Origin of the sequence: Pseudomonas sp. NPDC089758 (genome assembly GCF_044748705.1) — a bacterium.
GTDB lineage: Bacteria > Pseudomonadota > Gammaproteobacteria > Pseudomonadales > Pseudomonadaceae > Aquipseudomonas > Aquipseudomonas putida_X.
The window spans coordinates 167,483-211,165 of record NZ_JBIVGN010000010.1; the positions used below are offsets into that span (position 1 = coordinate 167,483).

38 protein-coding genes (1 of these 38 running past the window's edge) are annotated in these 43,683 nt (G+C 62.1%); 18 read left to right on the plus strand and 20 right to left on the minus strand.

All coding sequences use genetic code 11. The features are described from left to right. On the minus strand, positions 1–83 hold the start of the coding sequence (locus ACIPZH_RS15700; protein WP_400629193.1) for a carbon starvation CstA family protein. The gene continues 1,984 nt to the left of window position 1, outside the view; 83 of the gene's 2,067 nt are visible here — the first part of the coding sequence; its start codon is at positions 81–83; the stop codon falls past the left edge of the window. Positions 84–398: 315 nt separating this feature from the next. Here ACIPZH_RS15700 and ACIPZH_RS15705 point away from each other — a divergent pair, with 315 nt between their 5' ends. The 3 genes from ACIPZH_RS15705 to ACIPZH_RS15715 all read left to right on the plus strand — a co-directional run bounded on the left by ACIPZH_RS15705 (position 399) and on the right by ACIPZH_RS15715 (position 3,284). Next, positions 399–1,034, plus strand: coding sequence for a lytic polysaccharide monooxygenase auxiliary activity family 9 protein (locus ACIPZH_RS15705; protein ID WP_400636806.1), 636 nt, complete (start codon positions 399–401; stop codon positions 1,032–1,034). Between the two features lie 103 nt (positions 1,035–1,137). Next, positions 1,138–1,503 (plus strand): PilZ domain-containing protein, encoded by a 366-nt coding sequence (locus tag ACIPZH_RS15710; RefSeq protein ID WP_046784718.1) that lies wholly within the window; start codon positions 1,138–1,140, stop codon positions 1,501–1,503. A 263-nt stretch (positions 1,504–1,766) separates the two neighbouring features. Further along, entirely contained in the window at positions 1,767–3,284 is a 1,518-nt protein-coding gene (locus tag ACIPZH_RS15715) for a nucleobase:cation symporter-2 family protein (protein WP_241806551.1), read from the plus strand. Positions 3,285–3,381: 97 nt separating this feature from the next. Here the strand turns inward: ACIPZH_RS15715 and radA are convergent, their stop codons facing one another. Next, positions 3,382–4,749, minus strand: a complete 1,368-nt coding sequence (gene radA, locus ACIPZH_RS15720) for a DNA repair protein RadA (protein ID WP_241806550.1) — start codon at positions 4,747–4,749, stop codon at positions 3,382–3,384. Positions 4,750–4,927: 178 nt separating this feature from the next. On the opposite strand from radA, the gene mscL reads away from it, so the two are divergent. After that, positions 4,928–5,347 (plus strand): large-conductance mechanosensitive channel protein MscL, encoded by a 420-nt coding sequence (mscL, locus tag ACIPZH_RS15725; protein ID WP_267820948.1) that lies wholly within the window; start codon positions 4,928–4,930, stop codon positions 5,345–5,347. 96 nt (positions 5,348–5,443) lie between these two features. Here mscL and ACIPZH_RS15730 read toward each other — a convergent pair whose 3' ends face one another. Further along, positions 5,444–6,220 carry a ferredoxin--NADP reductase gene (locus ACIPZH_RS15730; protein WP_241806548.1) on the minus strand — a complete coding sequence of 259 codons (777 nt, stop codon included), beginning with the start codon at positions 6,218–6,220 and terminating at the stop codon, positions 5,444–5,446. Positions 6,221–6,432: 212 nt separating this feature from the next. On the opposite strand from ACIPZH_RS15730, the gene ACIPZH_RS15735 reads away from it, so the two are divergent. Together ACIPZH_RS15735 and ACIPZH_RS15740 are read left to right on the plus strand one after the other, a co-directional pair. Further along, positions 6,433–7,143, plus strand: coding sequence for an autoinducer binding domain-containing protein (locus ACIPZH_RS15735; protein ID WP_400636808.1), 711 nt, complete (start codon positions 6,433–6,435; stop codon positions 7,141–7,143). 93 nt (positions 7,144–7,236) lie between these two features. Next, positions 7,237–8,361: a methyltransferase gene (locus tag ACIPZH_RS15740; protein ID WP_400629187.1), complete on the plus strand. Its 1,125-nt coding sequence runs from the start codon at positions 7,237–7,239 to the stop codon at positions 8,359–8,361. Positions 8,362–8,392: 31 nt separating this feature from the next. Here the strand turns inward: ACIPZH_RS15740 and ACIPZH_RS15745 are convergent, their stop codons facing one another. From ACIPZH_RS15745 to ACIPZH_RS15755, 3 genes are read right to left on the minus strand one after another with little or no spacing between them, the layout of a single operon-like run. Then, positions 8,393–8,548 carry a DUF2474 domain-containing protein gene (locus ACIPZH_RS15745; RefSeq protein ID WP_267823870.1) on the minus strand — a complete coding sequence of 52 codons (156 nt, stop codon included), beginning with the start codon at positions 8,546–8,548 and terminating at the stop codon, positions 8,393–8,395. A gap of 8 nt (positions 8,549–8,556) precedes the next feature. Beyond that, positions 8,557–9,564 (minus strand): cytochrome d ubiquinol oxidase subunit II, encoded by a 1,008-nt coding sequence (cydB, locus tag ACIPZH_RS15750; protein WP_241806545.1) that lies wholly within the window; start codon positions 9,562–9,564, stop codon positions 8,557–8,559. 3 nt (positions 9,565–9,567) lie between these two features. Continuing rightward, the gene (locus ACIPZH_RS15755; protein ID WP_241806544.1) at positions 9,568–11,004 is read right to left on the minus strand and encodes a cytochrome ubiquinol oxidase subunit I; all 1,437 of its coding nucleotides are present in this window, start codon (positions 11,002–11,004) and stop codon (positions 9,568–9,570) included. A gap of 345 nt (positions 11,005–11,349) precedes the next feature. Between ACIPZH_RS15755 and ACIPZH_RS15760 the strand changes: the two genes are divergently transcribed. From ACIPZH_RS15760 to trmA, 3 genes are all read left to right on the plus strand, one after another. Beyond that, positions 11,350–12,570 (plus strand): MFS transporter, encoded by a 1,221-nt coding sequence (locus ACIPZH_RS15760; protein WP_400636810.1) that lies wholly within the window; start codon positions 11,350–11,352, stop codon positions 12,568–12,570. 154 nt (positions 12,571–12,724) lie between these two features. After that, positions 12,725–14,020 carry an NCS2 family permease gene (locus ACIPZH_RS15765; RefSeq protein WP_241806542.1) on the plus strand — a complete coding sequence of 432 codons (1,296 nt, stop codon included), beginning with the start codon at positions 12,725–12,727 and terminating at the stop codon, positions 14,018–14,020. After that, a complete protein-coding gene (gene trmA / locus ACIPZH_RS15770) occupies positions 14,017–15,102 on the plus strand; it encodes a tRNA (uridine(54)-C5)-methyltransferase TrmA (protein ID WP_241806541.1) in 1,086 nt (361 codons plus the stop codon). Before ACIPZH_RS15765 ends, trmA begins: the two co-directional genes overlap by 4 nt. A 38-nt stretch (positions 15,103–15,140) precedes the next feature. On the opposite strand, the gene pcaG is transcribed toward trmA, so the two are convergent. Together pcaG and pcaH are read right to left on the minus strand one after the other, a co-directional pair. Then, positions 15,141–15,746, minus strand: a complete 606-nt coding sequence (gene pcaG / locus ACIPZH_RS15775; protein ID WP_349976382.1) for a protocatechuate 3,4-dioxygenase subunit alpha — start codon at positions 15,744–15,746, stop codon at positions 15,141–15,143. Positions 15,747–15,756: 10 nt separating this feature from the next. After that, positions 15,757–16,476 (minus strand): protocatechuate 3,4-dioxygenase subunit beta, encoded by a 720-nt coding sequence (gene pcaH / locus ACIPZH_RS15780; RefSeq protein WP_241806539.1) that lies wholly within the window; start codon positions 16,474–16,476, stop codon positions 15,757–15,759. Positions 16,477–16,664: 188 nt separating this feature from the next. Here pcaH and ACIPZH_RS15785 point away from each other — a divergent pair, with 188 nt between their 5' ends. Further along, entirely contained in the window at positions 16,665–17,549 is an 885-nt protein-coding gene (locus ACIPZH_RS15785) for a neutral zinc metallopeptidase (protein ID WP_400636812.1), read from the plus strand. Positions 17,550–17,736: 187 nt separating this feature from the next. Further along, positions 17,737–19,656 (plus strand): methyl-accepting chemotaxis protein, encoded by a 1,920-nt coding sequence (locus ACIPZH_RS15790; RefSeq protein ID WP_400636814.1) that lies wholly within the window; start codon positions 17,737–17,739, stop codon positions 19,654–19,656. A 105-nt stretch (positions 19,657–19,761) separates the two neighbouring features. On the opposite strand, the gene ggt is transcribed toward ACIPZH_RS15790, so the two are convergent. From ggt to ACIPZH_RS15805, 3 genes are all read right to left on the minus strand, one after another. Beyond that, a complete protein-coding gene (gene ggt, locus ACIPZH_RS15795) occupies positions 19,762–21,429 on the minus strand; it encodes a gamma-glutamyltransferase (RefSeq protein WP_400636816.1) in 1,668 nt (555 codons plus the stop codon). Positions 21,430–21,546: 117 nt separating this feature from the next. Next, positions 21,547–22,443 (minus strand): LysR family transcriptional regulator, encoded by an 897-nt coding sequence (locus ACIPZH_RS15800; protein ID WP_400629175.1) that lies wholly within the window; start codon positions 22,441–22,443, stop codon positions 21,547–21,549. 228 nt (positions 22,444–22,671) lie between these two features. Continuing rightward, positions 22,672–23,262 carry an NAD(P)H-dependent oxidoreductase gene (locus ACIPZH_RS15805; protein ID WP_400636817.1) on the minus strand — a complete coding sequence of 197 codons (591 nt, stop codon included), beginning with the start codon at positions 23,260–23,262 and terminating at the stop codon, positions 22,672–22,674. Between the two features lie 159 nt (positions 23,263–23,421). On the opposite strand from ACIPZH_RS15805, the gene ACIPZH_RS15810 reads away from it, so the two are divergent. After that, a complete protein-coding gene (locus ACIPZH_RS15810; protein ID WP_400636819.1) occupies positions 23,422–23,736 on the plus strand; it encodes a putative quinol monooxygenase in 315 nt (104 codons plus the stop codon). On the opposite strand, the gene ACIPZH_RS15815 is transcribed toward ACIPZH_RS15810, so the two are convergent. Beyond that, complete coding sequence (locus tag ACIPZH_RS15815) at positions 23,726–24,490, minus strand: sulfite exporter TauE/SafE family protein (protein WP_400636821.1); 765 nt, start codon at positions 24,488–24,490, stop codon at positions 23,726–23,728. The two genes, ACIPZH_RS15810 and ACIPZH_RS15815, sit on opposite strands and share 11 nt — an antisense overlap. Positions 24,491–24,568: 78 nt before the next feature. Between ACIPZH_RS15815 and ACIPZH_RS15820 the strand changes: the two genes are divergently transcribed. The 5 genes from ACIPZH_RS15820 (at position 24,569) to ACIPZH_RS15840 (ending at position 28,012) form a co-directional block, all read left to right on the plus strand. Continuing rightward, the gene (locus ACIPZH_RS15820) at positions 24,569–25,453 is read left to right on the plus strand and encodes a LysR family transcriptional regulator (protein WP_400636822.1); all 885 of its coding nucleotides are present in this window, start codon (positions 24,569–24,571) and stop codon (positions 25,451–25,453) included. Positions 25,454–25,577: 124 nt separating this feature from the next. Continuing rightward, a complete protein-coding gene (locus tag ACIPZH_RS15825; RefSeq protein WP_241806530.1) occupies positions 25,578–25,922 on the plus strand; it encodes a cupin domain-containing protein in 345 nt (114 codons plus the stop codon). Positions 25,923–26,146: 224 nt separating this feature from the next. Further along, entirely contained in the window at positions 26,147–26,635 is a 489-nt protein-coding gene (locus ACIPZH_RS15830) for an Hcp family type VI secretion system effector (RefSeq protein WP_400636823.1), read from the plus strand. A 10-nt stretch (positions 26,636–26,645) separates the two neighbouring features. Then, positions 26,646–27,623 carry a hypothetical protein gene (locus ACIPZH_RS15835; protein WP_400629305.1) on the plus strand — a complete coding sequence of 326 codons (978 nt, stop codon included), beginning with the start codon at positions 26,646–26,648 and terminating at the stop codon, positions 27,621–27,623. A 32-nt stretch (positions 27,624–27,655) separates the two neighbouring features. Continuing rightward, positions 27,656–28,012: a hypothetical protein gene (locus tag ACIPZH_RS15840; protein ID WP_267820917.1), complete on the plus strand. Its 357-nt coding sequence runs from the start codon at positions 27,656–27,658 to the stop codon at positions 28,010–28,012. A gap of 93 nt (positions 28,013–28,105) precedes the next feature. Here ACIPZH_RS15840 and mmsB read toward each other — a convergent pair whose 3' ends face one another. Further along, a complete protein-coding gene (gene mmsB, locus ACIPZH_RS15845) occupies positions 28,106–28,993 on the minus strand; it encodes a 3-hydroxyisobutyrate dehydrogenase (protein WP_267820915.1) in 888 nt (295 codons plus the stop codon). A 10-nt stretch (positions 28,994–29,003) separates the two neighbouring features. Next, positions 29,004–30,530, minus strand: a complete 1,527-nt coding sequence (locus ACIPZH_RS15850) for a CoA-acylating methylmalonate-semialdehyde dehydrogenase (RefSeq protein WP_400636825.1) — start codon at positions 30,528–30,530, stop codon at positions 29,004–29,006. A 132-nt stretch (positions 30,531–30,662) separates the two neighbouring features. Between ACIPZH_RS15850 and ACIPZH_RS15855 the strand changes: the two genes are divergently transcribed. Then, positions 30,663–31,613, plus strand: coding sequence for a LysR family transcriptional regulator (locus tag ACIPZH_RS15855; RefSeq protein WP_267820911.1), 951 nt, complete (start codon positions 30,663–30,665; stop codon positions 31,611–31,613). A gap of 238 nt (positions 31,614–31,851) precedes the next feature. Here the strand turns inward: ACIPZH_RS15855 and ACIPZH_RS15860 are convergent, their stop codons facing one another. From ACIPZH_RS15860 to recC, 6 genes are all read right to left on the minus strand, one after another. Further along, positions 31,852–32,343, minus strand: coding sequence for an OmpA family protein (locus ACIPZH_RS15860; RefSeq protein WP_400636826.1), 492 nt, complete (start codon positions 32,341–32,343; stop codon positions 31,852–31,854). Between the two features lie 3 nt (positions 32,344–32,346). Further along, the gene (locus ACIPZH_RS15865) at positions 32,347–33,618 is read right to left on the minus strand and encodes a diguanylate cyclase domain-containing protein (RefSeq protein WP_400636828.1); all 1,272 of its coding nucleotides are present in this window, start codon (positions 33,616–33,618) and stop codon (positions 32,347–32,349) included. Beyond that, positions 33,615–34,181 (minus strand): YfiR family protein, encoded by a 567-nt coding sequence (locus ACIPZH_RS15870; RefSeq protein WP_400636830.1) that lies wholly within the window; start codon positions 34,179–34,181, stop codon positions 33,615–33,617. Before ACIPZH_RS15870 ends, ACIPZH_RS15865 begins: the two co-directional genes overlap by 4 nt. A gap of 107 nt (positions 34,182–34,288) precedes the next feature. Beyond that, entirely contained in the window at positions 34,289–36,364 is a 2,076-nt protein-coding gene (gene recD / locus ACIPZH_RS15875; RefSeq protein WP_400636831.1) for an exodeoxyribonuclease V subunit alpha, read from the minus strand. Continuing rightward, on the minus strand, positions 36,361–40,032 hold the full coding sequence (gene recB / locus ACIPZH_RS15880) for an exodeoxyribonuclease V subunit beta (RefSeq protein ID WP_400636833.1): 3,672 nt from the start codon (positions 40,030–40,032) through the stop codon (positions 36,361–36,363). The genes recD and recB overlap by 4 nt, the downstream gene beginning before the upstream one ends. Continuing rightward, a complete protein-coding gene (gene recC, locus ACIPZH_RS15885) occupies positions 40,029–43,505 on the minus strand; it encodes an exodeoxyribonuclease V subunit gamma (protein ID WP_400636835.1) in 3,477 nt (1,158 codons plus the stop codon). The genes recB and recC overlap by 4 nt, the downstream gene beginning before the upstream one ends. Positions 43,506–43,683: the final 178 nt, after the last annotated feature.

Consider the following 43,683-nt stretch of genomic DNA (forward strand, 5'->3'; position numbering starts at 1 on the left):
GCGACCACACCCAGCGCACAAGCCCCGATGACCGCCAGCGCCAGCCACGGGATGTGGCGTAGCAGGCTGTTATTGTTGTTCATGGCATGCTTCCAGCTAAGTGGTTGGAATAGACAGCCCCTTGAGTCTAGGGCTTGCTTGAAGGGTTTACCATCCCGAATTGGCATGTAGCCACCGGCGAGCACAGGCTCTAGAACGCAGCTACCCGCACCACCTCATGCCTGGGAGGCAACAGGCCTGCTGGCGGGCCTGTCATTTCTGCCAGTTGTTCAGGAAAGGGGCATCGGCTTTCAATGATCAGGCAAGTCGATTGCCCTTGGACGACACGCGATTGGCGAATCTGCACACGCTGCAATTGTGCGTCGATCATCTGAAAAGCCAGCCAAAAGGAAACGATCATGACCACGGAAAAAGCCGGCACCGCTCAACGCTCAGGCCCCATCGCCCCCACCCATGGTTCGATTGCGACCCCAAAGTCCCGCGCCACCTTCGCTGAAGAAAGACGCCTTATAGACGGGAATCTTCACAACGGGATCGAAAGCGGCAAGTTCTTTCCGGAGACGACCGGTGGCCTGACCGACCCCTATGCTAAGGACGACGTAACAAATATTGCACCGCCAGCCGATGGCAAGATTGCCAGCGGCGAGCGGCCCGGCGCGGCCTACCTGGACAAAACGGATGTCGAGTGGGACAAGCATGAGGTTGCCAGCGGCGCATCCCTTGATTTTGTCTGGAGTTTCAGTGCGCGCCACAAATATCGCCGTTTCAACTACTTCATCACCAAAGCCGACTGGAACGCCGGGGAGCCGCTGACCCGTGCCCAGTTCGAGCCGCAGCCGTTCGCCACATTCCTCAATGAACTCCAGCCTTACTGGGGCTTCACCGACGAGCAGATGTGGCCGGCGCAACCCACCACCCATACGCTGAAGCTCCCGGAGCGCCAGGGCTATCACGTACTGCTGGGCGTGTGGGAAATAGCTGAGACCGACAAGGCCTTCTATCAGGTAGTCGATCTCAATTTTGTTGCCAAGTAAGAGCGTCGCGAGGTGACGCGGTCCTATGTCATCCGTGTCACCTTTCATCCGGCAGGAGTGCCCGTGGCTGGTCTATAGTCAGTGCTAATGACGAGGGCCCGCCATGACCACTCCTTCCGACGATCGCCGGCGCTTCCAGCGCATTGATTTCGACGCCCCCACCGAACTGCGCCAGGGCGATCGCCGCTGGCCGGTCAAACTGCTCGATCTTTCGCTCAAGGGCCTGTTGATCGAGCGCCCTGAGCCGTGGAACGCCGACCTCACGCAAGACTTCGATGCGATCATCCAGTTGGACCCCCACACCCATGTGCAAATGCAAGTGGAACTGCGCCATGAAGAGGCGAAGCGGTTGGGGTTCATTTGCCTGTACATCGACATCGATTCGATGAGCCATTTGCACCGTCTTGTGGAATTGAACGTGGCCGACAGCACCGAAATGATGCGCGAGCTGCGTCAACTCATCGAATAATGGGATCTCTTAGCTAGCTAATAGCTTTCCCACCTTGTGTTTCTTGTCTACCCAGACAGCTTTCAAGCTGGGTATCACCACGTTGTACACACCCCTCTAACATCGTATTCAACGAGTTGGTACGCGATCTGCATTGCGTTCTTGCACACCCTGCAAGCCTGCTTGTTCGCGCTCCAATCAAAATATTGTATACAATTCTTGTAGCAATCATTTGTAGGAAGTGTCTACAGTAGCGGCACAACAATAAACAGTGAGCCTGCTCAATGACTACGTCCCCTAGCACGTCTCCCGCCAAGCGCCCCGAGGACGAAAACCTCGGCCTTGGAGCCAACTTGGCTTATGGCCTTCAGCATGTGCTGACCATGTATGGAGGGATCGTCGCAGTACCGCTGATCCTTGGGCAGGCTGCGGGCCTGAACGGTGCCGAGATAGGCATGCTTATCGCGGCCTCGCTGTTTGCCGGAGGCTTGGCAACGCTGCTGCAAACACTCGGCCTGCCATTCTTTGGATGCCAGCTGCCGTTGGTGCAGGGCGTATCGTTCGCTGGCGTGGCAACCATGGGGGCGATTCTCAGCAGCCAGGACGGTGGTGGCTTGCCAGGCGTGCTGGGTGCAGTCATGGCGGCATCGCTGATCGGCTTTCTGATCACCCCGGTGTTCTCGCGCATCACCAAGTTCTTCCCGCCGCTGGTCACCGGCATCGTCATCACCACCATCGGCCTGACGCTGATGCCGGTGGCCGCACGCTGGGTGATGGGCGGCAACAGTGCTTCGCCGGAATTCGGCAGCATGGCCAACATCGGCCTGGCAGCGCTGACCTTCGCCATCGTGCTGCTGCTGAGCAAACTGGGCAACGCGACCATTTCGCGCCTTTCGATTCTGTTGGCCATGGTGTGCGGCACCCTGATTGCCTGGGCGCTGGGCATGACCGACTTCAGCAAAGTCGCCGAAGGCCCGATGTTCGCCTTCCCCACCCCTTTCCACTTCGGCATGCCGACTTTCCACATCGCGGCAATCCTGTCGATGTGCATCGTGATCATGGTGACCCTGGTGGAAACCTCGGCCGACATCCTGGCCGTAGGTGAAATCATCGATACCAAGGTCGACTCCAAGCGCCTGGGTAATGGCCTGCGCGCCGACATGGCCTCGAGCATCCTGGCACCGGTCTTCGGCTCGTTCACTCAGAGCGCCTTTGCCCAGAACGTAGGCCTGGTGGCCGTGACCGGGGTCAAGAGCCGCTACGTGGTGGCCACCGGTGGCGTGATCCTGGTGGTGCTGGGCCTGCTGCCGGTGATGGGCCGGGTGATTGCAGCAGTGCCGACGCCGGTACTGGGCGGCGCAGGCATCGTGCTGTTCGGCACTGTGGCTGCCAGCGGCATCCGCACCCTGTCCAAGGTCAACTACAAGAACAACGTCAACCTGATCATCGTCGCCGCTTCGCTGGGCTTTGGCATGATCCCGATTGCCGCGCCGAACTTCTACCACCACTTCCCGAACTGGTTCGAGACCATCTTCCACTCCGGCATCAGCTCGGCAGCGATCATGGCCATCGTGCTGAACCTGATCTTCAACCATTTCACGGCAGGCAATTCGGACCAGCAGTCAGTATTCGCCGCAGGCTACGAGCGCACCATCCAGTACTCGGACATCTCTGCGCTGCGCGATGGCGACTACTTCAAGGAAGGCAAGCTGTTCGACGCCGAGGGTAATGAGGTGCCGGTGCTGGAGCAGGACGAGCATGGCAATACGGCGCCCAGGCGAACGCCGGTAGCCGAGCACTGACCGCTGACTGAGCGGTAAAGCAGGGGGAGCCGATGCGCATCGTCGGCTCCCCCTTTTTGTTTGCCTGCAGCGGCCCACGGCCCACCCCGCAAGCGGGTTACTCGAACAAGGCGTCCAGGGCCTGCTCGAGCCGGGTCACGGCGATCACTTGCAAGCCGGCCGGTGATTCCTTCGGCGCGTTGCCCTTGGGCACGATGGCCCGCTTGAAGCCATGTTTTGCCGCTTCTTTGAGGCGCTCCTGGCCACTGGGAACCGGCCGCACCTCGCCCGACAAACCGATCTCGCCAAATACCAGCAGCCCATGGGCCAACGGCCGGTTGCGCAGGCTGGACATCACTGCAGCCAACAAGGCCAGATCCGACGCGGTTTCAAGGACCTTCACGCCGCCGACGACATTGAGAAACACGTCCTGGTCATGGGTGGGGATGCCACCATGGCGGTGCAGCACCGCCAGCAACATGGCCAAGCGGTTCTGGTCCAGGCCCAGGGTGACACGCCGCGGGTTGGCCAGGTGGCTGTCATCGACCAGCGCCTGAACCTCTACCAGCATCGGCCGGGTACCTTCCCAGGTGGCCATGACCACGCTACCCGGTACTTCTTCCTGAGCCCGGTTGAGGAAGATCGCCGATGGGTTGGACACCTCTTTGAGCCCACGGTCGGTCATGCCGAAGACGCCCAGTTCATTGACCGCACCGAAGCGATTCTTCACCGCACGCAGCAAGCGCAAGCGGCCGTCGGACTCACCCTCGAAATACAACACGGTGTCGACCATGTGCTCCAGCACTCGCGGCCCCGCCAGCGAGCCTTCCTTGGTGACGTGGCCGACCAGGAAGATCGCCGTACCGCTCTGTTTGGCGTAGCGCACCAGCAGAGCCGCACTTTCGCGCACCTGGGCGACACCGCCGGGCGCGGATTGCAATTGCTCGGTGAAGATGGTCTGGATCGAATCGATGACCATGACCCGGGGCTTCTCCTGACGAGCCGTGGCGATGATCGTTTCGATGCACGTCTCGGTCATCACCTTGAGTTGGTCCTGGGGCAGCCCCAGGCGGCGTGAGCGCATGGCCACCTGCTGTTGCGATTCTTCGCCGGTGACATACAGTGCCGGCATGCCAACGGCAATGTTGCACAAGGTCTGCAGCAGAATGGTCGATTTGCCGATGCCCGGATCACCACCGATCAACACCACCGAGCCATCGACCAGGCCGCCACCGAGCACGCGATCGAGTTCGGTGCTGCTGGTGGTGAAGCGTGGAATCTCCTCGACGCTGACTTCGGCCAGGGTCTTGATCTGCGCCTGCTGCCCGGTCCAGCCGGCGCGACCGCTGGGTGGCGCTGCGCCACCGCTCTCGATCATGGTTTCGACCAGGGTGTTCCAGGCCCCGCATTCGCCACACTGGCCGGCCCATTTGGGAAAGGTAGCGCCGCACTCGGTGCAGCCATACAAGCGCTTGGCCTTGGCCATGGGCAGGGTCTCCTGGAAAAAGTGGCCATGATAGCCGACGCAGAGCGGTCGTGATCGCGCCTGGATGCGACAAAACTATTCCTGCCTGGAGCAGTCATTACCCCTGAGCGGCAAGCATCAAGCGTTTTGCTGGTTTACACTGGGTTGACGCCACCATTTGTTATAAGGGATATCGAACATGGGAATGATCAGTGAGTTCAAGGCCTTCGCGGTCAAGGGAAATGTCGTCGACATGGCGGTCGGTATCATTATCGGCGCGGCGTTCGGCAAGATCGTCTCCTCCTTCGTCGGCGACGTCATCATGCCCCCGCTGGGGCTGCTGATCGGGGGCGTGGACTTCAGTGACCTGGCGATTACCTTGAAGGCAGCTGAAGGTGACGTACCGGCCGTGGTGCTGGCCTACGGCAAGTTCATCCAGACGGTGATCGACTTCGTGATCGTGGCATTCGCCATCTTCATGGGTGTGAAGGCTATCAACCGCCTGAAGCGCGAAGAGGCCGTGGCGCCAAGCGCTCCGCCAACACCCACCCCTCAGGAAACGCTGCTGACCGAGATCCGGGATTTGCTCAAATCCCAGAACCAGAATCGCCTGCCCTGAGGAGCCACAAGCGGCAAGCTGCAAGCGGCAAGAGAAAAGCCGCTCGGCGCAACGCTCGCAGCTTGTAGCTTGTAGCTTGCAGCTTGCAGCTTGCAGCTACCAGTAATTCTCCACGGCCACCTGGCCAGGCCGCTTGCTCAAGCTCAACTGCAAGTCACGCGCCTTGAGCACCTTGCGGGTCTCATCGATCATTTGCGGGTTGCCGCAAAGCATGACCCGTGAGTGCTCGGGCGATAGTTCGAGCCCCGCCGCTTTTTCCAGCTCGCCGTTCTCGATCAGCGTGGTGATACGCGCATTCAACGCACCCGGATGCTGCTCACGGGTAACCACCGGGATGAATTGCAGCTTGCCTGCAAACTCCGCCAGGTAATCACGCTGTTCAAGCCCGGCAATGTCATCCACATAGGCCAACTCCTTGGCCTCGCGTACCGAATACACCAGCTTGATGCTGTCGAAACGCTCCCAGGCCTCGAAGTCCTGCAAGATCGACATAAAAGGCGCAATGCCAGTACCGGTCGCCAACAGCCACAGGTCACGGCCACCGACGAAGCGGTCAAGGGTCAGGTAGCCAAACGCCTGGCGGTCGATCAGCAGGGTATCACCCTCGCCGAGGCGGCTGAGCTCGCTGGTGAACTCCCCGCCCGGCACCACGATGGAAAAGAAGTCGAGATACTCGTCATGCGGCGCACTGACCATCGAATAGGCACGCCAGACCACGCTGCCATCGGCCTTGGTCACGCCAAGCCGCGCGAATTGCCCGGCCCGGAAGCGAAAGCCCGGGTCGCGAGTCACCCGCAGGCTGAACAGGCCAGGCGTCAGTGGCTGGACGTCCAGCAGGGTCTGGCGGGTAAACTTTTCGGCACTGGCGGTCATGACGGGCTCCGTGAATAGCGTACGCACAGTGTCGCGCAAAGCGGCCAGGATAAAAACCGTTCGATTGTAAGGGCACAGACGACCACTCAGCCTTTTCCATGGGCAGATGAGACCTCCTTAACAAAAAAAACCCAACATGCCGCTCGGTCTTTTCCTACAATTGTTCCGGTATGCAAACGGATTGAGTCCTCAGGACACGACGGAGGGGGCCAATGCCTCACTGGAATCACGAGCATTTACATCGCCTGGTCAATGAAAGCACGCCCCAGAAGGTATTCGACCTTGCGGTACACCTGGCACAGGACCTGGGCATGGAGTTCATGGGGCTCAAGCTTCGCATTCAACTTGCGGCCCAGGCCCCCAGGCTGTACCTGTACAGCAACTACCCGCTGGCCTGGATCGAGCGCTATCAGCGCGATGAGTTCTACAAGCAGGATCCGGCAGCTGCACTGAGCCACACGTCGACCGGGCCGGTACTGTGGACCGATGAGTTGTATCGTGAAGCTCCGGACTTTCGTGAGCAGGCGTGCAAACATGGCCTGCGCCACGGCTGGACTCAGTCGCTGCACGACCTCCGGCACAACGAGACACAGCTCAGTGTGGCAAGGCCCTGTGGCGAGATCGACATCCACGAACTGTACGACAAGGCCGGCCAGGTGCAATGGCTTTGCCACACGCTGCATGACACCATTTGCGAGCACCACCTGGGCAAATTGAGTTCGCCACTGAAGATGAGCGATCGCGAACTCGAGGTGCTGAAGTGGTCGGCCGCCGGCAAGACTGCAGCCGACGTTGCCTGCATTCTGTCCCTGTCGCTCAGCACGGTGAACTTCCATATCCGCAGCGTGATCACCAAGACCAACGCCTCCAACAAGGCCGGCGCCGTCGCCATTGCGATGATGCGGGGCCTGATCGACCAGTAGCCCAGCCTGCGACCCGCTGCAAAGCCCTGTAGAATCGCGTACCAAAGCTCGTGACGATCCGTCTCGGGCAGATCCGTGCCCGAGCCAGATGCCATGCCCCTGTTGATCACACCCTATGCCGAACTCGACCTGATCCGCCACCCGGACCAGGCCAACGACCCGTTGCAGGCCTTTGACGCCGCCGATGAATACCTGCTCGAGCAACTGCACGCTCAGCCACTGGCTGCCGGGAGCAGCGTGCTGGTACTCAATGACAGTTTCGGCGCGCTGGCCGTCAGCCTGGTCGACCACGTGCCAGTGGTCAGCAGCGGTGATTCGCACCTGGCCCGCATGGCCCTGGAAAAAAACCTCGCGCGCAACGGCAAGGCTTTCGACAGCGTACCTTTCGTGCCCGCCAGCGAGCATTGGCAGGGGCACTTCGATCGCGTGCTGGTCCGTGTGCCTAAAACCCTTGCACTGCTCGAAGAGCAACTGATCCGCTTGCAAGGCCATTTGGCGCCCGGCGCCCAGGTCATCGCTGCGGCCATGATCAAACACTTGCCTAGGGCTGCGGGTGAACTGCTGGAGAAGTACATCGGCCCGGTGCAGGCTTCGCTGGCGCAAAAAAAAGCGCGCTTGCTGACGGCCACCTTCAGCGAGCGCCCAGCCGCACGCTCCCCCTACCCGACCCGCTACCGCCTCGAGGCCCCGGCGCTCGAACTGCTCAACCATGCCAACGTATTCTGCCGCGACGGCCTGGACATCGGCACGCGGGCCTTCCTCCCCCACCTGCCACAGGGCCTGGGCAATGCCCGTGTCGCTGACCTGGGTTGCGGCAACGGTGTGTTGGCCATCGCCAGCGCGCTGGCCAACCCCCAGGCGCACTACACACTGGTGGATGAATCGTACATGGCGGTGCAGTCGGCGCAGGAAAACTGGCAGGCGGCGCTGGGCGATCGCGCGGTGACGGTGCAGGCAGGCGATGGCCTGGCCGGGCTGGAAAAGCAATCGCTGGAGGTGGTGCTGTGCAACCCGCCGTTCCACCAACAGCAGGTGGTGGGCGACTTCCTTGCCTGGCGCATGTTCCAACAGGCGCGTGAGGCCTTGGTGGTTGGCGGTGCGTTGTACATCGTCGGCAATCGCCACTTAGGCTATCACAGCAAATTGGCGCGCCTGTTCCGGGGGGTTGAACAGGTGGCCGCGACACCGAAGTTCGTGATCCTCAAAGCCCGCAAATGAAGGCGGGGCCGCGCAGTGCGGCCCCGGATCATCAATGGGTGGTCAACCCCGCCGCGCTCATGAACAGCCGCATCGCATAGGCCGCCACACCCAGGGCGGCCACGCTCGCGGCCCAGATCAGCACCAGCCAGCCCAGGCGTTGCCACAGGGGTTTCTTTTCTTCAAGGCCATGCTTGCCAGCCATGATGGGCCCTCCTAGTGATAGCCGTCTTCGTGGGTGACCTTGCCACGGAACACGTAGTAGCTCCAGAAGGTGTACCCCAGGATGAATGGCAGGATGAACAACGTGCCGACCAGCATGAAGCCCTGGCTCTGCGGCGGCGCGGCTGCCTCCCAGATCGAGATCGACGGCGGAATGATGTTCGGCCACAGGCTGATACCCAGGCCGCTGTAGCCCAGGAAGATCAGCACCAGGGTCAGCAGGAACGGGGTGTAGTTGGCACTGCGTGCCACCGCCTTGAACAACCCGTAGAAGGTTACCAGCACCAACAGCGGTACCGGCATGAACCAGATCAGGTTGGGCATGCTGAACCAGCGATCGGCGATCTGTGGGTAAGCGATCGGCGTCCACAGGCTGACGATGCCGATCACCACCAGCAACACCAGGGCCAGCGGCCGGCCGAGCTTGTGCATCTGCGCTTGCAGCGGCCCCTCGGTCTTCATGATCAGCCAGGTGCAGCCAAGCAAGGTGTAGGCAACGATCAGGCCCAGGCCACTGAACAGGCTGAACGGGGTCAGCCAGTCGAGCGTGCCACCGGCGTAGTGCCGGTCCACGACCTTGAAGCCCTCGATGAACGCCCCAAGCGCCACCCCCTGGAAGAAGGTCGCCACCAGTGAACCGCCGATGAACGCTTTGTCCCAGATGTGGCGCTTGTGGTCCTTGGCCTTGAAGCGGAACTCAAACGCCACTCCGCGGAAAATCAGGCCGATCAGCATGAGGATCAGCGGCAGATAAAGCGCTTCGAGCACCACCGAATAAGCCATCGGAAAGGCCCCGAACAGCCCGGCGCCGCCCAGGATCAACCAGGTTTCGTTACCGTCCCATACGGGGGCGACGGTGTTCATCATCACGTCACGGTCCCGCTCAGCCTCGACGAAGGGGAAGAGCATGCCGATCCCTAAGTCGAAACCGTCCATCACAACGTACATCATGACGCCGAAAATGATGATCACGGCCCAGATCAGCGGAAGATCGATACCCATGGCTCAGTTCTCCTTGCTCAGGCTGGGGGCAGTGGCCTTGTGGCCTTCATCGGCAGCAGACAGCGGCCGTGCCGGCGTGCGTTTCTGGCCTGGGCCACCTGGGGTGTGCTCATCGCCCTCGCCGGTTTTCGGCCCTTTGCGCACCAGGCGCATCATGTAGCCCAGGCCCGTGCCGAACAGCGCGAAGTACACCACCACGAATGCGATCAGGGTAAAGCCCAGCTGGGCGTAGCTATGGTTGGACACGCCCTCCGACGTCCGCATCAGCCCGTACACCACCCACGGCTGGCGGCCGATCTCGGTCGTGAACCAGCCGGCAAGAATGGCGATAAGCCCCGATGGCCCCATCCACAGCGTCAGGTACAGGAATGGGCGCGACGTGTAGAGCGTGCCGCGCTTGCGCAGCCAGAGGCTCCACAGGCCAACGAAGATCATCAGGAAACCAAGCCCCACCATGACCCGGAACGACCAGAAGACAATGGTCGAGTTGGGACGGTCCTCGCGCGGGAACTCCTTCATGGCAGGCACTTGTTTATCCAGGCTGTGGGTAAGGATCAGGCTACCGAGCGCCGGGATTTCGACCTTGAAGCGGGTGGTTTCGGCTTCCATGTCCGGGATGCCGAACAGGATCAGCGGGGTTGGCTCGCCAGGGACGTTCTCCCAGTGGCCTTCGATTGCGGCAATTTTCACCGGCTGATGCTTGAGGGTGTTGAGCCCGTGGAAATCACCGATCACAGCTTGAATGGGGGCAACGATCAGCGCCATCCACATGGCCATCGACAGCATCTTGCGCACCGCCGGGTTATCCCGCCCGCGCAGCAGGTGCCAGGCTGCCGAGGCGCCAACGAAGAAGGCAGTGGCAACGAACGCGGCGGTGGCCATGTGCATCAGGCGGTAGGGGAACGAGGGGTTGAAAATGATCGCCAGCCAGTCCACCGGCACGACCCGGCCATCGATGATCTCGTGGCCTTGTGGGGTCTGCATCCAGCTGTTGGACGCCAGGATCCAGAAAGTCGATACCAGCGTACCCAACGCCACCATCACCGTTGAGAAAAAGTGCAGGCCCCGGCCCACACGGTTCCAGCCAAACAGCATGACGCCGAGGAAGCCTGCCTCCAGGAAGAAGGCCGTCAGCACCTCATAGGTGAGCAGTGGGCCAGTGACAGCGCCGGCGAAATCTGAAAAACGGCTCCAGTTGGTACCGAACTGATAGGCCATGACCAGGCCCGAAACCACGCCCATGCCGAAGTTCACGGCGAAGATCTTCGACCAGAAATGGTAAAGGTCACGGTAGACCTGCTCGTTGGTCCTCAGCCAAAGGCCTTCGAGAACCGCCAGGTAACTGGCCAGGCCAATGGTGATGGCCGGAAACAGGATGTGGAACGATACGGTAAAGGCAAACTGAATTCGGGCGAGCTCAAGGGCTTCTATTCCGAACATGATGCTTCCTCTTCAGGTAATCCGGCTTCGGGCTCGTGGCCCGTTGCCCACAGCCCCCGCGTTAGTGTCGAGTGCGGCACGTTGGAATTGTTCTGTTCGATCGCAGGGATTTCGACCCATAGGCCAATTCGTTGCTTCTGGAACGATTGATCCAGATCAACGATTGCTACCAAGCATAGTCCTGAATGGCCCGCCAGGCGGTGCGGTTGTTTGCCGCGTGACCAGTTGCCTCATGGGCTTCCAAAGCCGGTGCAAGCGTGCCGACACAGGCAAACAGTAACCGTTTGTTACAAACAGATGATAATCTGCCGCCCCCGTCTACTGCGCCGAGGCCCCAGGTTTCCGATGTCCGATTCCGCACCGCAGTTGTTGCGCCATCACCGCCCTTTCATTGCCTTCTGGCTGGCCCGTGTGTTCACCGCCAGCGGTTTTCAGATGCTCACCGTGGCCATTGGCTGGCACCTCTACCAGCTGACCGGCAATGTGCTCGACCTGGGCCTGGTCGGGCTCGTCGAATTCGCCCCGCGGGTGCTGTTCATGCTGCACACCGGGCATGTCGCTGACCGCTTTGACCGGCGCAAGGTCGCGGCCCTGTGCCAGACCCTGCAGGGCCTGATCGCCCTGATGCTGGCGTTGGGAAGCGCCACCGACAACGTCAGCCGCGAACTGATCTTCGCCCTCGCCTTCCTGCTCGGCGCTACCCGCTCGTTCGAAATGCCCGTCACCCAGGCGCTGCTGCCCAATGTGGTGCCGCCCGGGCTGTTTCCTCGGGCCGTAGCGGCCTCAGCCTCGGCCACCCAGGCGGCGACCATCGTCGCCCCGGCCGTGGGCGGGTTTCTTTATGCCTTCGGCAGCATTTGGGTGTACGGCCCTACCGTGGTCCTGTATGCCATTGCATGCCTGCTGATGCTGAGCCTGGATTCGCGCCAGCAGGTGCCGCAGCGAGGGCGCGCCAGCCTGGAGTCGTTGCTGGCCGGGATCCGTTTCATCCGTAGCCGGCCAGACATTCTCGGGGCGATTTCCCTTGACCTGTTCGCCGTGCTGCTGGGAGGCGCCACCGCGCTGCTGCCAGTGTTCGCCAAGGACATCCTGCTCACAGGGCCGTGGGGCCTGGGCTTGTTGCGGTCGGCGCCCGCGGTGGGTGCGCTGCTGATGTCGTTCTGGCTGGCGCGCTTCCCGGTAGAGCGCAAGGTCGGCCGCACCATGTTCACCGCCGTCGGGGTGTTCGGCGTGGCCACCATCGCTTTTGGCCTGTCGACCTCGTTCTGGTTCTCGCTGGCGGTACTGGTGGTGCTGGGTGCGGCAGACATGATCAGCATGGTGATACGCGGTGCGTTCGTGCAACTGGAAACACCGGACGAGATGCGTGGCCGGGTAAGCGCGGTCAACGGCCTGTTCATCGGCGCCTCCAACCAGCTCGGCGAGTTCGAATCGGGGGTCACGGCGCACTGGTTCGGCACGGTGCCGGCGGTGGTGCTGGGGGGCGTGGGCACCTTGGTGGTGACCGGCGTGTGGATAAAGCTGTTCCCGACACTGGCTACGCGGGATCGATTGCACAATGGTTGACGGCGGCCTGAACGGCCATAGGCCCCTGCCAGTCATGCTGGTATGATGCGCGGCTTTTTTCCTCCCCACGCAAAACCACGGCAGCCGCTACGGCCTGTGCTTTGCTGATGGGGTCGATACATTCACGGCGCCGGGGGCGCCTCGGGGAGCGGGCATGCTGGAAAGGCTGTTTCAACTAAAAGCACACAACACCAACGTGCGCACCGAGATTCTTGCGGGCGTCACCACCTTCCTGGCGATGGCCTACATCCTGTTCGTCAACCCGAGCATTCTCGGCGAAACCGGCATGGACAAGGGCGCGATCTTCGTCGCCACCTGCCTGGCTGCGGCCATCGGCTCGGCGACCATGGGCCTGATTGCCAACTACCCGATCGCCTTGGCGCCAGGCATGGGCTTGAACGCGTTCTTCACCTACACCGTGGTCCTGCACATGGGCCACACCTGGCAGGTGGCGCTGGGGGCGGTGTTCCTCTCGGCGGTGATGTTCTTCCTGCTGTCGATCTTCCGCATACGCGAGTGGATCGTGAACAGCATCCCGCTGCCGCTGCGCTCGGCCATCGCTGCGGGCATTGGCCTGTTTCTGGCGCTGATCGCCCTGCATAACGCCGGCATCGTCGTCGATAACCCGGCCACCTTGGTGGGCATGGGTGACCTCAAGCAGCCGTCGGTCATTCTTGCCACGCTCGGTTTCTTCCTGATTGTGGGCCTTGAATCGCTCAAGGTGCGCGGCGCGGTGCTGATCGGCATTCTCGCAGTGACGGTCGCGGCGATCGCGATGGGCGTCACACCGTTCGGCGGCATCGTGTCGATGCCACCGTCGCTGGCACCGACCTTCCTGCAGCTGGATATCGCCGGGGCCTTGGACGTGGGCCTGGTCAGCGTGATCTTCGCGTTCCTGTTCGTCGACCTGTTCGACAACTCGGGCACCCTGATCGCCGTGGCCAAACGCGCCGGCCTGATGGGCAAGGACGGCCACATGCCGAAGATGGGCCGTGCCCTGATTGCCGACAGCACCGCGGCCATGGCCGGTTCGCTGCTGGGCACCTCGACGACCACCAGCTACATCGAGTCGGCGGCAGGCGTGAGCGCCGGTGGCCGCACCGGCCTGACCGCCATCGTGGTGGCCGTGCTGTTCCTGCTGGCGCTGTTCTTCGCCCCGCTAGCCGGTAGCGTACCGGCCTTCGCCACCGCACCGGCGCTGCTGTTCGTCGCCGTGCTGATGGCTTCGGGCCTGGCGGAAATAAACTGGGACGACGTGACCGAGGCCGCACCGGTAGTGGTCACCGCCCTGGCCATGCCGCTGACCTACTCGATCGCCAACGGCATCGCCTTCGGTTTCATCTGCTGGACTGCGGTCAAACTGATCTCCGGCCGCCGCCACGAGCTGAACCCGGCACTGGTGATCCTTTCCATCCTGTTCGTCATCAAGCTGGGCTGGTTCAACGCATGAGTGCTGTCTTCGACCCTAGCGCCTACGACGCGCAACTGCAGGCCAAGGTTACCCGCCTGCGCGAGCTGCTGGCCCCCTTCGGTGCGCCGCAGCCCGCTGTGTTCGACTCGCCGCGCGAGCATTATCGCTTGCGTGCCGAGTTCCGCCTGTGGCGCGAGGACGGCCAGCGCCACTATGCGATGTTCGCCCCGGGCGAAAAGCACAAGGCCATCCTGATCGACGATTTCCCCATTGCCAGCGAGCGCATCAATGCACTGATGCCACGCCTCAAGGCGGCCTGGCAGGCCAGTGAAGAACTGAGCAATCGCCTGTTCCAGGTGGAGTTCCTCACCACCCTTGCCGGCGATGCGATGATCACCCTGTGCTACCACCGCCCGCTGGACGAGGCCTGGGAAGTGGCAGCGCGGCAGCTAGCCGAAGAACTGGGCGTGAGCCTGATCGGCCGCTCCAAAGGCAAGCGGCTGGTCATCGGCCGTGATTACGCCGTGGAACAACTCGACGTGGCTGGCCGCGTGTTCAGCTATCGCCAGCCCGAAGGCGCATTCACCCAGCCCAACGGCGCGGTGAACCAGAAGATGCTGAGCTGGGCTTACGACGCACTCGGCGAGCGCGATGACGACCTGCTGGAGCTGTACTGCGGCAACGGCAACTTCACCCTGCCGCTGGCTACCCGGGTACGCCAGGTGCTGGCCACCGAGATCAGCAAGACCTCGGTCAATGCCGCCCTGAGCAACCTGGAAGAGAACGCTGTGGATAACGTGCGGCTGGTGCGCCTGTCGGCAGAAGAGCTGACTCAAGCGCTGAATGAGGTTCGCCCGTTCCGCCGGCTGGAAGGGATCGACCTGAAGCGTTATGCCTTCGGTACGGTGTTCGTCGACCCACCACGTGCGGGGATGGACCCGGATACGTGCGAGCTGACGCGGCGCTTCGAACGGATTCTGTACATCTCGTGCAACCCGGAAACGCTGGCGGCCAACATCGAGCAGTTGCAGGACACGCATCGCATTGAACGCTGTGCGCTGTTTGACCAGTTCCCGTATACCCACCACATGGAAAGTGGGGTATTGCTGGTTCGACGCTGATTGGCGGAAATTGGGGCCGCTTTGCGGCCCCAGTTGTATCAGAAGTCGAAGAAGACCGTCTCCCCTTCCCCCTGAACACGGATATCGAAACGATACGCCGTCTTGCCGTCCACCTCGCAACGCTTGGCAATCAAGGTTTCACGGCGCTGCGGCTGCTCGATCAGGTTGAGCACCGGGCACTTGGCGTTCGCCTCGGCCTCATCCTCGAAATACAGCCGCGTGTGCAAGTGGATGTTGATGCCGCGGGCAAACAGGCTGATGTTGATGTGCGGGGCCATCGGCACACCGGCAGCGTTGTTCACCACCCCCGGTTTGACGGTCTGGACGGTCCACTCACCGGCATCGAAGGTGGTGGCGGTGCGACCGAAGCTGTTGAAGGCGTTTTCCAGGTTGTAGTCATCCTGGTACTGGCCATTGGCATCGGCTTGCCAGAGCTCAAGGAATGAATCGCGGATCAAGTGGCCGTTGCCGTCGTACACATGGCCGATCAACAGGATGTGTTCACCCGGCGCCTCTGGCTTGGCCATGCGGTTCCAGATTTCCTGGTCACGGGTGGGGTTACCGGCCGCTTCCAGGGCCAGGCCGATGTGTACGTAGGGGCCGGCGGTCTGCGAGGGGGTTTCCGGCAGCAGTTCGATTGGCATGGCGGGGTCCTCAGCAGTTTTCGAAGTGGGTCTTGCGCTGGCCGCGCAGCACGATGTCGAAGCGGTACGCCAGGCAATCCATGGGGTTGGCGTTACTCATGTCGAGCTTGGCGATCAGTTGCTGCACCGCTTCAGGGTTGGCGATCGACTTGACGATCGGGCACATCGGGATCAGCGGGTCGCCCTCGAAGTACAGCTGGGTGATCAGCTTGGTGGCGATCGACGGGCCGCTGATACCGAAGTGGATGTGCGCCGGGCGCCAGTCGTTCGGGCCGTTGCGCCATGGGTAGGGGCCTGGCTTGATGGTGCGGAAGCTGTAGTAGCCATCACTGTCGGTCAGGCAGCGGCCGACGCCACCGAAATTCGGGTCCAGCGGGGCCAGGTAGCGATCGTTCTTGTGGCGATAACGGCCACCGGCGTTGGCTTGCCACATTTCTACCAAGGTGTTGGGCACTGGCTTGCCGTATTGGTCGACGACGCGGCCGGCAACGATGATGCGCTCACCAATCGGCAGGCCACCGTTGTTGAAGTTGAGCAGCAGGTCATGGTCGTGGGCGCCGAAGCCCAGGTGGGTGAAATCCGGGCCGGTGGTTTCGCTGATCGACTGCGGAATGCTGACCAATGCCTGGCGCGGCGAGCGGGCAACAGAAGTCTTGTAGTCGGGCGTCAGGGCCTTGGGGTGCCAGTTGCGATCACGGATCACGAAGCGGCTGTTGTCCTGGGCGGGCATGCCGTTTTCCTCTCTTGGAGTTATCAAAACACCTGTGGTTCGCAGGCGGACTTGCAGTTTCGGATAGGTCGAAGCAGATGAATATTGAATTCCGCCCACCGTTACTTAACCAAATGGTTATGCATTAGTACCTTTGGCTGGCGTGAACTAACCTATGTCTTCATGTTTCACGCTCTGGAGTGCACTTCATGGAATGGCGAAAAGGCCGTCGTAGCGACAACGTGGTCGATGCCCGTGGCCAAGGTGGCGGCGGTGGTGGCATGCGCTTTGGCGGTGGCAAGGGCCTCGGCCTCGGGGCCATCCTTCTGATCGTCGGCATCGGCTGGCTCACTGGCCAGGACCCGCTGCAGATCCTCGGCCAGCTCACCGGGCAAATGGAACAGCAGCAGGCTCCAAGCAGCGTGGGCAACAAGGCCCCAGCGGCCAACGACGAGCAGGCCCAGTTCGTCGCGTCGATCCTGGGCGACACCGAAGACACCTGGAAGGCGTTGTTCTCCCAGGCTGGCAAGCAGTACCGCGAGCCCAAGCTGGTACTGTTCAGCGGCCAGGTCAATTCCGCCTGCGGCTTCGCTTCAGCGGCGGTGGGGCCGTTCTACTGCCCTGCTGACCAAAGGGTGTACCTGGACATGTCGTTCTTCCGTGAAATGGAAACCCGCTTCGCCGCTGCCGGCGACTTCGCTCAGGCCTACGTGATCGCCCACGAGATCGGCCACCACGTGCAGACGTTGCTTGGCGTGTCGGCCAAGGTCGATGCGGCGCGCCGCGCAGGCCAGCGCCTGGAGGGTGAAAATGGCTTGCTGGTGCGCCAGGAGTTGCAGGCCGACTGCCTGGCCGGGGTATGGGCATACCAGGCGCAGCAACGGCTGAACTGGCTTGAGCCGGGGGATGTCGAGGAAGCGCTGAATGCAGCCAACGCCATCGGTGATGACCGGCTGCAGCAAAAAGGCCAGGGGCGCGTGGTCCCGGACTCCTTTACCCATGGGACCTCGGCGCAGCGGGTGCGGTGGTTCAAGGCCGGGTTTGCCCAAGGCGAAGTGAACAGCTGCGACACGTTCAGTGCGCCCAACCTTTGACGTTTCGAGGCCCCCCTGCGCATGGCACGCCAGCTGCCGTGCGCGGTATCGCAATTGAGTCGAAAAAGCGTTTCAGCTTCCCCGCCATTTGCCGATAACCCCTGCACGATTCAGCGGGCATCCAGAACAACAACGCCTAGCGATCGACAATTGATCAAGTGAGCGAAATCATTTCTGGAGAGCGTGCATGAACAGCTGGTTTGCCAACATCAGCGTCAACCTCAAACTCGGCCTGGGCTTCGGCCTGGTGCTGGTCCTCACCGGCCTGCTGGCCCTCACCGGCTGGACCAGCCTGGGCAGCCTCATCGACCGCAGCAACTGGATGGGCGACATCGGCAAGCTCAACAAAGACCTGACCGACCTGCGCGTGGCGCGCCTGCAGTACATGATCGCCAATGGCGACGATGCTGCAGCAGCGAACACCCAGGCCAAGCTGGATGCCTTCAGCAAACAGCAGCAATACCTGGTCAGTACTTTCAAGAGCCCGGAAAACGTCAAGCTGCTCAAAGAACTGGGCCAGACCATCAGCGAGTACGAAGTCTCGCTGAACAAGATGCGTGCAGGCTATAAAGGCTCGCTGGCTGCACGTGACGCGATGAACGTATCGGCAGCCAAGGCCGACGAGGCCATGGCGTTGCTGGGCGAGGAGGTCATGGGCCGGCCCGAGGCCGATAGCGTGCGCCTGGCTCAATACCAACTGATCAGCAAGGCGCGCCAGCAACTGCTGCAAGTGCGGGTGGATGTGCGCGGTTACATTGCCGACAACTCTGCGGCCAACGAACAAGCCGCCCTGCGCCAGCTGGAGGCGGCCCTTGCCGAGATCGACACCCTGAAGCGTCAGCTGCCCGCCGAAGCCACGCGGGTGCAGCAGTTGGAGCAATCGATACAGACCTACCGTGAGGCCGTGCGCCAGTTCCGCGCTGCAGTCGCCGAAATCACCACCGCCCGTGCCGAGATGACCGTGCAAGGCGGCGACATCGTCAAGCGCAGCGATGCGCTGTACAAGATCCAGATCGACCGCCGCGACGCCGAGAGCGCCCAGGCACGCAGCCTGCAGACCATCGCCACGTTGCTGGCCTTGCTGGTCGGTGTGCTGGCAGCGGTGCTGATCACGCGCCAGATCACCCGCCCGCTGCACGACACATTGCAAGCGGTGGAGCGCATCGCCGGTGGCGACCTCACCCACGACCTGCGGGTTACCCGCCGCGACGAGATCGGCGTGCTGCAACAGGGCATCGCCCGCATGGGCACCACCCTGCGCGAGCTCATCACCGGCATCCGCGACGGTGTCACGCAGATCGCCAGCGCCGCTGAGGAACTGTCGGCGGTCACCGAGCAGACCAGCGCTGGCGCAAACAGCCAGAAGGTCGAAACCGACCAGGTCGCTACCGCCATGCACGAAATGGCCGCGACCGTTCAGGAAGTCGCGCGCAATGCCGAACAGGCTTCCCACGCAGCCACCGGTGCCGACAACGAAGCACGCGCAGGTGATCGCGTGGTTGGCGAAGCGATCAGCCAGATCGAACGCCTGGCCGAGGAAGTGCACCGCTCCACCGAAGCCATGAACCTGCTGCAGCAGGAAAGCCAGAAGATCGGCAGCGTCATGGATGTGATCAAGTCGGTAGCCGAACAGACCAACCTGCTGGCGCTCAACGCTGCCATCGAAGCGGCCCGTGCCGGTGAGGCAGGGCGTGGTTTCGCCGTGGTCGCCGACGAAGTGCGTGGTTTGGCCCAGCGCACGCAGAAATCCACCGAAGAGATCGAAGAATTGGTGGCAGGCCTGCAACATGGTACCCAGCAAGTGGCCAACGCCATGCAAGGCAGCCGCACCCTGACTGACAGCAGTGTCGAACTGGCGCGCAAGGCCGGCACTTCGCTGGAAAACATCACCAGCACGGTGTCGAGCATCCAGTCGATGAACCAGCAGATTGCCGCGGCAGCCGAGCAGCAGAGCGCGGTGGCTGAGGAGATCAGCCGCAGCATTCTGAATGTGCGCGATGTGTCGGAGCAGACCGCAGCGGCCAGTGACGAGACGGCCGCGTCCAGTGTCGAGCTGGCACGCCTGGGTGGGCACCTGCAGACGCTGGTCAGCCAGTTCCGGGTCTGACCTTAGCCTGTTGAGGCACGCTTGGCGGCCCCTTGCCGCCAAGCCGGCTCCCTCGATAGCGATGGGAGCCGGCTTGCCCGCGATACTGCCAGAGCTGGCAGCCGGTTATTTAACGACCATCCCCACCCCGCGCCCACGCGGATCCGAAGCCGTCTCAAGCTTCGCCCCGTTGACGCGGATCGCCTGGATATCCCCCATCTCCCAGCCCTGATCCTCGAGCACATAACCCATCTTCTTCAGCTCATCGGCCACCGGGCCGGTAAGCGGTGCATAGCTGTCGAAGTAGATGGTGTCCTTGGGCAGCAACTGGTGGTGCACCCGCTGCGCCGCGACGGCCTTGTCCAGGGGCATGCCGTAGTCGTACAGGTTGTTCATCACCTGGAAGATCGAAGTGAAGATCCGCGAGCCGCCGGGTGTACCGATCACCAGTTCGACCTTGCCATCGCGGGTCATCAGGCTGGGGCTCATGGACGACAGCATGCGCTTGCCCGGCTCGATGGCGTTGGCATCACCGCCCACCACACCGAAGGCATTGGCTGCGCCTGGCTTGGCGCTGAAGTCGTCCATTTCGTCGTTGAGCAGGAAGCCCGCGCCCTTGACCACCACACCACTGCCGTAGTCGAGGTTGAGGGTATAGGTATTGCTGACCGCGTTGCCCTGTTTGTCGACGATCGAGAAGTGCGTGGTCTGGTGCGGCTCAAGGCCCGGTTTGACATCCTCGGTGGCGGAGATGGCCTTGGCGTTGACCTGCGCGGCGCGCTTGGCCAGGTAATCCTTGGCGATCAGCTGGTCGACCGGCACCTTGGTGAAGGCCGGGTCGCCCAGGTAGTCGGCGCGGTCGGCAAACACACGCTTCTCGATCTCAGCCAGCAGGTGAATGTATTGCGCCGAATTGTGCGCAACGCCTTTGAAGTCGGCCGCACGGTCTTCCTTGATGCCCAGCAACTGGGCCAGGGCGACGCCGCCGGAGCTTGGCGGTGGCGCGGTGTAAACCACGTTGCCGCGCCAGCTCAGGGCCATGGGCTCACGCCAGACGGCCTTGTAGTCCTTGAGGTCTTCTTTGGTGATCAGGCCTTTGTCGGCCTGCATCTGCGCCACCAGCAGATCAGCGGTCTTGCCTTGGTAGAACTCGCTCACGCCTTTGTCGGCAATACGTTCGAGGGTCTGGGCCATTTCTGGCTGTTTGAACAGCTCGCCGACCTTCATGGTGCCGAAATAGTCGTTGAAGTTGGTCGCGGTCTTGAACAGGCCCTGGGCGTCGTTGCGGTACTGATACTGCTTTTCGGCAATCTTGAAGCCGTTTTTCGCATAGCCGATGGCGGGGGTCAGCAGCTCGCTCCAGGGCAGCTTGCCGAATTTCTTGTGCGCTTCCCACAGGCCCATCACCGTGCCAGGCACGCCGGCGGCGCGCGCGCCGACCAAGCTGAGGTTCTCGATGACCTCGCCTTTTTCGTCCAGGTACATGTTGCGGGTCGCGGCCTTGGGCGCCACTTCTCGGTAGTCGAGGAAGTACGGCTTGCCATCGACGAACAGGGTCATGAAACCACCGCCACCGATGTTGCCGGCCTCTGGGTAGGTCACCGCCAGGGTGAAGGCGGTGGCTACCGCCGCATCCACCGCATTGCCGCCCTTTTTCAGGATGTCGGCGGCCACCTGTGCGCCATATTGATCAGGGGCGGCCACCGCGCCACCCTCCAGGGTTACCGCATAGGCCGATGAACAGCTCAAGATCGCCGCGCCGAGGGCCATGGACTGGAACAGGACAATACGCATGACACTTCCTTGGTGTTGTTTTTGTTGATCACCCAGTAAGGCCGAAGCCTGTCGACTGTGCAATCACCTGTAGGAAGTTTCGCCGCCCATGGACAGGATTTGTCGCGTTCAGGCAACTCAGCAGGCATACATCGCCAGTTTGCGCTGGATGAAGTCGAGGAAGCACTGGATGCGCAGGGCCAGTTGCGTGTTGCGGTAATAAACAGCGTGGATAGGCTGGCGGTAGCCGTTGTTGGCAGCGCTCAGAATGACCTGCAGTCGGCCGGCGCGGATGTCCTCGTGGGTCATGAAGTGCGAGAGGCTGACGATACCCTCCCCGGCCAGCGCCAACTGGCGCAGGGTCTCGCCGCTGGAGGCGAGCAGCGCCGGGCGAATCGCCCAACGGTCGCCTTGGGCATGGCGCAGCGGCCACTGGTTGAGTGACTCGGGCTGGCTGAAACCGAGCAGGCAGTGATGGTTCAGGTCTTCGACGTGCTGCGGGGTACCGTGCCGCTCCAGGTAAGCCGGACTTGCAAGGATTTGCACCGGGCTGCAGCCCAGCGAACGGGCGTGCAGGCTGGAGTCGGCCAACTCACCGATGCGGATCGCGACGTCGGTACTCTGCTCCAACAGGTCGATGATCAGGTCATCGGTGTTCAGTTCCAGCTCGATATCGGGGTACTGGCTGCGAAATTCGCCGATCCAGGGCAGGATCGCATGCAGCATGAACGGCGCTGCGGCATTGATGCGCAAGCGCCCGGAAGGTGTCTGGCGGTTCATCGACAGGCGCTCTTCCATGTCGTCCATTTGCTGGAGCACCAGCCGAGAACGGTCGAGGAAAAAGCGCCCTTCTTCGGTCAGGTCCATGCGCCGGGTGGTGCGATTGACCAGCGTAGTGCCCAGCTTTGCCTCCAGGCGCGCCAAGGTGCGGCTGACCGCCGAAGGCGTCTGGCCCAGTTGCTCGGCGGCAGCGGAAATCGAACCGCAGTCGATGACGGCGACGAATACCTGGAGTTCTTCGGATCGGGTTTTCACAGGATTGACCACACAATGGATAGGCCGTGATTGATAGCGGGTGATCGGCGCCTGTGCAAGGGGCCGCTTCGCGCCCAGTCGCCGGCAAGCCGGCTCCCACCCCGACCGCGCTGTGCTTCAGGCCTGGGCTTTACCTGTGCAAGCAACTGTCTTGCTCAATTTCTAAAAGTTGCCGCAATCCAGGTGGGAGCCGGCTTGCCGGCGATTGGGGCGCGAAGCGGCCCTATCTCACTGAGCGATGCCGAACACGGCATTCAGATGCGCCTCATAAGCTGCCAACGCAGCCGGCACATCCGGGCGTTTCATCACATCGACTGCCAGATAGGTTGGCAGGCCGGTCATGCCGAGGAACTGATTGGCCTTGTGGAACGGGAAATACACCGCATCCACCCCTTTGCCCTCAAAGAAATCACTCGGGTCGTCGAAGGCCTGCTGCGGTGCGTTCCAGGTCAGCGACAGCATGTACTGCTTGCCCTGCACCAGGCCGCCGCTACCGTACTTCTGCGAAGCATCCGAGCGGGTCCGGCCATCGTTGGCGTAGAGGCTGCCGTGGCCTGCAGTGAAGACTTCGTCGATGTATTTCTTGACGGTCCAGGGTGCGCCCATCCACCAGCCCGGCATCTGGTAGATCACCACATCGGCCCAGAGGAATTTCTCGACTTCGGCCTGCACGTCGTAGCCGGCGTCGATGAAGGTTTGCTGCACGTCAAAACCGGCTCGGTCGAGATGAGCGAGGGCAGCCTCGTGCAGCGTCTGGTTGAGGCGACCTTCAGAGTGGGCGAACTGTTTACCGCCATTGAGCAGGAGAATCTTTTTCATGCTGACCTCGCGTCAAGAATCAATGGCCGGCAGATTAGCGATCAAGGGGCATGGGATACAGGGTGAGCGGGGCAAAATACAATTGACCATAAGTCACGAATCCAAAGCTCATTATTGCCTTAGAATCGCTTCATCCCATCATCAAATGAGTTGTGATCAATGAGCGAGCAGTACGCCTTCATTCTCAAGGCAAAGACCCGTCCGGAAATGGCCGAAGCATTCGAAACCCTGTTCCGCGCCTACGTTGAACCGAGCCGCAATGAGCCTGGCTGCATCGAATACCACATGCTGCGCGACAAGGAAGACCCAAGCCTGTTCGTATTCTTCGAGGTATGGGCCAACAAAGCGGCGCTGGATGTGCATTCGGCGTTGCCGCACATGGTCGAGTTCTTCGAAAAACGTATGGACTACCTTGAGCGTGACTTCGATATCCAGCTGATAGAAATGCTCAGCGCGTCCTCCGCTAACCGTTGATCAGCAGGTGGCCGCCCAGCGCGGCCAGGCCGATGAAGAAGCACCGTTTGAACAGCACGGCGCTGATGCGCTGGCGCAGCCACTGGCCAGCCAGCATGCCCAGGAGCGCCGGTGCCAGCATCAAAAATGAAGCCCCCATTGCCTGGCCACCCAAGGCGTCTTGGCCAGCCAGGCCCAGGGCCAGCGCCAGGGTCGAGACGGTGAACGACAGCCCCAATGCCTGGATCATTTCGTCGCGGCTCAGGCCAAGGCTCTGCAGGTAAGGCACTGCGGGTATCACGAACACACCCGTGGCGGCGCTCACGATGCCGGTCAGCATCCCGCACAACGGCCCAAGCCACCCTTCTCTGCCTGCCGCCAGCCGCAGGCCAGGTCCGATCAGGCCATACAAGGCGTACACCAGCAGCGCCGCGCCCAACGCATGCGCCGCCCATGGGCCACTGTCGATCCCCAGCCAGGCACTACCAAGCAGCGTCCCCATAAAGATCATCGCGAGCATCGGCCCGAGACGCCGCAGCAACGCCGACAGGTGGCCTCCCGCCGCCAGCTGCCAAAGGTTGGTGATAGTCGATGGCACGATCAGCAACGCGGCAGCCTGCGCCGGAGGCATAGCCAGGCCTAAAAGCCCCATCGCGATGGTCGGCAGGCCCAGGCCGATCACCCCTTTCACCGCGCCAGCCAGCAGGAACGTCATGATTACCAGCAGGGACAGAGCCGGCCCGATATGTTGATAGAAAGCGATCAGGTCATTCATGACCACCATCATGGCGTGCAACGGGGCTGCTGAAAATCTGCCATATACTCAGCCTGACTCTCGCCAGGACAGAGGCTGATGCATTTCGACCTGATTGATCTCACGCTATTCCGGCACACCCTGGAGTGCGGCAACATCACCGCCGGGGCCCGCTGCAGCCACCTGTCGCTGCCGGCTGCCAGTGCACGAATCCGTGCCATGGAAGCCTCGCTCGGCACTGCGTTGCTGGAACGCAACCGCCGCGGCGTACAGCCGACCCCAGCGGGCCAGGCGCTGCTTCAGCATGCTCGGCTGATCGGCCAGCAGGTCGAACGCCTCCAGTTCGAGCTGGGCCAGTACGCTCAGGGGCAGCAGGGCCAGGTGCGCCTGCTGTGCAACACGGCGGCGCTGACCGAATACCTGCCGGAGCAGTTGGCCGGGTATCTGGCGGAAAACCCTGGTGTGAGCGTCGACGTGCAGGAAATGCCGAGCCTGAGGATCGTGCAGTCGATCAGCCAAGGCATGGCCGATGTGGGCATCATTTCCACCGCTGCGCCCAGCACGCACCTGCAAACCCTGCCGTTTCGCGACGACCCGCTGGTACTGATCACTCCGCTTGCTCACCCGCTCAGCTCGGAGCCTGCCCCAAGCTTCATCGGCAGCCTTGCCCACGGGCATGTCGGGCTTGGTGCGAACAGCGCCCTGGCGTTGTATCTGGAGGAGCAGGCCCTGCGCGAAGGGCGGCGCATGCACGTACGGGTGCGCGCCGAAGGCTTTGACGGGGTGATCCGCATGGTTGCAGGTGGCGCCGGGGTTGGCGTGGTGCCATTGGCGGCAGTGAAGCGCTGGGAAGGCGTGTTGCCGCTGCACTGGGTGGCGCTGCGTGAGGACTGGGCGAATCGCCGATTGCTGCTGTGCGCACGGGATTTTGCGGGGTTGCCAGGCTATGCGGCCGGGTTGGTCGAGCGGCTGGCCAAGCCCTGAGCGCGCTTACCCACGCGCATGCACATAGCGCAGTCAGGCACCTGAACGTCGAGCCCAGGCAACTGCGGCTCGGCCAATGGCCCTATGGTGTCGAGTCATTCAGCCAGTCACCAGGAGTTGTGCCATGTCCGATTTCATCACCGTCCTGCGCGAAACTTGCCCGACACCGGTCGTGGACGCTACCAAGTGGAAGCGCATCGGCGGCGATCCGCACACCGTCAACCTCAATGCTTACCTGTCGGCCGACGGCAGCAAGATCATGGGCACCTGGATCTGCACGCCGGGCAAGTTCGAGGTCAACTACGAGAAGTGGGAGTTCTGCCACTTTCTTGAGGGTTACTGCATCGTCACCCCGGAAGGTGAAGCGCCCAAACACCTGAAGGCCGGTGATGTGTTCGTGATCGAACCGGGCATGAAAGGGACCTGGGAAGTGGTCGAGACGGTACGTAAGTATTTCGTTTTCGCCTGATCTGTTACTCCGGCCCTGTGGACAACTCGCCCCCCCACAGGGCCACAGTTACATCCTCTGACATATACGCTCAGCCTACCTTCCATCTTTGTAGTCCTTTTCTGAAACGCATCGTTGCCTCCCATAATGTATTGCGCTCGTTTTTTGCCGGCCTAGGCTCCATTCATGGCCCATATCGACGGGCGACATTACCCAGTAAAAATAATTGCCAGGGAGCGGTAACGATGGCTTTTGATGCATACATTCAGATCGACACCATTCCAGGTGAAGCCCTGGACGAACAATACAAAAAATGGATTGAAGTAATCGGTTACGACTTTGGCGTCAGTCAAAGCACATCCGCCACTGCGAGCTCCGCTGGGGGCGCTACATCTGGGCGCACCACCGTGACCAACTTCACCTTCAGGAAATATCTCGACAGTGCCAGTTGCAAACTGATGGAGGCCAGTTGTACCGGGCAACACCTCAAGGAAGTGAAGCTGGCGCTCTGTCGCGCCGGAGGCGAAAAACTAAAATATTACGAAATCATTCTAGAAGAAGTTATTATCGCCGAATACTCGCAGTGCGTTGACGCGGGTGTACCGCTGGAAGTGGTGCAGCTCGATTACGGTCGCATCAAGACCACATACACTCAGCAGCGGCGCCTTGATGGCGCCGGCGCCGGCAATGTCGCTGGAGGTTGGGACCGTATCGGTAACAAAAAGTACGCGTGAGGGCAGCACCGTGTCAGAAGCCCGAGCGTTTCTCAATTTCAAATTGCAAAACTATCACCGGCTCAAAACGGACCTTGGATTAACCGGTCATTCGCTGGAAAAGTTCGATGTGCTCAACGCTCATATTGCCGATACAGTGGTCCGTAGCGGTGAACTGGTGATCATCGGCGATCCCACGACCGCTTCCTGTACCAGCCAGGAAGCCTGGTTGATGAAGCAGGCCGCCGTTGTGCACATAGGACTGATGCGCAACGGCCAGGGTGTGGATAATTTTTTCCTAGATAACTTCGAGACCTTGAAGAGCCTCATCGCGCATGCATCCGTGGGCGCTGGCGTTGTCAGTGAAGGGTGGAGCAAGCACCTCAAAGCCATCGAGGCCACCTTGATGGATATTGAGAAGCTGCATCAGCAGTATCTCGGGTCAGGGACGATAACAGCTCGCGATCAGTTCTATGCGAAGCGTTCAGCCTTGTTCATGAAGTTGGATCAGCAGATGAACAAGCTGGCTGCTTACGGTTCAGGTTTAAGGAACAAAAGCTCGATCAAGAGGATGTTGGGAATATCCACAAAGAGTTACTTACATACGGGAGAGATTGCAGGATATGCCAACAAAGTCTCAGGCGTAGCGAAGGCTGCTAAGCTGATCAAGAAAGGAACGTATGTAGGGATTTCGTTAGACGTCGCTGCTACGGGCCTAGAGATACATAAAGCCTGTACGCTTGGACGCGAGGAGGAATGCAAAAAAGCGCATTACGTCGAGATTAGCTCCTTAGCCTTGGGTCTAGGGGGTACGGCTGCCGGGGCAGCCGGTGGTAAACTTCTTGTTGGTGCAGCTTGCAGCTTGGTCTTTGGCGTAGCATCAGGTGGAACAGGAGCATTCGCTTGCGGGATATTCGGTGGTACAGCGGGGGGAATGGTAGGGGGCAAACTGGGGACTGAAATAGGAGCCAAAGCGGGAGAATTGCTGTATGAGGCTGTAACAAAATGACACTCACCCACCTAATCTTTCTAGTGTGCTCCATGACTGTCACGGCCTCAATTTTCATGAGCCTTGCAATAATGACATATATAGCACATCGCAAAATCGATTACATTGAAGGCTTTTTGTTAAATTGCAAAGCAGTACACGGCGAAAAGAAAATATGGCTACATGCCGGCCTGTTTGGAAAGCTCCTTCGTCTTTCCAATGTCTCATTCATCCTGCTCATCCCCAAAATTTACGCGCGTAAAAATCTCGTGGATATCAAGGAAGTAAATAGTCTACCCTCAAAAATCAAAAAACCGCTCATCATCTTGGGTGCTGCGAATTTAATATTAACCATTGCATTTTTTGGATTAGGAATTTTCATGCATTACTTACCCCCCTTGCCTCAATAATGGTTAAAAAAATCGCGTTACGGGCAACCTGCCCTCTGGTGCGCAGTTACAGAGGGAAGGCCGCCCGGCCCGCGATGAAGTCCACCTCGCTCGTCAATCCTTCTTGCGGTAGCCCTCGACGATCGCCGAGAAATCTTTGCCACCCTCGCCGCGCAGGCTCATCGCCTGATACAGCTGCTGGGCCACAGCTCCGAGAATGACTGGTTGGTGCACCTGGCGCGCGGCTTCGGTCGCCAGCCCCAGGTCCTTGAGCATCAGCTCGGCACCAAAGCCACCGGTATAGCCGCGGGATGCCGGGGCGGTTTCGATGATGCCCGGCCAGGGGTTGTAGGTGTCGGAGCTCCAGCAACGCCCGGTCGAGCTGTTGATGATGCCGGCCAGTACCTTGGTGTCGATCCCCAGCGCATTGCCCAGCGCCATGGCCTCGGCCACGCCGATCATCGAGATGCCCAGCAGCAGGTTGTTGCAGACCTTGGCAATCTGCCCGGTGCCGACCTCACCGCAGTGCACGATGTTGCGGCCCATCTGTTCCAGTACCGGCTTGAGCGTGGCAAAAAGCGCTGCGCTGGCACCGACCATGAACGTCAAGGTGCCTGCCGCCGCGCCGCCAGTGCCGCCGGAAACCGGCGCATCGCCCATGTCCACACCTTTGGCCGCCGCGGCCTTGCACACCTCGCGCGCTGTCTGCGGGTCGATGGTGCTGCAGTCCACGGTCGGTGTGCCCGGGCGCACGCCCGCCAGCACGCCGTCTTCGTTCAGGTAGACACTGCGCACATGGGCTGCAGCCGGCAGCATGGTGATCACCAGCTCGCTGTTGGCTGCCGCTTCCTTGGGCGAGGCGCTGACCTGCCCGCCCAGTTCGGCGAGCTCGGCCAGTACGGTCTTGTTCAGGTCGAACAGGTTCAACTGGTGCCCGGCCTTGATCAGGTTGCGGGCCATGGGGGCGCCCATGTTGCCCAGGCCGATGAATGCGATACGCATGGCGATCTCCTTAGCGCAGGCTGATGGTGGTGTTCACACCGTCATTGACGCTGTCGTCATCGAACCAGCGGGCGGTGACGGTCTTGGTCTGCGTGTAGAACTGCACCACCTGCTTGCCGTACGGGCCGAGGTCACCGAGCTTGGAGCCACGCGACCCGGTGAAGCTGAAGAACGGCACGGGTACCGGGATCGGGATATTGATACCGACCTGGCCGATGTCGATTTCGCTCTGGAACTTGCGCGCCGCCGCGCCGCTCTGGGTGAACAGGCCTGTGCCGTTGCCGAACGGGTTGGCGTTGACCAGGGCGATGGCTTCGTCGAGGGTGTCGACTGTCAGGGTCACCAGAACCGGGCCGAAGATTTCCTGGGTGTAGACCTGCATATCGGTTGTCACACCGGAGAACAGGGTCGGGCCGACGAAATTGCCTTGCTCGTAACCCGGGACCGTCACATCGCGGCCATCGAGTTCCAGCTTGGCGCCTTCCTTGATACCGCTTTCGATCAGCCCCAGCACACGCTCCTTGGCACGCTTGGAGACGAGCGGGCCGACATCGGTGCCCGGCTCGCTGCCGGCGTTGACCCTGAGCTTGCTGGCCGCGTCCTTGATGTCGGGCAGCCATTCACGTGCCTTGCCCACCAGCACCGCCACCGAGGTGGCCATGCAGCGCTGGCCCGCGGCGCCGAAGGCGGCACCGACCAGGGCGTTGATGGTCTGGGTACGGTTGGCATCGGGCAGGACCACGGCGTGGTTCTTGGCCCCCATCATCGACTGCACGCGTTTGCCGTGCTGGCTGCCCAGGTTGTACACATGGGTGCCGACTTCGGTGGACCCGACGAAGGAGATCGCCTTGATATCCTTGTGCGTGCATATCGCATCCACGACCTGCTTGCCGCCGTGGACCACGTTCAGCACACCGGCCGGCACCCCGGCTTCCAGCGCCAGCTCGACCAGCATCATGGTCGACAGCGGGTCCTGCTCGGACGGTTTGAGCACGAAGGTGTTACCGCAGACGATGGCCATGGGGAACATCCACAGGGGGATCATCGCCGGGAAGTTGAACGGGGTGATGCCGGCGCACACGCCGATGGGTTGGCGCAGCGTGTAGGTGTCGACGCCGCCGGCGACGTTTTCGGCGAACTCGCCCATCTGCAAGGTGCCGATGGAGGCGGCGTGCTCGACCACTTCCAGGCCTCGGAAGATATCACCTTCGGCATCGGCAATGGTTTTGCCCTGCTCGGCGCTCAGGGTCAGGGCAATGCGCTTGCTGTGTTCGCGGATCAACGCCTGCAGCTTGAGCATGATGCGCATGCGTGCGCCGATCGGGGTGTCGCGCCAGGTCTTGAAAGCGCGCTCGGCAGCCGCCACGGCGGCATCCACTTCTTCGACGGTGGCGAACGGCACCCGCGCCAGCACCTGCTGGGTGGCCGGGTTGACGATGTCGCGCCATTCGGTGGTCTTGGACTCGACCCACTGGCCGTCGATCAGCAGCTTGACCTGCTCGACCTTGGTCTGGTCGGGGGATTGGGGTGCGTTCATCTGCGTTCTCCTTGGAATTATTGTCAGGACGAGATCGCCAGCGCCGTGCAAACGCGAGGTGGCGTCATGGGGCTTTTTTCGAGTATAGATGTGCAAACATCCAACAAGAACGCACAAAAAAACCGGATCAACATGCAAAAAGACCTGACCTCCCTCAGTTCGCTGAACTGGGACGATTTGAAGTTCTTCCTCGAAGTGGCACGCACCCGCAAGGCCAGCAGCGCGGCCAAACGCCTGAGCGTCGACTACACCACGGTGTCGCGGCGCATCACTTCGCTGGAAGGTGCGTTGGGTACCCTTCTTTTCGAGAAATCCCGGACCAATGGCTTTGTCCTGACTGCCGAGGGGCAGCGCTTGCTCGGTTATGCGGAGTCGATCGAAAGCACGCTGCACATGGCCTGCGAACAGGTGTCAGGTTCAGGTGTGGCGTTGTCGGGCCATGTGCGCATGGGCTGTACGGAAGGCTTCGGCAGCTTTTTCGTCACCCCGCAGTTGAGCCATTTCGTCGATGCCTACCCGGCGATATCGGTGGATATTCTGCCGCTGCCGCATTTCATCAGCCTGTCCAAGCGCGAGGCGGACATCGTCATCGCCTTGGAGCGGCCCGAGCATGGGCCGTATGTGTGCTGCAAGCTATGCGACTACCGGCTGCGGCTGTATGCGACCCAGGATTATCTGGACAACCATGCGCCGATCGACCAGGTCAGCGACCTGGTTGGCCATCCGTTCATCAGCTATGTGGATGACCTGGCGTTCAGCTCCGAGCTGCTGTACCTGGCCAATCTGATTCCCAACGCCAGCGCGCACCTGCGCAGTACCAGTGTGATCGCACAGTACACGGCGGCGTTGCAGGGGCGAGGGTTGGCGATCTTGCCGTGTTTTCTGGCGGCGCAGGATGCGCGCCTGGTCACGGTGTTACCTGAGCAGATCGAGGTGACGCGACAGTTCTGGATGTATTGCCGGGAGGATTTGCGCAAGCTCAAGCGCATTACCCTGTTGTGGGATTACATTCGTGGGGTGACCGAGGCGAATGCACCATTGTTGATGGGGCAAACGCGTGAGATGCGTTTCGCTCAGCAGTAAAGGGGCTGCTCTGCAGCCCATCGCCGGCAAGCCGGCTCCCACCACGACCGCGCAGTTCTTCAGGCCTGCGCTCTACCTGTGGAAGCAACTGTCTTGCCCAATTGCTAGAAGCCACCGCAACCGCGCAGTTCTTCGGGCCTGCGCTTTACCTGTGGAAGCAACTGTCTTGCCCAATTTCGCAAAGCCGGCGCAAATCCATGTGGGAGCCGGCTTGCCGGCGATGAATGCAACGCGGATATCAGTAAGACGCCACCACAATCGATACCCGCCGGTTCTCGGTACGCCCAAGGCGGGTGCGGTTATCCGCTACCGGCTGAGTGCTGCCCAGGCCTCGGGTCTGAATGTTTTGGGTAGGCATGCCGATGCCGATCAACACCTTGGCCACACTCTGCGCCCGCCGCTCTGACAGCTGCTGGTTGTACGCCGCCTTGCCTGACGCATCGGCATGGCCGTCGACCCGCACGCCCTGAATGCCAACACCCAGCAACGCCTTGCCGATACGTTCGACAATCGCCTGGCTCTGGCCATTGAGGCTGTCCACGTCACTGCCGAACAGCACCTTGCCCGACAGATCGAACGCCCAGCCCTCATCAGTGGGGGCAAACCCCTCGCGCTTGAGCACAGCGACCTGTTCGGCCGTCAGCCCTTTCCGGGGTGTGCTCTGGCAACCCGTGAGCGCCAGCAAAACCAGCAGCAAGGCGATGAAGGGAAAATGCAAACGCTGTATCACGGTTCAGCTCCTGTTCTTGATTTCAGCGGCGGACCGTTCCGTCTGCGCCGCGTGCCAGTGGCCACGGCGCATGCGCTTGGCCTGGTACATCGCCGCATCAGCGGCATCGAGGAGGCTGGCGGGGTCGTCGCCATCCTCCGGGTAATAGGCAATCCCGACGCTGAGCGAAGTGGTAATGCTGCCCCCGCTGTCGAGCTGAATCGGCAGCGCCATGCTGCTGATGATCTTGTCAGCGATACGTTCAGCATCTGTGCGCGACTGCAGCGGTGTCAGCAGCACGGCGAATTCATCCCCGCCAAGGCGCGCCACCAGGTCATGCTCACGCAGTTGCGCCCGCACGCGGTCGGCGACGTTGATCAGCACCTGGTCCCCGACCGCGTGGCCGAGGTTGTCGTTGATCTGTTTGAAGTGGTCACTGTCGAGGAACAACAGCGCCATATGGTCTTGCTGCCGGGCGGCATTGCGCACGCTGCGGTTGAGCCGGCCCTCGAAGAACGCACGGTTGTGCAGGCCGGTGAGGCTGTCGTGGCTGGCCTGGTGGGCCAAGGTGGCGTTTTCGTTCTGCAGGTGGCCATGCCAGATTTCCAGTTCGTCCAGCAAAGCGTTGAAGTCATTGCCCAGTTCATTGAGTTCCGCGATCGGCGCTTGCGGCACACGGCGGTCGAAGCTGCGCTCGCGACGGGCGGCGTGGGCGACGCTGGCCAGGCTACGCAGAGGGCGGACGATATCGCCGAGCATGCGCCGGGACAGGTACTGGGCGACAAAAGCGCTGAGGGCTGTGCAGAACAGGATGCCGCCCAAGCCGCTGAGCAGGAACAGCAGCAGGCTGCGGCCTTGGCCGACCAGCTCGATGTGCCCGACCTTCTGTTGCTGATGCATGATCGGCAGGTTGATGGGCTCACTCAGCAAGGCCTTTGCCACTTGCGCTTCCAAGGGCGCGAGCATGCCGTTGTCGTTGCGCTGCCAATGCGCCAACTGCTTACCGTCATTGTTGAACACCTTGGCATCGGCCACTTCTTCGGTTCTGGCAATCAGCTCCAAGGCCTCGTTGGCCGCGCCACTGTCGTCGAACACCACGGCGGCTTCGACGGTGTAATTGATCGAGCGGGCGATCAAGTGCAGGTTGTGGTTGGCGTACACACGCAAGGCAAGCACACCCAGCACTGTCAGCGAGATACCGGCAAGGCCGGCGGCCAACACGGCGACGCTGAGGTGACCCCGGCTCAGTACCGAGCGCAGGGTCGGGCGGACGCCACTTTTTCTGCTCGCCCTCATGGTTGCACCGCCCGGCGCCGCGACAACTGCAGCACGCTGGGGTGAATACGCACGCCCGAGCGTGCCACAGAGTCGAGGTTGACCTCGAATGCAACCTGCTGGTCGCTGACCCGCAGGCAGAACAGGGTACCGACCGTGCACGGGTCGTCGGCTTCACTGATGCTCAATACAGGGTGGTTACTGACGGCCTGGAACAACCGATCGCGCTGGCCTTGGTCGAGCTTGCCGATGTATACGGCGTCACACGCGTGGGCGATCTCCCGGTCATCAGCAAGCAGACGGCGCACTTGCAGCGGTTGGCCGGAGTTCTGCAGGTTGCCTTTGATCAGGTCGTCGGTGTACTCGGTAGGGCCGACGAGGCACAACCGCAGCGGCACCGGTTCGACTGGCCAGCGTGCGTAACTCAAGATACCCAATACAACCTGAGTCACGGCCTCGGCACGTTGCAGGGCCTGCGCAGCAGTGGCCGAATCATCCGCATGAACAGGGCTGGCCAATAGCGCCAAGAGGGTCAGCAAGCGCGAAAGCGCACCGCCCGTCACACGTCTGCCAACCACTGTCATGTGGGAAATCTCTTAAGTCCCTTCAGATGTGGCGCAACGATAGCACAACGCCGTTTTCGCTGTGGAAGCGCCCTGTCACGGCGCACGGCAGCGTCCACAGCAATGCATCACACCTGCTCGAGCATCAAACCGGAGATACGCCGCACCCTGCGCGCCACCGCTTCTTCGAAGATGCCCTGCCGTGGCTCGACCAGGCTGAAGCAATGCTTGGCCCGGGTAATACCGGTGTATACCAGCTCTTTGGTCAGCACCGGGTTGAGCGCATCGGGCAGTACCAACGCGGTGTGGCTGAACTCAGAGCCCTGGGACTTGTGGACGGTCATGGCGAATACCGTTTCCACCTCGTTGAGCCGGCTGGGCAGCACGAAACGCACCCCGCCACTGCCGTCGTTGCGTGGGAAGGCCACACGCAGCAGCGGCTCGCCTTGCTCGTCCGGCAAGCGCAGGGCGATGCCGATGTCACCGTTCATCAGGCCCAGACCGTAGTCGTTACGCGTCACCAATACCGGGCGCCCTTCATACCAAGGCTGCTGGCTGTCGATCAGCCCGGCGCTGTGCAGCACTCGCGCCACCCGCTCGTTGAGCCCCTCCACCCCCCAGGCGCCCCTGCGCACCGCGCACAGCAACTGGAAGTCCTCAAAGCTGCGCAGCACCTTGCCAGCCCACTGCTCCCAGAGCGGATCGTCGAAAGCACTGCCAGGCGCTGGACGATGCCGGCCAATGGTGCGCAGGTAGCTGCGATAGCCTTGTGGCCCATCGGCGCCGCGGTTCAGGCCGTCGAGTATCAGCCGATCAAAGGCGCGGTCGTGCTCGCCGCGCAGGGCCAGGCCGAATACATCGGCCGGCGGCATCGTCAACAGATCGCGGGCCGCCTGGGCTTGCTGGCGGTTGACCAGGCGCGCCAGCTGGCCGATGCCGCTGCCTTCGCCAAAGCGCCTGGAAAAACGCAGCATCACGACTTGCTGTGCCAAAGGGTTGCGTTGCGCGTCGCCGGCCTTCAGCCCGCTCTCGGCCAACGACTGACCGCCAATCTGCTCCAGCCATGCTTGGGTAGCGGGTGAGTAGCAGCCCTCTTCGGCATCCCGGCACAGGTCGCCCAGCACCGCACCCGCCTCGACCGAGGCCAGCTGGTCCTTGTCACCCAACAGGATCAACCGGGCTTTGGGGGGCAAGGCATCGAGCAGGTTGGCCATCATTTCGAGGTCGATCATCGAGGCTTCATCCACCACCAGGACATCCAGCGGCAGCGGGTTGCCTGCATGGTGACGGAAGTGGCGAGAGCCCGGGCGGCTGCCGAGCAGCCGGTGCACGGTACTGACATCGGTAGGAATCTGCCGGCGGACATCGGCACTGACCTGCAAACGCTCGACCTGCTGACCGATGGACTCGGTCAGGCGCGCTGCAGCCTTGCCGGTGGGCGCGGCAAGGCGAATGCGCAGCGGCCTGCCCTGCTCGACTGCAGGCGCCTGCAGCAAGGCCAGCAGGCGCACGACTGTGGTGGTTTTGCCGGTGCCCGGCCCACCGGTGATGATGCTGAAGCCGGCGCGGGTGGCGAGGGCACACGCCAGTTTCTGCCAATCCACCTGGCCGGCCAGAGCACCTTCATCAAACAACTGCGCCAGGCGCGCAGGCAGGTCTGCGGGGGTGCCCTCGTCTTGGCCCAGGCGCTGGCGCAGGGTTTCGTCGATCTGCCGCTCGTAACTCCAGTAGCGGCGCAGGTAGAGACGTTCACCGCTGATCACCAATGGCCGGGCCTCATGGCCAGGGGTATCGCCAGCCGCCACCAGGGTGCTGGCAGCAATGCGCTTGCGCCAGGTGTGCAGGTCGAGGTTGGCGAGCAACTGCGACGGCAGCAGCAACGGCCCTGCCAGGGCATCGCCTTCCGGCGGCAGCGACAGGGCGAAATCCGGCTCGGCCAGGGTTTGCTGCAGGTCCAGGCAGACATGCCCGTGGCCCAGCTGATGGCTGGCCAAGGCAGCGGCCAGCAGCAACAGCGGATCGCTGCCGGGGGCGCGCTCTTCCAGAAAGGACACGAATGCACGGTCCAGCGCCCGCAACCAGCCGCGCTCAACCCAGCGGTCGAGCAGTTGCAGCAGGTCTGCGCTGTTGCGTTGTGGCGCCAGCGTCAGCAGGTGCTCGGCGTTCAGTGGCGTAGGCAAGAGGTCATCAAGGGTGCGACTCATGGCGCAGCTCCGGCGAACAGGTCGTGTTGTTGAGGCGCATGCACGCCACGGAACAGCGCATCGAGTGCTTCGATCAACTCACGTGGCGGCTTGGCGAAGTACACGCCGTGGCCGCTGCTGCTGGCGCCGCGCAAGAAGATGAACAGCGCACCGCCCACATGCTGGTCATAATCGTAATCGGGCAGCCGGGCACGCAACTGGCGATGCAGGGCCAGCAGATAAAGCACGTACTGCAAGTCGTAGCGGTGCTCCAGGATCGCCTTTTCCATGGCCTGCGTGTCATAGGCCTGGGTATCCGGGCCAAGCCAGTTGGACTTGTAGTCGGCCACGTAATAGCGGCCATCGAGCTCGAACGCCAGGTCGATGAAGCCTTTGAACATGCCGTTGAGCAGCGTCGGCTGAGCGGCGGGGCGCGCTGCGCCTGGATGGGTGTGGCGGGCGACCAACTGGTCAAGCTGCTGGGCATCGACCTGATGGCTGGCGAACCAGAACTCCATTTCTATCTGATAGTGCTGCAACTGCGCCAACCTCAGGCTCATGTCACGGGCAGGCAGTGGCTCGTTCAGCAGTTGCTGCAACCATTGGCTCAGTGCCGGGATCCAGCCAGTCCAATCGCGCCGGTTGCAGCGCTGGCCGACGGTGCGCTCGACCAGTTTGGGGTTGGCGGCGACCTCGGCGAAGCCTTCGCGCCCGGCCCACTCGAGCAAACCATGGAGGAAGGTGCCGGGGTTCGGCCCGCGTGGGAAGCGGTGGATGTCGCCGCCGTCGGCGGGCACCTCGCGGGGCAGCTGAATAGCACCCGCCTCATCGTCGAGCAACTGCTGGGCCAGGGAGCTGTCGGCACCCAGTGTCTGTTCACCCACCCGCAAGGCGCTGTAGGACGCGATCCACCAATGCTCCGCTGCTGCACGACGAGGCTTGCGTGCAGGCTGCAGCTCGCGTTCGGCATGGGGCGTGCGGTAGCGTTGTTCGTCTGCCTCTGGCAGGCCGGGGCAGGCAATGTGCGGGCAGCCGGCCAGCAAGCTCTGCAGCCAGTCCGCCAGTTGCGCCGAGCCCTGCAGCGGTTCACCGCCGCCAAGCAGATAGCCGAGAGCGGAGCGGTGCAGCTGCGAGCTTTTCTGGTTACCGCGCTTGAGGTCGGCAACGCCCAGCCAGCATGCATGCTGGGCACGGGTGAGGGCGACGTAGAGCAGGCGCAGGTCTTCCGCGAGGCGCTCATCATCGGCCAAGGCAATCTGCGTCGGGTCGGGGGTCAGGGTCAGTTGCGCCTGCCCTTGGCTGTCGTGCCAGGCCAGCGGCAGGCGACTACCGTCGACCGGTTTGCTGGTGCAGATGAACGGCAGGTAGACCAAGGGGTATTCCAGGCCTTTGGATTTGTGGATGGTCACCACCTTGACCAGCTGTTCGTCGCTCTCCAGGCGAAGGATCTGGTCTTCACTGGCCTGGCCGGCGTTGGCCAAGTGCTCGGCCAGATGGCGGATCAGCGCTTGCTCGCCATCCAGTTCGCCCGCCGCTTGCTGCAGCAGCTCCGCCAGGTGCAGCAGGTTGGTCAACACCCGCTCGCCATCGCTGCGGGCAACCAGCGTACGCGGCAACTGAAAATCGTGCAGCAGGTGCCGCAACATCGGTAGTACGCCCTGGCGCTGCCAGGTGTCGCGGTAGCGGCGAAAACGCATGACCCAGTCCTCCCAGACCCGCTCGTCCTGGTTCAACTGGTCCAGCTCGGCCAGCGACAGGTCCAGGGTCAGGCTGGCCAAGGCGGCCTTGAGCAGGCGCTCGGAGTCCGGCTCGGCGCAAGCCTTGAGCCAGGCCAGCAGGTCATGCGCTTCCTGGGCGGCGAAGACCGAGTCCTTGTCGGACAGGTACACGCTGCGAACGTCACGGGCGGCAAGTTCGGCTCGCACCAACTGCGCCTCATGGCCGTCACGTACGAGAATGGCGATGTCAGAGGGCAGGCAGGGGCGCAGTTCGCCGTCAGCCTTGCTGAAACCGCTCTGGCCGCGCTGGGCACTGTTGAGCAGGACGACGATGTGGCTGGCGCAGCTGGCCGCCAGTTGCTGCCGGTACAGTGTGCTGGAGACGGGGTCTTCGCTCTCCAATTGCCAACACTGCAGGGCCGGGATTGCCTGGCCGTCGATCAACAGGCGTTCGCTGCGCCCCTTGGCGCGTACCTCGATGAACGGCAACGGGTTGTCATGGCCTTCGCGGAACAGGAAGGCGCCCCGCCCTTGCTCACGGGCTTCGGCCTGCAGGAACACCTGATTGACAGCGGCCACCATTGCTTCACTGGAGCGGTAATTGGTGTCCAGGCTGTGCAGCCGTCCGGCGGTGGCGCGCCGCGCGGACAGGTAGGTGTAAATGTCGGCGCCACGGAAGGCATAGATGGCCTGCTTGGGGTCGCCGATCATGAACAAACCGGTTTCCTCACGATTTTCGCTGATGCGGTAGATGCGCTCGAAGATGCCGTACTGAACAGGGTCGGTATCCTGAAATTCGTCGATCAGGGCTACCGGGAACTGTTCGCGAATCAGGCCTGCCAACCTATCGCCGGCTTCACTGGCCAACGCATGTTGCAGGCGCAGCAGCATATCGTCGAAGCCCATCTCGGCGCGGCGGCGCTTTTCCACCTCGAAGCGCGCCGAAACCCAGGCGGCGGCGTGCTCGAGCAGGCGGGCATCGGGGCTGGCCAAGGCCTGTAGCTGTTGAGGCAGATCGTGCATGGCGTGCAAGGCCGGGTGATCTGGAGGCTCACCGATTTTCCAGGCTTCGGCCATGCCAGCCGGGGTCAGGCGCGTAAAGCCAGTCCCCAGGTCAAGCTCCACTATCTGCTCATCAGCTGCCCAGGCGCGCAACTTGTCGAACCAGGGTTCGAAGAAGCGCGCCTGCAGTTTGCGCCCGTCGACCTGCTTTGCGGCGACGGCGTCCCGGCAGATCTGTTGCAACTGCTCGGCCCACTGCGCCCACGGGGCTTTGAGTTGGTACAACTGATCGGCGCGCTCCAGCAGCGCTGCATCGATCAGCGCTTGCGGTTCTTGCTCATCCTGCTGGGCACGCACGCGACCAAACAATGGGCGGATCCGGGGCAACAGTGCATCGGGGCTGCCCCAATGGCTGCGCACCCAGCCCAGCGCCGCGCCGTGCATGCCGTAGCAGAAACGCCGCCAGTAGTCGCGCATGACCTGGCCCAGCAGGTCGCTGTGGTCGGTTTCCAGGCTCTGGGTGAACAGGCTGCCGCTGTCGAAGGCATGTTCGCGAAGCATGCGCTGGCACCAGCCATGAATGGTCGAGACTGCCGCTTCGTCCATCCACTGTACGGCGATCTCCAGGCGGTTGGCGCAGCGAGGCCAGTGCTCCTGTGGATAATCGTCACGTAGCTGGTGCAACAGCGGGTCGGCTTCTGGCAGCTCGCCGCGAAAGAAGCGTGCAGCCTCGGCCAGGCGCGCGCGAATACGCTCGCGCAGTTCCTTGGTGGCTGCATCGGTGAAGGTCACCACGAGGATCTGCGGTGGCAGCAGTTCGCGGGCAAAAGCGTGCTCGCCGCCATGGCCAAGTATCAGCCGCAGGTAAAGGGCTGAAATGGTGAACGTCTTGCCGGTACCGGCACTGGCTTCGATCAGTTGGCTGCCATGCAGGGGAAAACTCAGTGCCAGGGGACGGACCTGGGTCATGCGCCACTCTCCGGGTTGCCCAGCGTCTGCCAGGCTGCGCTGTATAACGGGCGGTACAGGGTTTCGCACCAGCCTTCAAAGGTTTCGTCGGCACTGAGTGCGGCGAAGTCACGAAATTGTCGGGCCAGGGCCAGGCTTTCGCTGCGCTCACCGAAACTGGTGCGGCCATCACCTTCGTATGCACGGGCGGCTGCGACGAGGGCTTTGTCAGGATCGTCCTGGGCCAGCCAGGCGAACGCTGTCTTGGCGGCAACCGGCAGCGGCGCATTCATTGCGGCCTGGCGTGACACCAGCAAATGGCCGAGCTGCTCAGCAGCTTGGTGTTGTGACAGTGGCGCAAGCAGCAAGGTGATGTCGCTGGCCAACAGGGCGCTATACAGTGGATAGCCTTCGGCGCAGGCCGCCAGGTGCATGACCCAACTGGCGATCAGCCGGTGCCACTTGAGACTGTTACGCCCGGCGCTGATGGTGTTGGGCACCGTGGTGATGCTCAACAGGCTTTGGTCGGCGGCCTGGTAGACCCGGCCAAGCCAGCCCTCCAGGCGATGACTGCCCTGTTCGAAATTGATCGGCAGCGCGCCCTCTACCACCTCGGGCCAGCGCTGCAACAACTGGCGATGGCGTTGCAGCAGGTCGGGCAGCGGCTGAATCAGTTCTGCCTGTAAAAGCTCACCGAACCCGGCCAACGGCAGCATGCCGCATGCCTGCAGCCGGCGCGCCTGGGCTTGCAGCGCATGCTCGGCGTTTTCCGGGTCGGCCAGCGCCGCCCCGAGCAGGCTTTCGCTGGCGCTGTAGCGCTGCAGGGCGTCGAGGACGAACGGCTCCTCATCTGGCGTCGGCGCCTCCAGCGCCTCGAAAAACACTTTCAGCCGCTGGCTGAAGAAGTGCCGCACCGGATTACGCAGAAAATCCTGCAGTTGTGTGAGCGTCAGGGCTTCATCGCCCACGTAGGGTGGCAGGCCAATGTCTGCCTGTTCGCCCTCATCGCTGACCTGGTGCAGCAGCTGCCATTCATGGGCGTAGCTGAACAAGGCGCTGCCTTTCTGGAAATAACGCGGGCTGAAGGGCTGCAGCGGGTGCTCTTGCGTCAACCCATGCAACAACTGCTCGCCCGCGTGCTGGCTGTCCCTGCCACCGGCCAGCCGCCAACCTGCAGCCAGGTGATCGCGCAGTTGGCCTATGAGCACGGATGCCGGACGCTCGCTGTTGTCGCGGATGCTCCGGCCGACCCAGCTGATGTATAGCTGATCGCGCGCGGACAACAACGCCTCGAGCAGCAGGTAACGGTCATCCTCCCGGCGCGAGCGGTCGCCGGGGCGGTAATCACTGGCCATCAGGTCGAAGTCCAGCGGCTGCTGGGCGCGCGGGTAATCGCCATCATTCATGCCCAGCAGGCAGACCACCCGGAACGGGATGGCACGCATTGGCATGAGGGTGCAAAAGTTTACCGAACCGGCAAGAAAACGCTGGGAAAGCTTGCCCTGATCCAGGCCTGACAACCACGCCTCGCGTATAACGGTGAGGGGTAGCACGTCTTGCAAGCCGACGGTCTCGCACACCTCCAGCCAGCTATCGCGCAGCTCCTGCAGTTGCATGAGCAGGAACTCGTCATGTTCGCCTTCTGCCAGGAAGAACACTTGCAACAACGCGTTCAGCCGCTCGCCCCATTGGGCAGCAGTGGCTGGCTGTGAGAGGGCATGGTTGGCCACATCCAGGGCGTCGAGCAACGCCACCAACGGGCCGATCAGCGCAGCATCCAGCCCGCCGATTTCATCGTAGGGTTCGATACCGTCACAGCCCTCCCCCATACCGACGGCATAACCCAACAACATACGCCGCAGGCCGAACCGCCAGCTGTTCTGCTCAAGGCCTTCGGGCAGGCCCAAGGCCGCTCGCTGCTCGGCATTGAGCCCCCAGCGGATACCGGCACCTTCGATCCAGCGGTGCAGCGTGGGCAGGTCGCTTTCGCGGATCCCGAAACGGGCTCGCACAGCCGGTACGTCCAGCAGATCGAGCACCTCGCTGACGGCGAAACGGCTGTCTGGCAGCTTGAGCAGATGCTCCAGGGCAATCAGCAAGGGATCCCGCCCGCGCTGGCCCTGATCGGTCAGGGTAAAGGGGATGTAACGCGGGTCGTTACGCTGGAGCTGGCCGAACACGGCGCGGATATGCGGTGCATAGGTGTCGATCGCCGGGAGCATGACAATGACGTCACGCGGGCGCAGGGTGGAGTCGGCACTGAAGCGGGCCAACAACTGGTCGTGCAGGATCTCGACTTCGCGCTGTGGGCTGTGGGCGATATGGAAGCGGATGGAGCGGTCTTTTGTCAGAACCACCTCAGGCCACAGCTCACGGGTTTCGGTAAGCGGGCGCAGTTCGAGGATATCGTCCTGCAGCTGCTTGAGCAGTGTCGTCGGCTCGCTTTCGCTGAACAAGTCGATGCGCCCGTCGCTGAATGCGCCCTGGTAGCTGCCTGGGTCGTCATAACTGTCGAGCAGGTTGATGTAGTCCCGCCCCTGTTTGCCCCAGGCGGCCAGCAAGGGGTGGGCGTGCTGGTGCAAGGACTCGTCATCCAGTTGCACGGGCATGCCCTGTTTGCGTTGCTGGCGCTTGTACTGGTGGCGCAGCAGGTCCTTGTCGGCGACGATGTCCGCCCAGTGGTGGCGACAAGGGTTGTGCACACACAGCAATACCTGGCTGAAGCGTGCGAGGCCTGCCAGCGCTTCCAAGGCTTGGGCAGGCAGGGATGAGATACCGAATACGATTACCCGTGAAGGCAGGCGCGCAGGGGGCTGCTCAAGGCTGTTGATACGTTCGATGAACCGCTGGTGCACCCCTGCCCGGCTTTGGGCCATGCCTTGTTCACCCACATCCTCGAGCAGGGCCCGCCACAGCTCTGCCTGCCAGCGGTTGCCAGGCGCCAGAGGCTTGCGTTCGCCACGGGCGGTATTGAGGACGTGCTGCCCGGCTGCCCAGTCCTTCAGCCAGTCGGCACGATAGACCTGGTATTGGTCGAACAGGTCAGCCAGGCGCTCTGCAAGCTGATAGCGTTTGCGCAGATCGCCGTCGTCAGTGAGGAAGCGTCGCAACGGCTCGAAATGCGGGCGCTCGATCAACGCGGGTAGCAAACGCATGAGTCGCCAGGTCAGCGGGGCCTTGTCGAGCAGGGAAACTTCCGGGATTTCGTCACGCCCGAGGACTTTTCTGTACAACTGCCACATGAAGCTGCCTGGCAACTGCACTTCGATGGCAGCAGCGATCCCACAGCCGCCTTGGTCATCTTCGAGTGGGTCCTCGGCCAAGGCCAGCTTGAGCCACTGGGCGATACCATTGCTCTGCACCAGGGCAATTTCGTTTTCCAGGGGGGCCAGCGGATAGCGCCGCATCCAGCTCACCACCAGGCTGCGCAAGTCGTCCAGGCGGTTGCCGTGCACGATCATGAAGCCGGGGTGGAGTGAAGTCGGGTTGGCCATTGATGGTTCTCTGGAAGGCAGTTCGGGCTGATGGGGAACGATATCACGGCTAACCGCCGAGTCCGGGATCTGTGACAGCCAGAAAAGACAAAACCCCTACCTGCTCGCGCAGATAGGGGTTTTGCGAAATGAATCTTGACGATGACCTACTCTCACATGGGGAAACCCCACACTACCA

Bases quoted from the DNA above. Each gene is read 5' to 3' on its own strand.
- ACIPZH_RS15705 (WP_400636806.1), top strand. From the start codon at position 399: ATGACCACGGAAAAAGCCGGCACCGCTCAACGCTCAGGCCCCATCGCC.
- ACIPZH_RS15710 (WP_046784718.1), top strand. From the start codon at position 1,138: ATGACCACTCCTTCCGACGATCGCCGGCGCTTCCAGCGCATTGATTTC.
- ACIPZH_RS15715 (WP_241806551.1), top strand. From the start codon at position 1,767: ATGACTACGTCCCCTAGCACGTCTCCCGCCAAGCGCCCCGAGGACGAA.
- radA (WP_241806550.1), bottom strand. From the start codon at position 4,749: ATGGCCAAGGCCAAGCGCTTGTATGGCTGCACCGAGTGCGGCGCTACC.
- mscL (WP_267820948.1), top strand. From the start codon at position 4,928: ATGGGAATGATCAGTGAGTTCAAGGCCTTCGCGGTCAAGGGAAATGTC.
- ACIPZH_RS15730 (WP_241806548.1), bottom strand. From the start codon at position 6,220: ATGACCGCCAGTGCCGAAAAGTTTACCCGCCAGACCCTGCTGGACGTC.
- ACIPZH_RS15735 (WP_400636808.1), top strand. From the start codon at position 6,433: ATGCCTCACTGGAATCACGAGCATTTACATCGCCTGGTCAATGAAAGC.
- ACIPZH_RS15740 (WP_400629187.1), top strand. From the start codon at position 7,237: ATGCCCCTGTTGATCACACCCTATGCCGAACTCGACCTGATCCGCCAC.
- cydB (WP_241806545.1), bottom strand. From the start codon at position 9,564: ATGGGTATCGATCTTCCGCTGATCTGGGCCGTGATCATCATTTTCGGC.
- ACIPZH_RS15755 (WP_241806544.1), bottom strand. From the start codon at position 11,004: ATGTTCGGAATAGAAGCCCTTGAGCTCGCCCGAATTCAGTTTGCCTTT.
- ACIPZH_RS15760 (WP_400636810.1), top strand. From the start codon at position 11,350: ATGTCCGATTCCGCACCGCAGTTGTTGCGCCATCACCGCCCTTTCATT.
- ACIPZH_RS15765 (WP_241806542.1), top strand. From the start codon at position 12,725: ATGCTGGAAAGGCTGTTTCAACTAAAAGCACACAACACCAACGTGCGC.
- trmA (WP_241806541.1), top strand. From the start codon at position 14,017: ATGAGTGCTGTCTTCGACCCTAGCGCCTACGACGCGCAACTGCAGGCC.
- pcaG (WP_349976382.1), bottom strand. From the start codon at position 15,746: ATGCCAATCGAACTGCTGCCGGAAACCCCCTCGCAGACCGCCGGCCCC.
- pcaH (WP_241806539.1), bottom strand. From the start codon at position 16,476: ATGCCCGCCCAGGACAACAGCCGCTTCGTGATCCGTGATCGCAACTGG.
- ACIPZH_RS15785 (WP_400636812.1), top strand. From the start codon at position 16,665: ATGGAATGGCGAAAAGGCCGTCGTAGCGACAACGTGGTCGATGCCCGT.
- ACIPZH_RS15790 (WP_400636814.1), top strand. From the start codon at position 17,737: ATGAACAGCTGGTTTGCCAACATCAGCGTCAACCTCAAACTCGGCCTG.
- ggt (WP_400636816.1), bottom strand. From the start codon at position 21,429: ATGCGTATTGTCCTGTTCCAGTCCATGGCCCTCGGCGCGGCGATCTTG.
- ACIPZH_RS15805 (WP_400636817.1), bottom strand. From the start codon at position 23,262: ATGAAAAAGATTCTCCTGCTCAATGGCGGTAAACAGTTCGCCCACTCT.
- ACIPZH_RS15810 (WP_400636819.1), top strand. From the start codon at position 23,422: ATGAGCGAGCAGTACGCCTTCATTCTCAAGGCAAAGACCCGTCCGGAA.
- ACIPZH_RS15815 (WP_400636821.1), bottom strand. From the start codon at position 24,490: ATGAATGACCTGATCGCTTTCTATCAACATATCGGGCCGGCTCTGTCC.
- ACIPZH_RS15820 (WP_400636822.1), top strand. From the start codon at position 24,569: ATGCATTTCGACCTGATTGATCTCACGCTATTCCGGCACACCCTGGAG.
- ACIPZH_RS15825 (WP_241806530.1), top strand. From the start codon at position 25,578: ATGTCCGATTTCATCACCGTCCTGCGCGAAACTTGCCCGACACCGGTC.
- ACIPZH_RS15830 (WP_400636823.1), top strand. From the start codon at position 26,147: ATGGCTTTTGATGCATACATTCAGATCGACACCATTCCAGGTGAAGCC.
- ACIPZH_RS15840 (WP_267820917.1), top strand. From the start codon at position 27,656: ATGACTGTCACGGCCTCAATTTTCATGAGCCTTGCAATAATGACATAT.
- mmsB (WP_267820915.1), bottom strand. From the start codon at position 28,993: ATGCGTATCGCATTCATCGGCCTGGGCAACATGGGCGCCCCCATGGCC.
- ACIPZH_RS15850 (WP_400636825.1), bottom strand. From the start codon at position 30,530: ATGAACGCACCCCAATCCCCCGACCAGACCAAGGTCGAGCAGGTCAAG.
- ACIPZH_RS15855 (WP_267820911.1), top strand. From the start codon at position 30,663: ATGCAAAAAGACCTGACCTCCCTCAGTTCGCTGAACTGGGACGATTTG.
- ACIPZH_RS15865 (WP_400636828.1), bottom strand. From the start codon at position 33,618: ATGAGGGCGAGCAGAAAAAGTGGCGTCCGCCCGACCCTGCGCTCGGTA.
- ACIPZH_RS15870 (WP_400636830.1), bottom strand. From the start codon at position 34,181: ATGACAGTGGTTGGCAGACGTGTGACGGGCGGTGCGCTTTCGCGCTTG.
- recD (WP_400636831.1), bottom strand. From the start codon at position 36,364: ATGAGTCGCACCCTTGATGACCTCTTGCCTACGCCACTGAACGCCGAG.
- recB (WP_400636833.1), bottom strand. From the start codon at position 40,032: ATGACCCAGGTCCGTCCCCTGGCACTGAGTTTTCCCCTGCATGGCAGC.
- recC (WP_400636835.1), bottom strand. From the start codon at position 43,505: ATGGCCAACCCGACTTCACTCCACCCCGGCTTCATGATCGTGCACGGC.